At 66.0% G+C, this 53,841-nt stretch carries 60 protein-coding genes and 2 pseudogenes (1 of these 62 cut by a window edge); 34 read left to right on the top strand and 28 right to left on the bottom strand.

Annotated features, from left to right (window positions below; translation table 11 throughout):
- Positions 1-73: the beginning of a hypothetical protein gene (locus OK015_RS16090; protein WP_268124351.1), read on the bottom strand. 398 nt of this gene lie to the left of the window's left edge; only the first 73 of its 471 coding nucleotides appear in the window; it begins with the start codon at positions 71-73; its stop codon lies off the left edge, out of view.
- A gap of 87 nt (positions 74-160) precedes the next feature.
- Between OK015_RS16090 and OK015_RS16085 the strand changes: the two genes are divergently transcribed.
- On the top strand, positions 161-1,444 hold the full coding sequence (locus tag OK015_RS16085; protein ID WP_268124349.1) for a hydroxyacid-oxoacid transhydrogenase: 1,284 nt from the start codon (positions 161-163) through the stop codon (positions 1,442-1,444).
- Between the two features lie 2 nt (positions 1,445-1,446).
- Here OK015_RS16085 and OK015_RS16080 read toward each other — a convergent pair whose 3' ends face one another.
- Entirely contained in the window at positions 1,447-2,349 is a 903-nt protein-coding gene (locus OK015_RS16080) for an NAD-dependent epimerase/dehydratase family protein (RefSeq protein WP_268124347.1), read from the bottom strand.
- Between the two features lie 37 nt (positions 2,350-2,386).
- On the opposite strand from OK015_RS16080, the gene OK015_RS16075 reads away from it, so the two are divergent.
- Both OK015_RS16075 and OK015_RS16070 read left to right on the top strand, forming a co-directional pair.
- Positions 2,387-3,286: an alpha/beta fold hydrolase gene (locus tag OK015_RS16075; protein WP_268124345.1), complete on the top strand. Its 900-nt coding sequence runs from the start codon at positions 2,387-2,389 to the stop codon at positions 3,284-3,286.
- A 115-nt stretch (positions 3,287-3,401) separates the two neighbouring features.
- On the top strand, positions 3,402-4,124 hold the full coding sequence (locus OK015_RS16070; protein WP_268124343.1) for a PE domain-containing protein: 723 nt from the start codon (positions 3,402-3,404) through the stop codon (positions 4,122-4,124).
- A 14-nt stretch (positions 4,125-4,138) separates the two neighbouring features.
- Here OK015_RS16070 and OK015_RS16065 read toward each other — a convergent pair whose 3' ends face one another.
- Positions 4,139-5,323, bottom strand: a complete 1,185-nt coding sequence (locus tag OK015_RS16065; protein ID WP_268124341.1) for an acyl-CoA dehydrogenase family protein — start codon at positions 5,321-5,323, stop codon at positions 4,139-4,141.
- A gap of 105 nt (positions 5,324-5,428) precedes the next feature.
- Here OK015_RS16065 and OK015_RS16060 point away from each other — a divergent pair, with 105 nt between their 5' ends.
- From OK015_RS16060 to OK015_RS16050, 3 genes are all read left to right on the top strand, one after another.
- Positions 5,429-5,857 (top strand): hypothetical protein, encoded by a 429-nt coding sequence (locus OK015_RS16060; RefSeq protein ID WP_268124339.1) that lies wholly within the window; start codon positions 5,429-5,431, stop codon positions 5,855-5,857.
- Between the two features lie 40 nt (positions 5,858-5,897).
- Positions 5,898-6,278: an NYN domain-containing protein gene (locus OK015_RS16055; RefSeq protein ID WP_268124337.1), complete on the top strand. Its 381-nt coding sequence runs from the start codon at positions 5,898-5,900 to the stop codon at positions 6,276-6,278.
- Between the two features lie 77 nt (positions 6,279-6,355).
- Positions 6,356-7,225 carry an NAD(P)H-dependent flavin oxidoreductase gene (locus tag OK015_RS16050; RefSeq protein ID WP_268132793.1) on the top strand — a complete coding sequence of 290 codons (870 nt, stop codon included), beginning with the start codon at positions 6,356-6,358 and terminating at the stop codon, positions 7,223-7,225.
- On the opposite strand, the gene OK015_RS16045 is transcribed toward OK015_RS16050, so the two are convergent.
- On the bottom strand, positions 7,222-7,533 hold the full coding sequence (locus OK015_RS16045) for a DUF4333 domain-containing protein (RefSeq protein ID WP_268124335.1): 312 nt from the start codon (positions 7,531-7,533) through the stop codon (positions 7,222-7,224). The two genes, OK015_RS16050 and OK015_RS16045, sit on opposite strands and share 4 nt — an antisense overlap.
- A 168-nt stretch (positions 7,534-7,701) precedes the next feature.
- Here OK015_RS16045 and OK015_RS16040 point away from each other — a divergent pair, with 168 nt between their 5' ends.
- Positions 7,702-8,202, top strand: a complete 501-nt coding sequence (locus tag OK015_RS16040; RefSeq protein ID WP_268124333.1) for a hypothetical protein — start codon at positions 7,702-7,704, stop codon at positions 8,200-8,202.
- A 27-nt stretch (positions 8,203-8,229) separates the two neighbouring features.
- On the opposite strand, the gene tpx is transcribed toward OK015_RS16040, so the two are convergent.
- Complete coding sequence (gene tpx, locus OK015_RS16035; protein WP_268124331.1) at positions 8,230-8,724, bottom strand: thiol peroxidase; 495 nt, start codon at positions 8,722-8,724, stop codon at positions 8,230-8,232.
- A gap of 109 nt (positions 8,725-8,833) precedes the next feature.
- Between tpx and OK015_RS16030 the strand changes: the two genes are divergently transcribed.
- Positions 8,834-9,784 carry a GlxA family transcriptional regulator gene (locus tag OK015_RS16030; protein ID WP_268124329.1) on the top strand — a complete coding sequence of 317 codons (951 nt, stop codon included), beginning with the start codon at positions 8,834-8,836 and terminating at the stop codon, positions 9,782-9,784.
- 33 nt (positions 9,785-9,817) lie between these two features.
- Complete coding sequence (locus OK015_RS16025; protein WP_268124327.1) at positions 9,818-10,573, top strand: DJ-1/PfpI family protein; 756 nt, start codon at positions 9,818-9,820, stop codon at positions 10,571-10,573.
- Here the strand turns inward: OK015_RS16025 and OK015_RS16020 are convergent.
- The gene (locus tag OK015_RS16020) at positions 10,570-11,049 is read right to left on the bottom strand and encodes a nuclear transport factor 2 family protein (protein ID WP_268124325.1); all 480 of its coding nucleotides are present in this window, start codon (positions 11,047-11,049) and stop codon (positions 10,570-10,572) included. The two genes, OK015_RS16025 and OK015_RS16020, sit on opposite strands and share 4 nt — an antisense overlap.
- A 58-nt stretch (positions 11,050-11,107) precedes the next feature.
- Here OK015_RS16020 and OK015_RS16015 point away from each other — a divergent pair, with 58 nt between their 5' ends.
- Positions 11,108-11,875, top strand: coding sequence for an SDR family oxidoreductase (locus OK015_RS16015; RefSeq protein WP_268124323.1), 768 nt, complete (start codon positions 11,108-11,110; stop codon positions 11,873-11,875).
- A gap of 7 nt (positions 11,876-11,882) precedes the next feature.
- Here the strand turns inward: OK015_RS16015 and OK015_RS16010 are convergent, their stop codons facing one another.
- From OK015_RS16010 to OK015_RS16000, 3 genes are read right to left on the bottom strand one after another with little or no spacing between them, the layout of a single operon-like run.
- Positions 11,883-12,644 carry a YqjF family protein gene (locus OK015_RS16010; RefSeq protein WP_268124322.1) on the bottom strand — a complete coding sequence of 254 codons (762 nt, stop codon included), beginning with the start codon at positions 12,642-12,644 and terminating at the stop codon, positions 11,883-11,885.
- A 27-nt stretch (positions 12,645-12,671) separates the two neighbouring features.
- A complete protein-coding gene (locus OK015_RS16005) occupies positions 12,672-13,328 on the bottom strand; it encodes a hypothetical protein (protein ID WP_268124321.1) in 657 nt (218 codons plus the stop codon).
- A 29-nt stretch (positions 13,329-13,357) separates the two neighbouring features.
- Entirely contained in the window at positions 13,358-15,211 is a 1,854-nt protein-coding gene (locus OK015_RS16000) for a fatty acyl-AMP ligase (protein WP_268124320.1), read from the bottom strand.
- Positions 15,212-15,345: 134 nt separating this feature from the next.
- Here OK015_RS16000 and OK015_RS15995 point away from each other — a divergent pair, with 134 nt between their 5' ends.
- The 3 genes from OK015_RS15995 (at position 15,346) to OK015_RS15985 (ending at position 17,703) form a co-directional block, all read left to right on the top strand.
- A complete protein-coding gene (locus OK015_RS15995) occupies positions 15,346-15,609 on the top strand; it encodes a hypothetical protein (protein ID WP_268124319.1) in 264 nt (87 codons plus the stop codon).
- 94 nt (positions 15,610-15,703) lie between these two features.
- Entirely contained in the window at positions 15,704-17,110 is a 1,407-nt protein-coding gene (locus OK015_RS15990) for a TIGR00366 family protein (RefSeq protein WP_268124318.1), read from the top strand.
- A gap of 125 nt (positions 17,111-17,235) precedes the next feature.
- Positions 17,236-17,703: an SRPBCC family protein gene (locus OK015_RS15985; protein WP_268124317.1), complete on the top strand. Its 468-nt coding sequence runs from the start codon at positions 17,236-17,238 to the stop codon at positions 17,701-17,703.
- Between the two features lie 78 nt (positions 17,704-17,781).
- On the opposite strand, the gene OK015_RS15980 is transcribed toward OK015_RS15985, so the two are convergent.
- On the bottom strand, positions 17,782-18,129 hold the full coding sequence (locus OK015_RS15980; protein WP_268124315.1) for a hypothetical protein: 348 nt from the start codon (positions 18,127-18,129) through the stop codon (positions 17,782-17,784).
- Between the two features lie 125 nt (positions 18,130-18,254).
- On the opposite strand from OK015_RS15980, the gene OK015_RS15975 reads away from it, so the two are divergent.
- The gene (locus tag OK015_RS15975; protein ID WP_268124313.1) at positions 18,255-19,814 is read left to right on the top strand and encodes an FAD-dependent monooxygenase; all 1,560 of its coding nucleotides are present in this window, start codon (positions 18,255-18,257) and stop codon (positions 19,812-19,814) included.
- A gap of 359 nt (positions 19,815-20,173) precedes the next feature.
- Positions 20,174-20,350 carry a hypothetical protein gene (locus OK015_RS15970; RefSeq protein WP_268124311.1) on the top strand — a complete coding sequence of 59 codons (177 nt, stop codon included), beginning with the start codon at positions 20,174-20,176 and terminating at the stop codon, positions 20,348-20,350.
- A 106-nt stretch (positions 20,351-20,456) separates the two neighbouring features.
- Here the strand turns inward: OK015_RS15970 and OK015_RS15965 are convergent, their stop codons facing one another.
- The 4 genes from OK015_RS15965 to aceA all read right to left on the bottom strand — a co-directional run bounded on the left by OK015_RS15965 (position 20,457) and on the right by aceA (position 25,012).
- Positions 20,457-21,620, bottom strand: coding sequence for an LLM class flavin-dependent oxidoreductase (locus tag OK015_RS15965; protein WP_268124309.1), 1,164 nt, complete (start codon positions 21,618-21,620; stop codon positions 20,457-20,459).
- Between the two features lie 114 nt (positions 21,621-21,734).
- Complete coding sequence (locus OK015_RS15960) at positions 21,735-22,127, bottom strand: hypothetical protein (protein WP_268124307.1); 393 nt, start codon at positions 22,125-22,127, stop codon at positions 21,735-21,737.
- Positions 22,128-22,228: 101 nt separating this feature from the next.
- On the bottom strand, positions 22,229-22,450 hold the full coding sequence (locus OK015_RS15955) for a hypothetical protein (RefSeq protein ID WP_268124305.1): 222 nt from the start codon (positions 22,448-22,450) through the stop codon (positions 22,229-22,231).
- A gap of 261 nt (positions 22,451-22,711) precedes the next feature.
- Entirely contained in the window at positions 22,712-25,012 is a 2,301-nt protein-coding gene (gene aceA / locus OK015_RS15950; RefSeq protein WP_268124303.1) for an isocitrate lyase ICL2, read from the bottom strand.
- A 320-nt stretch (positions 25,013-25,332) separates the two neighbouring features.
- On the opposite strand from aceA, the gene OK015_RS15945 reads away from it, so the two are divergent.
- Positions 25,333-25,707 (top strand): hypothetical protein, encoded by a 375-nt coding sequence (locus tag OK015_RS15945; protein ID WP_268124301.1) that lies wholly within the window; start codon positions 25,333-25,335, stop codon positions 25,705-25,707.
- On the opposite strand, the gene OK015_RS15940 is transcribed toward OK015_RS15945, so the two are convergent.
- Complete coding sequence (locus OK015_RS15940; RefSeq protein WP_268124299.1) at positions 25,704-26,426, bottom strand: MBL fold metallo-hydrolase; 723 nt, start codon at positions 26,424-26,426, stop codon at positions 25,704-25,706. The two genes, OK015_RS15945 and OK015_RS15940, sit on opposite strands and share 4 nt — an antisense overlap.
- Positions 26,427-26,496: 70 nt before the next feature.
- On the opposite strand from OK015_RS15940, the pseudogene OK015_RS15935 reads away from it, so the two are divergent.
- From OK015_RS15935 to OK015_RS15925, 3 genes and pseudogenes are all read left to right on the top strand, one after another.
- Positions 26,497-26,658 (top strand): annotated as a pseudogene (locus OK015_RS15935) (ArsR family transcriptional regulator); the annotation flags it as partial.
- A 147-nt stretch (positions 26,659-26,805) separates the two neighbouring features.
- On the top strand, positions 26,806-27,810 hold the full coding sequence (locus OK015_RS15930) for a zinc-binding dehydrogenase (protein WP_268124297.1): 1,005 nt from the start codon (positions 26,806-26,808) through the stop codon (positions 27,808-27,810).
- Between the two features lie 11 nt (positions 27,811-27,821).
- Positions 27,822-28,364: a YbhB/YbcL family Raf kinase inhibitor-like protein gene (locus tag OK015_RS15925; RefSeq protein WP_442791117.1), complete on the top strand. Its 543-nt coding sequence runs from the start codon at positions 27,822-27,824 to the stop codon at positions 28,362-28,364.
- Between the two features lie 4 nt (positions 28,365-28,368).
- Here the strand turns inward: OK015_RS15925 and OK015_RS15920 are convergent, their stop codons facing one another.
- Entirely contained in the window at positions 28,369-29,943 is a 1,575-nt protein-coding gene (locus tag OK015_RS15920) for a phytoene desaturase family protein (protein WP_268124295.1), read from the bottom strand.
- Positions 29,944-30,055: 112 nt separating this feature from the next.
- Here OK015_RS15920 and OK015_RS15915 point away from each other — a divergent pair, with 112 nt between their 5' ends.
- A complete protein-coding gene (locus OK015_RS15915; RefSeq protein WP_268124293.1) occupies positions 30,056-30,667 on the top strand; it encodes a TetR/AcrR family transcriptional regulator in 612 nt (203 codons plus the stop codon).
- Here the strand turns inward: OK015_RS15915 and OK015_RS15910 are convergent.
- Positions 30,664-31,215: a TetR/AcrR family transcriptional regulator gene (locus OK015_RS15910; RefSeq protein ID WP_268124291.1), complete on the bottom strand. Its 552-nt coding sequence runs from the start codon at positions 31,213-31,215 to the stop codon at positions 30,664-30,666. The two genes, OK015_RS15915 and OK015_RS15910, sit on opposite strands and share 4 nt — an antisense overlap.
- Before the next feature lie 116 nt (positions 31,216-31,331).
- Between OK015_RS15910 and OK015_RS15905 the strand changes: the two genes are divergently transcribed.
- The gene (locus OK015_RS15905) at positions 31,332-32,195 is read left to right on the top strand and encodes an alpha/beta fold hydrolase (protein WP_268124289.1); all 864 of its coding nucleotides are present in this window, start codon (positions 31,332-31,334) and stop codon (positions 32,193-32,195) included.
- 11 nt (positions 32,196-32,206) lie between these two features.
- Here the strand turns inward: OK015_RS15905 and OK015_RS15900 are convergent, their stop codons facing one another.
- Positions 32,207-33,082 (bottom strand): LysR family transcriptional regulator, encoded by an 876-nt coding sequence (locus OK015_RS15900; RefSeq protein ID WP_268124287.1) that lies wholly within the window; start codon positions 33,080-33,082, stop codon positions 32,207-32,209.
- A 95-nt stretch (positions 33,083-33,177) separates the two neighbouring features.
- Between OK015_RS15900 and OK015_RS15895 the strand changes: the two genes are divergently transcribed.
- Both OK015_RS15895 and OK015_RS15890 read left to right on the top strand, forming a co-directional pair.
- The gene (locus OK015_RS15895; RefSeq protein WP_268124285.1) at positions 33,178-33,570 is read left to right on the top strand and encodes a tautomerase family protein; all 393 of its coding nucleotides are present in this window, start codon (positions 33,178-33,180) and stop codon (positions 33,568-33,570) included.
- Positions 33,567-34,529, top strand: coding sequence for an NAD(P)H-dependent flavin oxidoreductase (locus OK015_RS15890; RefSeq protein WP_268124283.1), 963 nt, complete (start codon positions 33,567-33,569; stop codon positions 34,527-34,529). The genes OK015_RS15895 and OK015_RS15890 overlap by 4 nt, the downstream gene beginning before the upstream one ends.
- 3 nt (positions 34,530-34,532) lie before the next feature.
- Here the strand turns inward: OK015_RS15890 and OK015_RS15885 are convergent, their stop codons facing one another.
- Positions 34,533-35,222 carry a hypothetical protein gene (locus OK015_RS15885; protein WP_268132789.1) on the bottom strand — a complete coding sequence of 230 codons (690 nt, stop codon included), beginning with the start codon at positions 35,220-35,222 and terminating at the stop codon, positions 34,533-34,535.
- A gap of 192 nt (positions 35,223-35,414) precedes the next feature.
- On the opposite strand from OK015_RS15885, the gene OK015_RS15880 reads away from it, so the two are divergent.
- The 5 genes from OK015_RS15880 (at position 35,415) to OK015_RS15860 (ending at position 38,456) form a co-directional block, all read left to right on the top strand.
- A complete protein-coding gene (locus OK015_RS15880; RefSeq protein ID WP_268124280.1) occupies positions 35,415-35,648 on the top strand; it encodes a hypothetical protein in 234 nt (77 codons plus the stop codon).
- A gap of 21 nt (positions 35,649-35,669) precedes the next feature.
- The gene (locus OK015_RS15875) at positions 35,670-36,311 is read left to right on the top strand and encodes a nitroreductase family protein (protein WP_268124278.1); all 642 of its coding nucleotides are present in this window, start codon (positions 35,670-35,672) and stop codon (positions 36,309-36,311) included.
- A complete protein-coding gene (locus tag OK015_RS15870) occupies positions 36,311-36,802 on the top strand; it encodes an SRPBCC family protein (protein ID WP_268124276.1) in 492 nt (163 codons plus the stop codon). The genes OK015_RS15875 and OK015_RS15870 overlap by 1 nt, the downstream gene beginning before the upstream one ends.
- 66 nt (positions 36,803-36,868) lie before the next feature.
- Positions 36,869-37,429: a hypothetical protein gene (locus OK015_RS15865; RefSeq protein WP_442791306.1), complete on the top strand. Its 561-nt coding sequence runs from the start codon at positions 36,869-36,871 to the stop codon at positions 37,427-37,429.
- A 61-nt stretch (positions 37,430-37,490) separates the two neighbouring features.
- Positions 37,491-38,456: an FAD-dependent oxidoreductase gene (locus tag OK015_RS15860; RefSeq protein WP_442791116.1), complete on the top strand. Its 966-nt coding sequence runs from the start codon at positions 37,491-37,493 to the stop codon at positions 38,454-38,456.
- Here OK015_RS15860 and OK015_RS15855 read toward each other — a convergent pair.
- From OK015_RS15855 to OK015_RS15845, 3 genes and pseudogenes are all read right to left on the bottom strand, one after another.
- On the bottom strand, positions 38,440-38,859 hold the full coding sequence (locus tag OK015_RS15855) for an anti-sigma factor antagonist (protein ID WP_268124270.1): 420 nt from the start codon (positions 38,857-38,859) through the stop codon (positions 38,440-38,442). The two genes, OK015_RS15860 and OK015_RS15855, sit on opposite strands and share 17 nt — an antisense overlap.
- 795 nt (positions 38,860-39,654) lie before the next feature.
- Positions 39,655-40,056 carry a phage holin family protein gene (locus OK015_RS15850; protein ID WP_268124268.1) on the bottom strand — a complete coding sequence of 134 codons (402 nt, stop codon included), beginning with the start codon at positions 40,054-40,056 and terminating at the stop codon, positions 39,655-39,657.
- Between the two features lie 108 nt (positions 40,057-40,164).
- Positions 40,165-40,326 (bottom strand): annotated as a pseudogene (locus OK015_RS15845) (amidohydrolase family protein); the annotation flags it as partial.
- On the opposite strand from OK015_RS15845, the gene OK015_RS15840 reads away from it, so the two are divergent.
- A complete protein-coding gene (locus tag OK015_RS15840) occupies positions 40,327-41,625 on the top strand; it encodes an MFS transporter (RefSeq protein WP_442791115.1) in 1,299 nt (432 codons plus the stop codon). It begins immediately after the preceding pseudogene.
- A 57-nt stretch (positions 41,626-41,682) separates the two neighbouring features.
- Here OK015_RS15840 and OK015_RS15835 read toward each other — a convergent pair whose 3' ends face one another.
- Together OK015_RS15835 and OK015_RS15830 are read right to left on the bottom strand one after the other, a co-directional pair.
- Positions 41,683-42,963, bottom strand: a complete 1,281-nt coding sequence (locus OK015_RS15835; RefSeq protein WP_268132787.1) for a competence/damage-inducible protein A — start codon at positions 42,961-42,963, stop codon at positions 41,683-41,685.
- Between the two features lie 174 nt (positions 42,964-43,137).
- Positions 43,138-43,443 carry an MTH1187 family thiamine-binding protein gene (locus tag OK015_RS15830; protein WP_268124264.1) on the bottom strand — a complete coding sequence of 102 codons (306 nt, stop codon included), beginning with the start codon at positions 43,441-43,443 and terminating at the stop codon, positions 43,138-43,140.
- A 38-nt stretch (positions 43,444-43,481) separates the two neighbouring features.
- On the opposite strand from OK015_RS15830, the gene dtd reads away from it, so the two are divergent.
- From dtd to OK015_RS15815, 3 genes are all read left to right on the top strand, one after another.
- Positions 43,482-43,913, top strand: coding sequence for a D-aminoacyl-tRNA deacylase (gene dtd, locus OK015_RS15825; protein WP_268124262.1), 432 nt, complete (start codon positions 43,482-43,484; stop codon positions 43,911-43,913).
- A 67-nt stretch (positions 43,914-43,980) separates the two neighbouring features.
- On the top strand, positions 43,981-44,904 hold the full coding sequence (locus OK015_RS15820; protein ID WP_268124260.1) for a class I SAM-dependent methyltransferase: 924 nt from the start codon (positions 43,981-43,983) through the stop codon (positions 44,902-44,904).
- Between the two features lie 23 nt (positions 44,905-44,927).
- Positions 44,928-45,719, top strand: coding sequence for an HAD-IB family hydrolase (locus OK015_RS15815; RefSeq protein ID WP_268132785.1), 792 nt, complete (start codon positions 44,928-44,930; stop codon positions 45,717-45,719).
- Here OK015_RS15815 and OK015_RS15810 read toward each other — a convergent pair.
- The 3 genes from OK015_RS15810 to OK015_RS15800 all read right to left on the bottom strand — a co-directional run bounded on the left by OK015_RS15810 (position 45,716) and on the right by OK015_RS15800 (position 50,032).
- Positions 45,716-46,741: an alcohol dehydrogenase catalytic domain-containing protein gene (locus tag OK015_RS15810; RefSeq protein WP_268124258.1), complete on the bottom strand. Its 1,026-nt coding sequence runs from the start codon at positions 46,739-46,741 to the stop codon at positions 45,716-45,718. The two genes, OK015_RS15815 and OK015_RS15810, sit on opposite strands and share 4 nt — an antisense overlap.
- Positions 46,742-46,767: 26 nt before the next feature.
- On the bottom strand, positions 46,768-48,711 hold the full coding sequence (locus tag OK015_RS15805; RefSeq protein WP_268124255.1) for a flavin-containing monooxygenase: 1,944 nt from the start codon (positions 48,709-48,711) through the stop codon (positions 46,768-46,770).
- A gap of 133 nt (positions 48,712-48,844) precedes the next feature.
- The gene (locus OK015_RS15800; protein WP_268124253.1) at positions 48,845-50,032 is read right to left on the bottom strand and encodes a PucR family transcriptional regulator; all 1,188 of its coding nucleotides are present in this window, start codon (positions 50,030-50,032) and stop codon (positions 48,845-48,847) included.
- A gap of 212 nt (positions 50,033-50,244) precedes the next feature.
- On the opposite strand from OK015_RS15800, the gene OK015_RS15795 reads away from it, so the two are divergent.
- Positions 50,245-51,828 carry a CoA transferase gene (locus tag OK015_RS15795; protein ID WP_268124252.1) on the top strand — a complete coding sequence of 528 codons (1,584 nt, stop codon included), beginning with the start codon at positions 50,245-50,247 and terminating at the stop codon, positions 51,826-51,828.
- A gap of 7 nt (positions 51,829-51,835) precedes the next feature.
- Here OK015_RS15795 and OK015_RS15790 read toward each other — a convergent pair whose 3' ends face one another.
- Complete coding sequence (locus OK015_RS15790) at positions 51,836-53,194, bottom strand: HNH endonuclease signature motif containing protein (protein WP_268124250.1); 1,359 nt, start codon at positions 53,192-53,194, stop codon at positions 51,836-51,838.
- 258 nt (positions 53,195-53,452) lie between these two features.
- Between OK015_RS15790 and OK015_RS15785 the strand changes: the two genes are divergently transcribed.
- Positions 53,453-53,824 (top strand): hypothetical protein, encoded by a 372-nt coding sequence (locus OK015_RS15785; RefSeq protein ID WP_268124247.1) that lies wholly within the window; start codon positions 53,453-53,455, stop codon positions 53,822-53,824.
- The last annotated feature ends 17 nt before the right edge of the window (positions 53,825-53,841 follow it).

Genomic DNA, 53,841 nt, shown 5'->3' with positions numbered 1-53,841 from the left:
CCAATTTGCCGCAGATCCGGCGCGGCAGCTCGACGATGCGCGACGAGCGGGTGTGACGCACGTAGAGCGGCATGGGTGCATCTTGCCCGCGGACCAACCCGACCGCCATTGCTGCGTGCGAGTGTTTTATAGAGGGATGGCGTGCTGCGATTTCCCAGCTGTGGCTGATGGCTGCGACGGAGCCTTCACCGTCGACTCCTCTCGAATCACCTTCGGGCGCGGGTGTCTCGCGGAGTTGGGCGAGCGCGCCGGCGCGCTAGGCCTGCGGCGGGTGGCCTTGTTCTCCGATGCCAGCGTCGCCGGCCTGCCCATCTTCGCCACGGCACGCGACTCGCTGGTCGCGGCCGGGCTGGACGTCGTCAGCTATACCGAGGTTCACGTCGAACCGACGGACGCGTCTTTCGCCGAAGCGACGCGCTTCGCCCAGGAGGTGAAGCCCGACGGCTACGTTTCGCTGGGTGGTGGTTCGGTCATCGACACCTGCAAGGCCGCCAATCTGTACGCCACCTATCCGGCAGACTTCCTGGCCTACGTCAATGCGCCGATCGGCGACGGCAAACCGGTACCCGGACCGCTCAAGCCGCACATCGCCTGCCCCAGCACTGCCGGTACCGGCAGCGAGGTAACCGGTATCGCGATTTTCGACCTGCTGTCACTGACGGTGAAGACCGGGATCGCGTCGCCCGCATTGCGGCCCACCGAAGCGCTCGTCGACCCGGATTGCACCGCCAGCCTGCCCGGCGGAGTCGTGGCCGCGGCGGGCCTGGACGTGCTGTCGCACGCCCTGGAGTCCTACACCGCGCGGCCCTACGTTCACCGGCCCGCTCCCCCGCGGCCCAGCCTGCGGCCGATGAGTCAGGGCGCCAATCCGTGGAGCGACCTGGGCTGCAGTGAGGCGCTGCGGGTGCTGGGCCGCAACTTGGAGCGGGCGGTGCGGGACGCCGCCGACAGCGAGGCGCGCGAGCAGATGATGTGGGCCGCGACGCTTGCGGGTATTGCGTTCGGCAACGCGGGCGTTCACGCGCCGCACGGCATGGCTTACGCGGTGGCGGGACTGGTGCGTGATTTCCGACCCTCGGGTTACCCGCCCGACGAGCCGATCGTGCCGCACGGCATGTCGGTCATTGTCAACGCGCCCGCGGTATTTCGTTTCACGGCCCAGGCCAGCCCGCAGCGGCACACCGAGGCGGCCCGACTGCTCGGCGCCGACACCCGAGGCGCCGGTCCAGATGATGCGGGCGAAGTGCTCGCCACGGAGATCATCCGCATCATGCGTGCGGTGGGCATGCCCAACGGGTTGAGCGGGGTGGGCTACACCGACGACGACATCGAAGCTCTCACCGAAGGCGCCTTCCCTCAGCAGCGCCTGTTACAGAACGCTCCGCGAGAGATGAGTAAGCCGGTTCTGGCCGACTTGTTCGGCCGCGCGATGCGCTATTGGTAGCGCTACGCGCTGACCAGCTCGGGGTGGAACTTGGTCGCCATCCGGCGCATACCGTCGCGCCAGTCGACTGTCGCGGTACCGACCAGCTCTCGCATCCGGCTCGCGTCGGTGGGATTGCCACGCAGCGCCTGCGGGCTCTCCTCGAACACCGGCTCCTTGCCGACCAGCGATCCGAGGTAGGTACACCACTCCTGCAGGCTGACCGTCTGCTCGCCGCACCAGTTAAGGGTGGTGGCCGGGACCGACGCCACCTCGAACAGTTTGGGGATGGTGGCGATGATGTCGTCCTCGTGGATCGGGGTGTAGCGGGCCGGGCCGCCGGCCGGAACGGGAATCGGGATGCCGCCCAGCATCATCTCCATGTGGTAGAACGGCCAGCCGCCGTTGTCGCCGTAGGGAACGTTGAGGCGGGCGATGGTAGTGGGTACGCCCAGGGCGCGCGCCATCGTGCGGGCGACGACCTCGCCGGCGATTTTGGAGATGGAGTAGGTGGGGAACAACGGTTTGTGGTTGTCGCCCAACGCGGCGTCCTCGGTTCGGACTTCGTCGCCCGGCGGGTCGTAAACCGCCCCAGATGAGCAGTGCACGAACGCTTTTGCGGTACGGCAATGCGCCATCAGGAGTCCGACGGATTCGGCGTTGGCTGCCAGATCCTTGTCCCAGTGGCCACTCTTGGCGACCGCAAGATTGAGGACGTAGTCGAAGTCGTTTGGCAGATCGGCGAAGTCGCCCGCGGCGAGGTTAACCGTCTGGCACCGCACACCCGCATTCTCGAGGTCCTCTCGAACCGTGGAATTGGTGAACCGGGCGATGCCCCACACTTCGTTGTCGGCTGCCAGCGCCTTGGCGACGGGGGTGGCAACTTGTCCGGTCGGACCGGTGATCAGGATCTTTGAGCCGCGCATGCGCTGATGGTAGCGACGCGCGGGATACCGTCGGCCGGTGGGAGCCGACGAGGTCGTGCAGCGGCGTTCGCCGGTCTCGCCACGCCCCGGCGACAGGCGTAACGTCGCGCGCGTCATGGCTGATTCGGTGCAGTTCGTCGACGCGAACGGACTCAGATTCGCCTACCTCGAGGAGGGCTCGGGGCCCCTCGTGCTGATGCTGCACGGCTTCCCCGACACCGCGCATTCCTGGGACCAACTGCGGGGGCGAATCGCCGCGAAGGGCTATCGCGCGGTGAGCCCGTACATGCGGGGGTATGACCCCAGCGGAATCCCAGATCGCGATCCGGATCAGGAGACCTTGGCGCGCGATCCGCTGGCGTTGATCGAGGCGCTCGGGGCGCGCGACGCCATCGCGATCGGCCACGATTGGGGAGCGTTGGCCGCGTACGGCGCAGCCGCGCTCGGCCCGGACCGCGTGAAAAAGCTTATCGTGATTGGGATTCCACACCCGGGAACCCTCCGACCAACGCTGCGGAAGGCTTGGGGGGTACGCCATTTCGTCGCGTACAAGCTGCCGGGGGCGGCGAAGCGCTTCGCGCGCAACGACTTCGCGGCGCTGCCCGCCATCTGCCGGCGGTGGTCCCCGGCGTGGGAGCCCGATCCGAGTGAATTCGACGCCGTGCGCACATGCTTTGCGAATCCGGCAAGCCTGAATGCCGCGTTCGGCTACTACCGCAAACTCTCCCCCATACCGAGCGCGTCCCTGAAGGCGCGAATCAAGGTGCCCACGATCGCCTTTGCCGGACTCGATGATCCAGTCGCCGAGCCCTCGGACTACCGGGGCGCCGCGCGGATGTTCGAGGACGACTACATCGTCGAAGAAGTTTGCGGCGGACATTTCATGCACCGAGAACATCCCGAAGAATTCACCGATCGGTTGTTGACCCACCTCTGAGGGGATTCCGATCGCTGGGCGGCCGAGATTTGTGCCTCCGGCACCCGGGGGCCTCGGTAGAATCAATGCATTCCGCCACGGTGTCCGCGCACATAAACCAAGGAGCAGGACGCACATGACATCCATGTCGCACGATCCGGCCGTTGCCGTCATCGGTGGGCGATTGACGGAAATGGGCCTCACCGCCATCGCCACCGGCGCCGCCGCCGCGCCGACGATGACCGCGCTGGTGCCCGCGGGCGCCGAGGAGATCTCGATGCAGGCCGCCATGGCGTTTGCCGCCGAAGCCGGCAAGACGCTGGCCGCCCATGCCGCGGCACACCAAGAGATTTCGCGCACGGGCGCGGCGCTGGTGAACATCACCCGGATGTACGCGCAGACCGACGCGGCCGCCGCGGGCACCCTGGAAACCAACGCGGCGCGCAGTGGCGCCGTCGAATTCGGCTACGCCGCCGCCCCCGTGTCCCGCCGGTTGGCGAACCCCGGCGCGGCTGCCGGGCTGTTGCGCGCGGAAGCGGTGCCCGGTGCGGCCGGGACGCCGGCCCGCACACCGGCGTTGGCCAACTTGGTCGAAGGGGCCATCGCGCCCACCCCGGCGGCCGGCGCGGCGGCCACACCCTCGGCGATGAGCGCGGCTTCAACGCTGCTCAGCGCGGGCAGCGCGCCGTTGAGCACCCTGAGTTCGCTCGGCTCGTCGCTGGGCTCGGTCGGTCAGGGCGGCATGGGCGGAGCCGCTGCGGGGGGAGCCGGGCCGGCCCTGGCGTCCTCGCTCACCGACGACGACGGCACCCACGACTCCAAAGAGTCCGACGCCAAGCCGGGTGAGCAGGTGCTCTGACCGGGCTTACCGGTTTACAGCCCCGGCTGATCGTCGATGATGCCCAGCCAGATCTGCGCCACGTCGATGGCGACTTTCTCGCTGATGAAGGCGTGTTGGGTGCCGGTATAGATATCGCGGAAGGCGCGCTCGAGCCGGGTGCCTTCGCGGATCGAGCTTGTCCCCGCGACCAGGTGGGCCCATTCGGCGCAGCTGCGGGCCGTATCGGTGGCGTAGACGGCGGCTACCCGCATGTCCGCGCGCAGGGCCGGCGTGAGGTCGTCACCCGCGGCCACCGCGGCCTCGGCCGTGGTGAAGGCGTCGAGCACCAGAAGACGCGCGGCGCGCCAGGCCGCGCGATGGTGTGCCAGCCCCTTCTGGAAGGTGGGGCGGCTGGCCAGTGACGCCATGTCGCTCATCCGGAATTTGGTGGCGGCCAGTTCTTGAACGTCGTCGAGCATGCTCTTGGCGACGCCCAGTGCCCACGATGCGTGGCCGGCCGCGGTGACGGGCATCAGTCCCATCCGGGTGGCCGGCGATGTTCCGCGATGAGGTTGACGGGCGAACAATTCGAACGTGCGGCTCTGCGGGACGAACACATCGGAGACGCTGTAGTCGTAGGAGCCGGTTCCCTTGAGGCCCTGAACGTGCCATCCGTCGTTGAAGCTGACCTGGTCGCGCGGCAGCACAGCCACGTGCATCTCGGGCAGGCCTTCGCTGACCCAGCGCATCTCCCCGTTGTCCACCGGCAGGAATCCGGCGGCAACATATTCGGAGTGGCCGATGCCGGAACCGAAGCTCCACGCTCCGTTCAGCAGATAGCCGCCCTCGACAGCCGTACCCTGTCCGTTGGGAAAGAACTGTCCACCCATGGTCACGTGGTTATCGTGAGCGGTGAACACCTCGGTGAAACCCTCGTCGGGCAGGTAGGCTGCCGCGGCGAACGACGATGGTAGGTTAGCGATGCCGACCCAGCCGAATGATCCATCCTGCCAAGCCATTTCGATCCAGGTTTCGATCATCTCGGTAAAGGACGGCTCGATACCACCGGCCTCGGCGGGGTTGAACGACGACATCAGTCCGCTGGCCCACATCTCGTCGACGATCGGCGCCGAAAGCGTACGGATCCGCTCGGACTCCGCGGCTTGCTCTTGCACGAGGTCCCGCATGCCACGAGCCAGCGAGACCACGCGGTCGCTCGTGTCGGCTAACGACGTCATCGGCGCTCCTCATCGAATTCGGGATACTGATACCGGTGACCGTACCAATTACTCAAAGTGTCTAGCCATCAAAATCGCGGGTTACTAAAGTCAAGGGGACACTTGATGCTCGACACCATTGCCACTGTCGTCGTCGTAGTGCTGGGCATTCACATCATCGTCAAGTTCGCGTTTTTCGCGCTGCCTTACCGCCGGCGCCGCCCGCTGCTCGACCAGCAATACGGTGACAAACCGTCGGCCACCACCACGTCCGACCTCGCGACGATGGCGTTCACCGTACTGGTGGAAATACAACTGAATCAGCGTCGCACCAATCCACAGTCCACCCAGGAAGCTGACCGCCTCGATACCGCGCCACAACAACACCGCGGCGACCAGTTCCACCGTCCGGTCTCGGCAGCGCGCGCCGCTGCGCCGCCGAGCTCGCCGCTCAAAGAGATGTCGTATGCGATTCAAGATGGGCCCTGGCGCCCCTGGCCTCAGTTGCTGGCACTGACCGGACTAGTCGTGTTCCGCTTTGTGCTGATGTGGTGAAAATTATTGCGGCGCAGCGCGTCGGCCCTACTGTGGGCTGGTGCGGTGGATCGTCGACGGAATGAACGTCATCGGCAGTCGGCCGGACGGTTGGTGGAAGGACCGCGAGCGTGCCATGGTCGCTTTGGTAGACAAGTTGGACAGCTGGGCCTGCACGCAAGGAGACGCGGTGACAGTGGTATTCGAGCGGCCGCCGAAGACGGCGATGACGTCGACGGTGATCGAGGTCGCGCATGCGCCCAAGGCGGCGGCGAACTCGGCCGACGACGAGATCGTCCGGCTGGTTCACGCCGCCGCCCGGGCGGACGAGATCCGAGTCGTGACGTCCGATCGGGCGCTCGCCGATCGGGTACGACGCCTGGGTGCCTCCGTCTTCGGAGCGGAGTGTTTCCGTGAACTCGTCGATCCGCGGGAGCGATGACCGCCGGCCGGGCCGAGCCCGCGATCAATCGGGTTTGCGAAATCGCACAGATCGACATCCCGATCATCCAAGCGCCGATGACCTACATCGCCGGCGCCCAGCTCGCCGCCGCGGTGTCGAACGCGGGCGCGTTGGGCATCATCGAGACGACGTCCGATCAGGGGCGGGCCGACGTGCGACGCGTGCGGGGCCTCACCAGGGGGTCGGTGGGCGCGAACATCGCACTGCTGTTCAACCGGGATCCGACGGTCGTAGACCTGCTCGTCGCCAACGGCATTCGCTTCGTGACCACCTCGGCCGGGAGCCCCTCGCTGTTCACCGATCGGCTCCACGATGCCGGGATCACCGTGTTCCACGTGGTGGGCACCCTGGCCGCGGCCAAGAAGGCCGTCGACGCCGGAGTCGACGGGCTCGTCGTCGAGGGAGTCGAGGGCGGCGGGTTCAAGAACCGGTTCGGGGCCTCGACCATGGTGCTGCTGCCATTGGTGGCCGCTCACGTCGACGTCCCGATTGTGGCGGCGGGAGGAATCTGCGACGCCCGATCAATGGCCGCCGCGTTCGTGCTCGGCGCCGAGGCCGTCCAGATGGGCACCCGGTTGCTGGCCTCGGCGGACTCGCCGGTGCACGGCAACCTCAAACAAGCGGTCGTGGCGGCCGATGAGACCGGCACCGTGCTGCTCCCCCTCGACGGCAACCGGATGATGCGCGTCATCCGGACTGCGGCCGCCGAAAAGCTGGACAGGTCAGCGTCTTTCGAGGAGGGTGGCGCGGCTCTGCAACGCGTGCAGCGTCTCTATTTCCAGGGTGACATGGACGCCAGCGTCGCCAATACCGGCCAGGTCGCCGGCCGGATCGACGACCTCCCGCCGGCTGCCGAGATCATCAAGCAAATGTGGACCGGCTGCCGCGAGGTGCTGGCCGCCACCGCGGATCGGTTCCGGGCCTAGCTCGGGTGGGTGTTGACGGCGAAGTCGACCTGTCCGCCGTCGACCTTGGTGATCTTCATGTTGGCGACGTACTCCTTGTCCTCCGGGCCGGTGAAGTGACAGTCGAACTGCACACCGACCTTGGCCTCGACGCCGGATGGGCAGTGCACATCGTTGGGATGAAAACCGGTCTGCTTGGCGACGACGTCGACGACCGACTGTGCTGCCCCGTCGGGCCTGACGGTCGGCTTGCTACTGCAGCCGGCCGCCAGCACGCTCATCAGGCTGACAGCTACGGCCGCCGCCACGGCGCCGGTCCTCATATTCATGCCGGTTGCTCCTTGGTCTGCGGAGCCCGAGGCTGGCGCGACGGGAATCGACAGGCTAACACGGGCCGGCGCTGACGCTACAGCTCAGAAGCGGCGAAAGTTCGGTGCCGCAAACGAATGCCCGCGTTCCGGGGAACCCGGCGTGGGGTCGGGCTACAGTGACCGCCGATGGTCCTTCGATGTCTCGCACGAGCCGCGTGGCCCGCCGCAGTCGTCACCGCTGTCGTCGCGGCGCCGGTCGCTGGTGCGGACTGGTCCCCACCCGTCCCCCTCAACGGTGCCTACGACACTTTCCTCGATCATTCGAAGGAGACATTCAATGGCCAACCGCGGCCGTCGGAACCGTCGATACAGCCCGCCAACTTCACCACCACTTGCGACGCCTCCGGTTGCGTCGCGCACTGGCTGCTGGTCGACAGGTTGGCGGACAACCCGAATGCGCCTACCTTCTTCGACTACCAGTGGGCCAACGACAGCTGGGTCTCGCACTCGGACTATCCGTTCCACTGCGACGACGGCAGCACGGTAGACACCAAGCGGTCCGACTTCCTGATGCCCAACGGTGACGGAAGTTTCCGCGGGGAAAGGACTTTCACCGTCGGCGCACCCGGATGCCCCGGAGCTGGTCCGGGCGTCTACTGGCTGCCGTTCACGCTGACGCCCACTTGAGCGGCAGCGCGTCCGGTAGGCCGAAGGTCAGCCCAGCGCTGCCAGCGCCGCCTCGTAATCCGGCTCCTCGGCGATCTCGGGAACCAGTTGCGCGTAGGCGACGTTGCCGTCGGCGCCGATCACCACGACGGCCCGGCCCAGCAGCCCGGCCATCGGGCCGTCGGTGATCGTGATGCCGTAGTCCTCGCCGAAGCTGTCGCGGAATGCCGACGCCGTGGTGACGTTTTCGATGCCCTCCGCACCGCAGAAGCGCTTCTGCGCGAACGGCAGATCCTTCGACACGTTCACCACGGTCGCACCACCCCCGGCGGCACGCTCGTTGAATTTCCGCACGCTCGTCGCGCACACCGGGGTGTCCACGGACGGAAAGATGTTCAACAGCACGGACTTACCGCTGAACTGGTCGCTGCTGACCGTGCCCAGGTCGGAGCCGGTCAAATTGAAGGCTGGGGCTTTCGAGCCGACGGCAGGAAGCTCGCCGATGGTGTTGATCGGGTTTCCACGCAAGGTTATCTGTGCCATGGGCACAGTCTGCCAAGGCCGACCGCGCGGGCTGGGGCCAGGTCCGATGTCCTGATTCGTGGGGTACTAGGCCTAGACGACATGCCCTGGTCCGGCGAACACTGAATCCATGGTTCGCAAGGTCGTTATCGTCGGCTTTCCGGGTGTGCAGGCACTCGATGTGGTCGGGCCACACGACGTGTTCACCGGCGCATCGCTGCTGACCAACGGCGGCTACGACGTCGTCATGGCCTCGGTCGACGGACAGCCGATCAGCACCGGGACCGGCCTCGCGTTCGTGGGCACCCCGCTGCCGGATCCGGACGAGCAGATCGACACGGTCGTATTGCCCGGCGGCGGTGGCATCGATGCCGCTCGCCAAGATGCGGACCTGATGGCCTGGATCAAGGCGGTCGCGGGCAACGCCCGCCGCGTCGTCACCGTCTGCACGGGCGCCTTCCTCGCCGCCGAGGCAGGGCTACTGGACGGCCATCGCGCGACCACCCACTGGGCCTTCGCCGAGCGTCTGGCCAACGAGTTTCCCGCCATCGAGGTCGATGCCGATCCGATCTTCGTCCGGACTTCGGACACGGTGTGGACGGCCGCCGGTGTCACCGCGGGCATCGACCTCACGCTGTCCCTCGTCGAGGACGACTACGGAACCGAGACCGCGCAGACGGTCGCCCGCTGGATGGTGTTGTATTTGCGCCGCCCCGGCGGGCAGACGCAATTCGCGGCTCCGGTGTGGATGCCGCGCGCCAAACGCACCTGCATCCGCGAGGTGCAGGAGGCCATCGAGGCGCAACCGGGCGACGCGCACAGCATCGGTGATCTGGCCCGCCGGGCGACGATGAGCCCGCGTCATTTCACCCGGGTGTTCACCGACGAGGTCGGTGAGGCGCCGGGCCACTACGTCGAACGCGTCCGCACCGAAGCCGCGCGCCGGCAGTTGGAAGAGACCGACGACACGGTCGTCGCGATCGCGGCCCGGTGTGGCTTCGGCACCGCGGAAACCATGCGGCGCAACTTCATTCGGCGTATCGGCGTTTCGCCGGACCAGTACCGCAAGGCCTTTGCTTAGTTATTGATGCCTTAGTCAGACAGGACCGCACCGATGATCCAGATCGCATTCGTGGCCTACCCCGGATTCACCGCGCTGGACATGATCGGACCCTACGAGGTGCTGCGTACTTTGCCCGGGGCCGAGGTGCGGTTCGTCTGGCATGAATCCGGGCCGATCACGGCCGACTCCGGGGTGCTGGTCATCGGCGCCACGCATTCGCTGGCCGAAACCCCTTCGCCCGACATCATTCTCGTGCCGGGCGGCCCGTCGACCCCGGTGCACGCACGGGACGAGGTGCTGCTGGACTGGCTGCGCGGGGCGCATCGCACCGCTCGCTGGACGGCGTCGGTGTGCTCGGGCTCGGTGATCCTGGCCGCGGCCGGCCTGCTCGAGGGCCGGCGGGCGACGTCGCATTGGCTGGCGCTACCCCTGCTGAAGGGATTCGGCGTCACTCCGGTCAGCGACGAGCGGGTGGTGCGTGCCGACGACGTCATCACCAGTGCGGGGGTATCCGCCGGACTTGACCTGGCCTTCTGGCTGGCCGGCGAGGTCGGCGGCGAAGGCCGTGCCAAGGCGATCCAGCTCGCAATCGAATACGACCCGCAGCCACCGTTCGACTCCGGTCACATGTCGAAGGCGTCCGCGGCCACCAAAGCCGCTGCCACTGCACTGCTTTCGAAGGACAGCGCCAAGCCGGCCAACCTCAAGGCGACGACGATGATCGCCTGGGAGCAGGCGCTGTCGGCGGTCCGGTCACGTCGACGCAAGCGGCAGCCGGACCTCGCTGCGGTTTCTCCGAAGGCCTAGCTCGGGTTGGGCTGCAGGAACTCGGTTGACGCGAACTGCCCGCCGGCCTGCATCCATGCCGCGACAGCGCCCGGCGCATCGCGGTTCGGGTTGTAGATGTCCTCCTCGCTGGAGAACAGGCCGTTGCCGGCGTAGACCAGGCGGGTCCAGTTCGGGAACCAGAACGGCTCCCCGTTCGGGTCGGTCGGGTGGTCGAGCAGATTCTTGATCATGATGACGACCGCGTCATTGTCGTCGTCGTAGGCAATCCAGTCGCTGGGAAAGCGCATGTGCGGAAACGGGGCCATCACGGCAACGATCCATTCCCGCACCGCCTCGCGGCCGTGAAAGACGCCGTAATGGTGCTCGATGTAGACAACGTCCTCCGTGAATAAATCCGCAAACGGTGCCCAATCGCCGGAGGCACTGCACCCTTCCGCCACAGTTGTGTAGTGCTCGACGGCTCGTTCGATTTCGGCTCTGCTGAAGTTGCCCATAGCGGACACACTAGAACGTGTTCTGGTTTTGCGTTGCTCGTCTGGATAGGGATATCGAATGAGCGTGTTGGACCTGTTTGATCTGCACGGTAGGACCGCTTTGGTGACCGGGGCGTCCAGCGGCATCGGCAAAAAGGTGGCGCAGGCGTACCTGCAGGCCGGTGCACAAGTCGCCATCGCCGCGCGGCATTCCGAAGTGCTGGAAATGGTCGCCGCGGAGCTCGCCCCGGTCGGTGGCAGGGTCATGCCAATCAGCTGCGACGTGACCCAACCCGATCAGGTGAACCGAATGGTCGACCAGGTGACCGCCGAGTTGGGTGGCATCGACATCGCCGTCTGCAACGCCGGCATCATCAATCTGAAAGCGATGCTGGACATGTCGCCGGAAGAATTCCAGGCCATCCAGGACACGAATGTGACCGGCGTATTCCTCACCGCGCAGGCAGCCGCGCGGGCGATGGTCAGCCAAGGCCGCGGTGGGGTCATCATCAACACCGCCTCGATGTCCGGCCACATCATCAACATCCCGCAGCAGGTGGGCCACTACTGCACCTCGAAGGCCGCGGTCATCCAGCTGACCAAGGCGCTGGCAGTGGAGCTTGCGCCGCACAACATCCGGGTGAACAGCGTTAGCCCGGGCTACATTCGCACCGAACTCGTCGAACCGATGGCGGAGTACCACCGGCAGTGGGAGCCGAAAATTCCGCTCGGCCGCATCGGCCGGCCGGAGGAACTCACGGGCCTCTACGTCTACCTGGCGAGCGACGCGTCGAGCTACATGACGGGTTCCGACGTCGTGATCGACGGCGGCTACAGCATCCCGTGAGATCGCGTCACTGAACCAGCCACGGGCGGCCGAAGCGGGTTCGTACACCCGGTGAAAAGAGAGCGCGCAGGCGATCGCCCGTCGGCCGCACCGCAGCTGCGTCGACCAGTTCGTCGCTCAACTCGACGATGTGCGCCGCGCGAAACGGCCACGGTCCGTGCTCGTTCGGCACCCACCAGGTCCGGCCGCCCGATCGAGTGTGCGCCCCCCAGCGAGCGGTCAGCCAGACCTCGAGCGGTGTCGGCTGCACCGCGTCACCGATGGCGACGGTCAGCCGGCTGCATAGGCCGCGGCGCGGCCACCGGCGCACGCTGCAATACGAGAGATGGTCGCCGTCGCGGATCATCCGCATCTTCGCCCACGTGTAGGGGACGCCGAGGCCGATCCGGGTCACCGGTACCACGGCCAGGCGGGCCGTTTCCAGGGATCGGAAGAGGACGCCGTGCCGGCCGGCGTCATCGATCGAATACAGCCGGACATTGGTCTCCAGGAAGCCGCCGAAATACGGAAGCGGAAGCGCGGTACCGACTTTGGTGCTTCTCATCATGAATGGGACCAAGGCCACGTAGGTCAGTCCGTCGTCGAAAACGTCGGGGCGCGTCCCGGGCGGGTACAGGTGCGCGACGCTGTCGGGTTTCACCGGCCAGTGAACGAACGTCAGGTCGCTCCACTGCTGGTCGAAGGTGACCGGGCCGGGCAGGGGCGGCGCGGTGACGGGGTAGCCGACGAGCGCCCCATCAGGTCGGTCCGGCTGCCCGGGCGTGGTCATTTGGTCATCGTGGCACGTCCGCGCGGCCTATCCCGCAATCTCACCGGAGATCCCGTGCTCGATGCTGGACTGTGTACTGGCGGGCAACACGATCAGGCCTTCGAGTTCTCTACGTGCCGACTGGTAGGCATGCTGGCGTTCTTGCGGCGCCGCGGCCGAGTTCGACGCCATCCTCAACAGGCTCTGGGCGCGAGCGATCCGCTGTTGTTCGTCCCGGGAAAAGCCGTTGCGGCGCCGGCGTATTGCCTCCGCCTCCGCGACGTTGAACGCGGTCACGTAATCCTCGACGGCAGCTTGATAGCGCGCCACGGCCTCGCGGTCGTCGAGGAGATCTTCGGCTTGGACCGGCCGCAGCAGGTCCGCCCGAAGCTTGGCTTTGTGAAAGGCGACGGTCAGCGGATCGCGCAGATTCGTCATCAGCGGGAAGTCGAGCAGCTTGACGAAGTCAAGCTCGTAGTCCAGCCATCGTGTGTCGGTCCGGCTGTGTTCCTCCACGATTCGTCGCAGCGATCGCCACTGGGCGGCTGAGGCGTTGGCGGTGGGTTCGGGCAGGACGGGCGCCGGCTCAGTCGGGGTCTGGGCCCGACGCTTGGTGGCGTTGAACGCGCGAACGGCACCGATGGCCAGGCCTACCAGGGGCAGCAGCAGAATCAAGAACTCCGCCAGCCGGATGAGCAGACCCATACGGCCAGAATGCCACTCCGGACGAGTTGCTAATGCGCGCCCAGTGTGCCGCCGAGGTACTGGTCGCGACAGGCCAGCCGCGCCAGCTTCCCGCTGGTGGTGCGCGGAATGGCGCCCGCCGGCAGCAAGCGCACGTCGGAAACCGTCAGACCATGGCGGTGCGACACCGCGGTTTTGATCGCCTCGATCGCCGGCTGCGGGTCGTCGCGACTGGTGCCCGCCGCGCGCTCGGCGATGATCACCAGCCGGTTCGCGGTGTCGGCTGCCGGCACGTCGGTGGCCGGAACCGAGAATGCCGTCACATACCCGCGGCGCACCATCGGTGCTGCCTCGGCGGCGGTGGCCTCGATGTCCTGCGGATAGTGGTTGCGGCCGTCGACGATCAGCAGATCCGCGATTCGGCCGGTGACGTAGAGCTCGCCGTCCAGAAACACGCCCAAGTCGCCGGTTCGCAGCCAGGAACCTTCGGCCGCCGGGCCTTCGGCACGGCTGCCGTCAGCCAGCCGCGAGCGCAGCCGCGCGTGGAATGCCCGTTCGGTTTCTTCGGGGCGTCCCCAGTAGCCGCGGCCGACGTTGTCGCCCTGCAACCAGATTTCGCCGACCATGCCGTCGGGTAGCTCGGCGGCCGTGTCGGGGTTGACGATCAGCGCGCGCAGGCTGCGGGCGACCTGGCCACACGACACCTGTGCCACGGCATTGGGGGCATCCGCGCCGACGCGCACCGCGTGGCCCGCTCCCAGCCGTTCTCGGTCGAGGTAGACAACCGCCGCCTCGGCGCTGGGTTCGATCGTGGCGATCATCAGCGTCGCCTCGGCAATGCCGTAAGAGGGCTTGAATGCCGTGCGCGGCAACCCGTACGGAGCGAACGCCTTGTTGAACTTTTCGATCGCCTCGATGCTGACCGGCTCCGACCCGATGATCAGCACGACATTGCCCAGGTCGATGTCGTCGCCCGCGGCGGGCAGGCCGCGCTGCGCTGCCCACTCGTAGGCGAAGTTCGGCGCGGCGGTGACCACGTTGCCTTCCCTCGACCCCGCCGCCAACGCCTGGATCCAGCGCTGCGGCCGACGCACAAACGCGGTGGGCGACATCAGGGTGGAATGCCCGCCGTACACCGCCGGGAAGCCGATCATCGACAGCCCCATGTCGTGATACAGGGGCAACCAACTCACGCCGTGGGTGTTCCGGTTCAGCAGATCGATCGACAGGATCATCTGCGTCAGGTTGGTGCCCACCGCGCGGTGCGTAATCTCCACGCCGACCGGGGGCCGGGTCGCACCCGAGGTGTACTGCAAGTGCGAAACCTGGTCGATGTCCACCTGCACCGGAACGAACGACTCCCCCGCCGCGTCGGGAATCTCGTCGATGACGACGATGTGCGGCTGCCGTAGCCGTGCGCATGTGGCCAAAAAGCCTTGCACCGCATCTTTGGCCGCCGCGGTCGTGAGCACCACGGTCGGCTCGGAATCGCGGAGCGCCGTCTCCAGCCGCTCGGCGTGGCCCGGCAGTTCGGGCGCGAACAACGGCACCGCGATGGTTCCCGCCTTGATCGCGGCGTAGAAGCCGGCGACGTAATCGATGCCTTGGGGGGCGAGAATAGCCACCCGGTCACCGTCGCCCGCGACCCGCTGGACGCACGCGGCGATGGCTTCCAATCGGACACCCAACTGGGCCCAGGTCACCTCGAGGGCATGTCCTTCGGAGCGGGCATAGTCCAGGTAGCGGTACGCGATGGAATCGCCGACGTTGTTGACGTTGCGCTCGATCAGAGACGTCAACGTGGTTCCCGGCGGCAGCGAGATGTCGCCGTCGGCGTCCAGGCAATCCTCTATTCGTAGCAGGCCTTTTGGAGCGACGGAGTCCTGTCGGGAACCGCTATCCATATTCGCAGTCTAGGTCCGTCGCGGTGCTGCCCTGCGGTTCCATCAGTCGGCCAGAGTCCGGGTCGATGCCTTCGGGGGCCTGACGGAGCAACGATGGACGCTCGCGACCAGCAACCCGAGACCCGGGCCCGGCCGTGCTGGGCGGCGTGTTGCTCATCGCCTCCATTCCGCTCATCGTGGTGCTCCCCGAGTTCGGCATCCCGGCGCTGCTGGTCGCCTTCCGCTTGCCGGCGGTCGAAGCCATGCGGGCGGCGCGTGCCCATGCCTGGACCGATTGGTGCTGCGCGCAGATTCGCCAGTGGTTCCGTCGCCAGTCCCCCGTCGTTCGCGCGGTCATCGTCGCGGGCCTGATGTTCGCGGTGGCAATCGTCGTTGTCTTTGTCTACGAGTTCATCTAAAGCCACTCGCCGGCAACCAATCTGGAGTTACCTGAGCGTTTCCACTGTTCAACGGGCGCACAAAGCGGGCGCAGCATTGCGGTAAAGGCAGGCCATGACGATCACACAAAGCCGACATGTCGAGCGGCGCGGCGTCATGCAGCGCCTGACCATGCTGTGCGTCCGGTATGTCGAACGCTTGATGCCAGACCCGTATTTGTTTGCGGTCATCCTGACCCTGATCGTGGTCGCACTCGTTGCGTTGCTGGTCCGGGGTGCGACGCCGTCCGGCGTGCTCAAAGCCTGGTACGGCGGAGTGTGGGGGTCGCAGAACATCTTCACTTTCGCGTTTCAGATGGTGCTAGTTCTGGTCACCGGCTACACGCTGGCCGAGGCGCCGGTCGTGAAGCGGGCCATCATCCGGGCCGCTAGTAAGCCGAGCAACCAGGTGCAGGGAGCCCTGCTGTGCTTCGGCGTCAGCACCGTCTTCTCGTTGCTGAACTGGGGACTGGGCCTGGTGGCCGGCGCGCTCGTCGCGCGCCAGGTCGCAAAGCGGCTGTCCGGCGTGCATTTCGGCTACCTGATCGCGACCGGGTTCATGGGCTACCTCGTCTGGACGCAGGGCCTGTCGTCGTCGATCGCACTGGCCAACACCGATACGACCAGTCCGATCAACGTGATTCACAAAATGACCGGAACGATCGTGCCGTTGCGGTTGACGATCTTCCAGCCCTACAGCTGGCTCGCCGTTCTCGCCGTGGTCGCCCTGCTCGCCATCACGATCTGGCGGATGGCGCCCAGTGAAAGTCTCGAGCCCGATCCTGCGGTGTTCGACGAAGAGCCCGTCCCCGACAAGCCGCAGGGACGCCGGACGTTCGCCGAACGGCTGGAGAGCCTGTGGATCCTCAACGTCCTCGTCTTCGCCGCCGGCATAACGTATTTCGTGCTGAGCGGCTTTGCGCTCAACATCTCCTCGATGATCATGTTGTTCACCGTCACCAGCGCGCTGCTGCACGGCACACCGATTCGCTTTATCCGCGCGTTTTCCGGCGCGGCAAAGGTGTCCGGCCCGCTACTGCTGCAATATCCGTTGTACGGCGGAATCGCAGGCCTGCTCGGTTATCTGCCGGCGGGCTCCGGCACAGCGCTGCAGTCAGTGCTCGCCGAGGCCCTGGTGCGGGGCGCGGATCAGTTCACGCTCCCGTTCCTGACGTTCATCGGCTCCGTTCTCATTTCGCTGTTCGTCCCGTCCGGCGGTGGGCACTGGGCGGTGCAGGGTCCAATCGCAGTGGGCTCGGCGCTGGCGATCGGCCAACACTCGCCGGCGTACCTTGGGTTGATCTCGATGTCGGTGGCCGTCGGTGAGGGTGTCGCGAATATGGTTCAGCCGTTTTGGTTGTTGCCGGTGCTCGCGATCGCGAAGCTCAATGTGCGTCAGGTGATGGGCTTTACGGTGATCGCGTTCCTGATCGGCTTCGTGGTGGCCGGCGCCGCGGTCCTGATCGCGCCGCACGTCTTGTGACGTCGGCCGAAACGGTGGGTGGGCGCGGTTTGAATGCCGCCGTCACCGACCTGTTCCCAGCCGGATTCGACCGGCCGCGTACCGAGCCCGCACTGCTGGACCGGGTCCCGGTAGGGTACGCGGCTATGTCTGGTCGCAAGTTTTCGTTCGAGATCAACCGGACCAGTAGCGCGCCTGCTGCCACGGTATTCGCGCTCCTGGCCGACGGCGCCAACTGGTCGACCTGGGCCGGACCGATGGTCGTTCAGTCGAGCTGGGCGCGCCAAGGTGACCCGGCGCCGGGCGGCGTCGGGGCGATTCGCAAGATCGGGGCGTGGCCCATCCTCGCGCAGGAAGAGATCCTCGAGTTCGAACAGGACCGCCGGCAGGTCTACAAGGTGATTTCGCCTCCGTCCCCGGCAAAGAACTACGTCGGCGAGGTGGTCTTGACCCCGAATCAGGCGGGCGGCACCGATATCCACTGGTCGGGATCGTTCGTCGAGGGGGTTCGCGGCTCCGGGCCGCTGATGCGTGCCGCACTGGGCGGCGCGGTCAAGCTTATTGCGAGTCGACTCGTGCAGACGGCCGACCGCGAATCGGGCGGCGGCCGCTAACGCTCCCCTTTGGGACGCAACGGTTTCACGAAGGGCGCATGACGGCCGCACCGAGCGGCCGCCATGCTGGTATCGGGTCTAGGGGTTGTTGGCCTGCTGTTCGGTTTGCTGACCCTGTAGCTCGTCTTGAAGGGCCTGCTGCTGGGCAGCCTCGTTTTGTTGTTCGGCCTGCAACATCTCCTGCTGCGCCAATTGCTGTTGCAGTTGGGCCTCGTCGTCACCGGCATCGGCGGCGAAGGAACCACCGCCGAGGTTCGCCGGCGCCTGCGGGGCCGGCGAGTCAATCGCCGTCAGGCGTACTTGGCCGAACATGGCCGCCGCGGCATCGGGATGCGCCGCGTGGACAAACGCCAGCGTGGCAATGCCCACGACCCCGGCGAACAGAACGTGCATGGTTCGCGGCTGGCGCCGGGGCGTGGTGTTCATATATCAGGTATGCGCCCCGTGCTTGGCTCTGCGCTGGGAAGCGGCTAGCGCCGAATTATGAAAACAAGCGCTGTCAGTTGGCTGGACGTTTGTCGGACTCCCCACCAACTATTAAGCTTGACTAAGTGATTGACGTCGTCATCGCGGGTGGCGGCCCCAACGGGCTGATGCTGGCCAGCGAACTTGGATTGAACGGGATCCGGCCGGTCGTGCTGGACCCGATGGCCGGCCCTAACCCCCAACGGCGGGCCAACGGCGTTATCGGCCAAGGGGTTCGAATCCTGGACCACCGCGGCCTTTACGGCATCCTGGCGGGAACGACGGAACCGCCTCGGCTCAACCCCCGCCCGATGTTCGCCGCCTTCCCGCTGGATCTCACGTCGATCCCCGACTCGCAGGGCTTCCTGCTGCCCGTTCAGCAACCCAAGCTTGTTCAAGTGCTTGCCGACCGGGCCATCGAACACGATGTGGACCTTCGATGGGGCCACGCGCTCACCGGTTTCGATCAGGACGCGGCCGGAGTCACGGTCGACGTCGCCGGCCCGGACGGCACCTATGCGCTGCGGGCCAAGTACCTGATCGGCGCCGATGGCGGCACCAGCATGACGCGCAAGCTGGCGGGCATCGAATTCCCGGGGATGTCGTCGAATGACGCGGTAGTCCGTCTCGGATTCGATGTGTTGCCGCCGGACGAATGGGTCGATCCGGCCAGCGGCGGCTTGGACATACCGGGGTTCGGTCGTGTCCCCCATCTCCAGTTCAATCGGGTCGAGGGAGGCGTCTTCGCGTGCGGTGTGCTGGGGGGACGCGCGGCGGTCCTGATCTTTGAACTGGACAGTTCGCCGCGCGATGAACGCCGCGAAGAAGGTGTCGAACCGCCGATGAGCCTGGCCGAGCTGGAGGCCAGCGCTAAGCGGGTGCTCGGCGCTGACGTGCCGCTACGGCCCGCATCACCCGATGCGCCGCTGGATCTGCGCAGATTCTGCGGCATCAATTCCAGGATCGCGTCGCGGTACCAGGTGGGACGGGTGATTCTGGTTGGCGATGCCGCCCACGTCCACTCCCCGATGGGTGGACCGGGCCTCAACCTCGGCCTGCAGGATGCGGTGAACCTCGGCTGGAAGCTCGCCGCGGTCCTGCACGGGCGCGTCGAGCCGGCGTTGCTTGCTACCTACGAGACAGAGCGGCGGGCCGCTGCCGAACGGGTCATCATGCACAGCCGGGCGCAACTGGCACTCGTCCGGCCCGGGCCCGAGGTCACCGCGCTGCGCCAGCTCTTTTCGGAGCTGTTGACGGATTCCGATATCGCCCGTCGTCTCAGCGACCTGATATCGGGGGCCGAAAACCGTTACAGCACCGACCCTGACGCGCATCCGCTGACCGGGCACTGGGTGCCCGACTTCGGTGTGACGTCCGGCGGCGACACCAGACGCGTTGCGGAGCTGGCCCGCACCGGGCGGCCCCTACTTCTCGATCTCACCGACTCCGGCGACGTGGCTGCCGCCGTTGCGGATGCTGCGGACGAACTCACGATCACCGCCGGACAGCCGGTCGGCGACGTGCCGGCCACCGCATTGCTGGTGCGGCCCGACGGCTATGTCGCATGGGCGACGTCGGCTGCCAGGCCCGGCGCGGACGACTTGGGCGAGCTGCGCCGCGTCCTCGCGCAGTGGTTCGGAATGTGAGCCGCGACTCTGCGTTGAGTTCGTCGCGGTACTACTTCGTTGCCTGGAAAACGGTCAATCCGCGTCCAGCCCTCTGAACAGTGCAAACGCTGTGCAGAAGGTTCAAGGAAGAAACGCTGACGTCTATAAGGTTGGGACCGGTCAATTCGGGTATTTAGTTAGTGTGGTTAAAAATAATTTGCGTTTGGCGGCAATGACTGTCGCATTGGCCGCTGGCTTGGGGTTGGCGGGGCTGGGCGTCGCAGCGGATGCTCAGGCCCAGCCAGGGCCCTTCCCGCAGTGGTGTCCGGGCGATTTCTGGGACCCGGGCTGGGGCCCCAATTGGGATGGCGGGGGTTGCCACGACAACTGGCGCGGGTATGGACCCAACCCTTATTCCGGGCACTTCGGTGGTCCGGGGGATCATGGTGGGTATGGCGACCACGGCGATCACGGTGGTCCTGGCGATCACGGTGGGTATGGCGGTCCTGGTGGGCCGGGTGGTCATGGCGGTCACCGCTGACCGGTGTAGTCACCAACTGACCGAGTTGATTTGAGTCAGGCACCCTGCCGACGATGTTTCGGCAGGGTGCAGTCATGTCGGGCCTGTTCGTCGCCATCTTCGAGTCAGATTCACCCGCGACGCTCGGCGAAAGTCAGCCGCTACTTCGCGTTGAGCTCGTCCTGGTACTTCTTGGTCATGTGCTCGACGGCCTGATTCTGCGACTCCGCGAGCCCTTCGCGCGCCTCGCTGGCCCGCGCGGCGGCGTCCAGCGTCGGCTGCGCCTGGCCCTGGAAATGCGGCATGACTTCGGCGGCGAACAGTTCGGCCGACCGTTTGGTGGCGGCTGGATTCGCCCACTCGTGGCCCATCTGCAGCATGCAACCGAAGCCGCCGGACTGATCCCACATTCGTTGCACCTGCGCCCGCGCCCGCTCCGGGGTGCCGATCACGCCGGCGCCGTTCTCGTTGATGACGTCGATCATCTCGTCGATCTGTTCGCCCGGCATGGTCATCTGCGGGAAGGCGGCCACCTTCTGGAAGTACCGGAACCAGGGCTCGAGGCCGAATTTGACATCCTCGCGCGCCTGCTTGTCGGTTTCGGCGATGTGGAACGGCCCGACCAAGCTCCAGTTCCTGCGATCGACTTTGGTGCCGAACACCGCGGCGCGTTCTTCGACGATGTCCCAGTGATATTGCAGTGCGTTGAAGCCCTCGACGGTCAGCGTCGCCCCGATGGAGAGCAGGCCGATGCCGTGCTTGCCGGCCAGCCGCGCACCCGTCGGCGATGCGACCGCCGCCACCGCGAGAGGAACCCCGCCGTCGGAATAGGGGGCGAGCTGTAGCTTGGCGTTGTGCAGCTCGTGCGTCGGCGTCTTGGCGCTCACCGTCTCGCCCCGCAGCAGCCGGACCACGATGTCGAGGTTGGTGTCTAGCAACTCGCGGGTGTCGGTGGGTGTCAGCCCGATCATCGACGAGTCGCTGGGCAGCGAGCCGGGTCCCACGCCGCCGATCACGCGGCCGTGAGTGAGGTGGTCCAGCATCATCAACCGGTCGGCGACCCAGAGGGGGTTGTGGTACGAGAGCGAAATGACGCCGGTGCACAGCTTGATCCACTTGGTGCGCTCCGCGGCCGCCGCAATGAAGATTTCCGGCGACGCGATGAGTTCGCTTCCCGCGGAGTGATGTTCGCCGATCCACGCTTCGTCGAAGCCCAGGGCGTCGAGGTGTTGGACGAACTCGAGGTCGCGCTGCAACGCCAGCGTGGGGTTGGTCCCCGCGCGGTGGAAGGGCGCGATGAAATATCCAAACCTGAGCTTCGCCATCGAAGGTCCCCTTGCAGTCGCGTTGCGGAGAACCATAACTCAAGCTGACGGGCCCCAGGCCGGATCAACGGGCCTGACGTCGTCGATTGTCGTAACCGCGACGCAAGGGCGAGATTAGCTGCCGCCGCAGATGTTGCCGACGCAGCCACCGCCGCCGCCGGGTCCGCCGCCGCCGCCGCCGACGCCGGGGATGCTGCCGCTGCCGCCGCCCGGGCCGCCACCGCCGGTGGGGCCGCCGGGGATACTGCCACCGCCGCCGCCGGGTCCGCCCCCACCGGTCGGGCCGCCGGGCACGCTACCGCCGCCGCCCCCCGGTCCGCCCCCACCGGTCGGGCCACCGGTTCCCGGTGCGGTCGTCGGCGCGACGCTGGACGAACTGGTGGGCGTGGTGGTGGTCGTAGTGGTGCTGCTAGGTGCTTTGTTGCCGCCTCCGCCGCAGCCCACCGTCAAAACGAGCATGGCCGCACCACCGAAAACCGCAACCGCCGTCCGAGCTTCCGATCTCATCAGATTCTCCTCACGACACTGCTGCAAACTCCTCCGTTGGTACCCGCTCGGGTCTCTCGCAAACGGCGCGAATTGAGACCGCTGCATAACGAGCTGGGCGCCTAGCCGCAGTTGAGTCCGATGATGCAGGCGGTGAGGACGGCCTTGTGGACACTGCCCGGGGCCTCCGCGTTCGGAGCGGCAGGCGCGACACTAGACGAACTGTGAGTCACCGGGGCGGGCGCGGGAGCGGCGGCAACCGCAGGGGCGCCGAGTCCGACGATCAAGGCGAGCGCACCTGCCGCGCCGAAAGTCATCGCCGCCATCTTGGTTTGAGACTTCATCAGAATTTCCTTTCGCCGTTCGCTTTGGTCTGCTGCACGCCTGTTCAATACATAATGAACACCTATGCAACTATTTCTGAAAGAAAGAATTACCAGTCTGACCGCTTTCCTGCTTTGGTCAGGTGCAGGCCGATTGGTGCGCTGCGGCACGCTGGTAGCGCCCTGCGAGCGGCGGGTTGAACGACTCGCGGCACGCTGAACCGCGATGTCGCGAAAGATGAAGCCCGCCAACCAATTCCGTGAACCGGGGGGCCCGAATGGCTAGCCTTCCTTGGTGATCAGCTTGCGCAGCGCGACCCGGTCGGGCTTGAGCAGTTCGGCGATGCGCGGCTTGTTCACCTCGGCGACGATGATCTCGCCAACCTCCGGATAGACCTCGGTGAAGATGCCGTGAGACTTCATCTTCTCGGTCTGATAGAGGTTGTCCTCGGTCGGTGTCACGTAGTACACCGCGTCGGCCTTGAAGCGGTTCACCAGCCACAGGTGGATCAGAGTCATCAGCCGCTTCTGGCGAAGCTTCTCGGCGAACGTGTTCTGGTCGCGCACCTGCAGGATGCTGCGGCCGTGCCGGTCCTTGATTGGATCCACGATCACGTTCGCCAGCTGTTCGCCGTCCTCGCCGAGGATCCCGAGTTCGAGCACGTCCGAGCCCGCCCGCCGGGGTCGCAGCGTCACCCGAAGCTTCTCCCCCAGCTGGTAGTGCTCGCTCCACAGCGTCAGCCACTCCTCCAGCAGCTTCTTGGGCACCTCGGTCTGCACCAGGTGCTGGTGCTGGGTCGAGCCCTTGCCCATGGCCTTGGTCGTCGCGGTGCGGCCCGACGAGGCGGCCAGGGCGGCGTCGCTGCGCGGGCCGCCGACCAGGGTCTGCGGCGTCCGGTAGGGCGACTCGACCAGGCGCATCTTGCGCTGCAACCGCGCCAGCGCCAGCATCCCGTCCTGCTGCAGCGAGGTGGCGAATTCCTCGGCGGCGACGCCGTCGATTTGGTGCCCGCCGTAGGTGATGAAGTTGAAGACGAAGCCCATCTTCCCGAGCTCGACGGGGAACTGTTTCATCTCCTCGTCGGTCATGCCGGTGGTGTCCCAGTTGAACGACGGCGACAGGTTGTACGCCAGCATCTGGTCGGGGAACTCGGCGTGGATCGCCTCGGCGAACTGTCGCGCGTCGGCCAGATCCGCGGTCTTGGTCTCCATCCAGAGGATGTCGGCGAAGGGGGCCGCTGCCAGCGACTTGGCGATCGCATACGGAATCCCGCCGCGGACCTGGTAATAGCCCTCGGGGGTCCGCGCCAGCTCGGGGCTCCAGTCTGGGGCTGCGCCCAGCTCCCGTGCCTTCTCCCGGGCTGCGTAGTGCGATGTCCGCGCGGCGAATTGGCGCCATTCGGCGGGGCTCATGCTCGCCGGCTCGTCCTCACTTTCGCCGAACGACAGCACCTCCGCGACGGCATCGCTGTAGGTCATCAGCCCCGCGTCGTCCTCCCAGGCCGCGATGAACTGCGACTCGACCTGGTCGAAGAGATCATCGATGGACTTCTGCCCGTCCTCCCGCCAGGTGTTGACGGCCTCGGAAACCAGGCCCAGGATGCCTTGGCGCTCAAGCCAGGCATTGGCGATGCCGTACTCGCCGTCGGCCAGGGCATACAGCAGGTGACCGTTCAGATCCTTGACGCCCAGCTCATAGAAGCGCCGTACCAGTGCCAGGAAACAGGCCTTGTACGAAGGAATGGCCAGGTTGGTCGCACCCAGCAGGAACGCCTGGTCGCGCTCGTCGGAATTGCTGTCGATCAGGTTGGCCGCCTCGGCGTCGGTGCGCGCGACGATGATGCCGGGAACCCGCATGACGTCCAGCTGGAAGCGGGCGGCGTTGAGACGCTTGATCTGTTCGTCGGACGGCACCAGAACCTTGCCGCCCTGGTGACCACACTTCTTGGTACCCGGACGCTGGTCTTCGATGTGGTAGCCGGGCACCCCGACCTCCACGAAGCGCCTTACCAGGTTGCGGACGTGCGGGTCACCGCCGTGACCGGTGTCGGCGTCGGCGATGATGAACGGGCGGTAGTCGTACTCCTTGGCTGCCGCGCGTTGCTGCTCGCTCATCTGAAGCCGCTGGTACTGCTGGTTGCGGTCCGCGGTCAGCAGCGCGCGCACCAGCACCGCGGCATCTTCAGGCACCTGGCTCAGCGGGTAGCTCGCCAGGTCGGGCCCCGGGTCTTCGGTGGTGGACCCCTTGGCGGAGGTTGCCCAGCCACCGAGGTAGATACCCTCGATGCCCATCCGCTTCATGCTCACTGCCTGGCCGGGAGAGTACGGCCCGAAGGTGGTGATGCTCTTCTTCGCCGCGAAAAGCTCGCGCAGGCGGGGATAGAAGGCCGTCGCCGCTTCCCGGGCCACGGTGTAGTCGGTCGGTATCGTGCCGCGTTGTTCGACTACTTGGCGGGCCGAATAGAGGCGAATAATCCCGGCGAAGCGTGGGTCGTCGAAGTATCGTTGCGTGGCGGCTGTTTGTTTTTCCAAGTCTTGTTCGAACGGTGCGGGGACTTCAGTGTCCGCGTCGATGATGGCCATGGCCGTACGCTCCTCTTCCAGCGCGATTCCGCTGAACGTGAGTCTATCCCCGTCCCCGACATTTCAATCACGAGTAATCGACCGATCGTGCCGCCGGGCCAAAACTGTTGTCACACGGCGCACTCCGGGCGTAGTGGAGCACTGTTTTGCGGGCGGCGAGCGGCGGGGCACCTAACGAACTGGCGTGCAATGCCTTTCGGCGGACTGTCGTCGCCGTGTCCGGGCGAACTGGCGCTTGCGAAGCCGGCCAGCAAACCTCTCAGGCCAGTAAACGGGTGAAAACTTACCCCCGCCAGCAAACTGCTAGTAAAGTCAGTGCCGTGCGGACGGAATTGCGTTACGAGCGTTGGTACCTTCCGTTGTCCGTGCCGCTGGGCCTCGGGCCCAAACACAGCGAGGTGCGGATCGAAGACGGGATTCTCCACGTGAAGATGGGCTGGGCGTTTGACGCCCATATCCCGGTTGCGTCGATCACCCAGGCCGAAGCGACCGAGGACCGCGCGTTCGCCGCGGGTGTGCACTACTCGAGTGGTCGCTGGCTGGTCAATGGTTCGGGCAAAGGACTGGTGACCCTGACGATAGAGCCGCCGGTGCGGGCAAAGGTCCCGTTGAGATCGGTCCCGCTGCGCAAGCTGGTGGTCAGTGTGACCGATCCAGGCGCGCTGATCGCCGCGTGCACGGTCGCGACCGCCTAGCCCGGCGCTGAACCCGAACGTCGTCGGAGCCAATCCTGTTGGCGGCGGATGAACTCTGCATCGACCACGCTGCCGTGACCAGGGACGTAGATTGCGCCGGGCCCGCCGATCGCCAGCACCCGATCCAGCGTGGCGGGCCACGCCGCCAGATCGGAATCCGCGTCGATAAAGGGGTCGGCGGATTCTTCGACGAGGTCGCCGGTGAACACCACGACGCGCTCGTCGTCGCGGCCGAGCCCGGGCACCACCACGACCAAATCCGACGCGGTGTGACCACGGCCCGGGTGAACGATCGTGACCGTGCGGTCGCCGAGGTCGATAGCGGCGTCGTAGATTCCACGCCGCGGCGGCCGCAACGCGGCGATCGCCCGGTCGATCTCGTCGGCGTCCGCGCCATAGCTCAGCGCGTGATCGCGGATCTGATCGTGGGCCGACGACAGATAGTCGGCAACCGCCGGCGCACAGTAGACCTCCGCGCCGGTGAACTGCGCGGAACCCAGGACATGGTCGAAATGCTTGTGCGTCAACACAATATGGGTGACCGGGTTTCCGGCAAGCTGCCGGACATCGGCGTCGATGGCTGCCGCTTCGGTCAGCGTGGTGCCTGTGTCGACCAGTAGGGCTCCCGCACGGCCGCAGACCAACCCGATGGTGACATCGCAGAACGCAAGCCGGCAGCGATGCACGCTCGGAGTCAGCTGCTCCCAGGTGAAGCGCATACCGACGAACGTAGCGCGGTGATGTCGCGGATAGTTGACGTGTCGGGAATTTCGGACATAACGTGCCGACGTGGCGACTTCGGACCGCGTCTTTCTCGCCCTGGCGAAACCGGTCCGGCGCGAGCTGTTGGAGATCCCGGCGCGGCAGCAACTGTCCGCGGGCGACCTCGGCGACCGGTTCGAACTCAGTCGACCCGCCGTCGCCGAGCATCTCAAGGCGCTGCGGGACGCCGCCCGCGCGGGCGCAGCAGACGAGCTGGCATGAACCAGACGTCATCACCCGCGACGATCGGGGTCGACCAATTCGTGGCCGCGGCGCCGGACAACGTTTGGTGGTTGTTGACCGTGGCGTGTGTACCGGCGTAGTGGAAGGATCGCGATGCGCTCAGTCGTCATCACCAAGCACGGGGATCCGTCGGTCTTGCAGGTGCAGCAGCGCCCGGACCCGCCTCCGCCGGGGCCCGGCCAGCTCCAGGTTGCGGTCCGTGCCGCAGGAGTGAATTTCGCCGATCACCTCGCCCGCGTCGGGCTGTATCCTGACGCGCCGAAACTTCCGGCGGTGGTTGGTTACGAAGTCGCCGGGACCGTCGCGGCCGTCGGCGGCGGTATAGATCCCGGCCGCGTCGGCGAACGGGTGTTGGCCGGAACGCGATTCGGCGGCTACGCCGAAACCGTCAACGTTGCCGCCACCGATTCGGTGGCACTCCCCGACGCGCTCAGCTTCGAACAGGGTGCTGCCGTCCCGGTCAATTACGCGACGGCCTGGGCTGCGCTGCACGGCTACGGCTCGCTGCGTCGCGGCGAGCGGGTGTTGATTCACGCCGCGGCCGGCGGCGTGGGCATCGCGGCCATCCAGTTTGCGAAGGCCGCCGGGGCCGAAGTACACGGCACCGCGTCGCCGGCCAAACACCAGAAGCTCGCCGAGTTCGGCGTGGACCGTGCGATCGACTACCGCCGAGACGGGTGGTGGAAGGACGTCGGCCCCTATGACCTGATCCTCGATGCCCTCGGCGGAACGTCACTGCGGCGGTCGTATGAGCTGTTGCGCCCCGGCGGACGGCTGGTGGGATACGGGGTTTCGTCGCTGCAGCAGGGTGAGAAGCGCTCGCTGCGCCGCGCGGTGCCGCAGGTGTTGTCGATGCTGCGTGGTTTCAACCTGATGGACCAGCTCTCGGCGTCGAAGGCCGTGATCGGGTTGAATATGCTGCGCTTGTGGGATGACCGCGGCACGCTGGAGACATGGATTACTCCGCTGACGCAGGCATTGCGGGATGGGACCATCGCACCGATCGTGCACGCGGCCGTTCCATTCGACGAAGCGGCGGCCGCCCACCGGATCCTGGCGGCGCGCGAGAACATCGGAAAGGTAGTGCTGGTCCCGTGAACCTCCGGGCTATGCGGCTGGCACTTCGGCGAACGGCATTGGCGATCGGCGGGCTGGCCTTGATGCTCGCGGCCGTCGGCACCGGCACCGGCAGCGGTCGAGCCGCACCCGCCGACGGCCCATTGACGATCAGCAGTCCGGCTTTTGCCAACGGCGCGCCGATACCGGCGCAATACACCTGCAAAGGAGCCGGCGATGCGCCGCCGCTGACGTGGTCGGCGCCGTTGGGAGCGGCCCTCGTCGTCGACGATCCCGACGCCGTCAACGGCGTCTACGTCCACTGGATCGTGACCGGAATTCCGTTCGGTTCCGGCAGCACCGCAGCTGGTCAAACGCCTGGCGGCGGGACCACGCTGCCGAATACGTCGGGCCAGGCGGCCTACAAGGGGCCCTGTCCGCCGGCCGGCACCGGCACACACCACTATCGGTTTACGCTCTACCAGCTTCCCAACGACTACCAGCTGCCCGGCGGACTGGCGGGCGTGCAGGCCGCACAGACCATTGCCGGCGCCGCCAGCGCGCAGGCACAGCTGACCGGAACGTTCGCCGCCTGATCGGCTATCGGTCGTCGAGAATCTGATAGGCCGCGTTGTAGCCGGGGATAAACGTAATACCCGGGCCGCCATGGCATCCCGCGCCGCCCAGGTACAGGCCATCGATCGGGATCGGCATGTCGAGAAAGCCTTTCGGACCGGGACGATTGGGCCCCATCAAGTCCGGGTGCAACAGGCCGTGGCAGAAGTCGCCCGCGGGTGCGCCGAACATCGTATTCATGTGGTACGGCGCGAACGTGATGTGACGGATCACTATGTCTTTGAAGTTCGGCGCGAATTTGCAGATCTTGTCGATAACACGTTGCGCCATCTCGTTTTTCAGGTGCCCATGCTGGTCGCGGTCGGCTTCGACCGGGAAAGCATAGGCGAACGCGCTCGCCGCGTGCTTGCCCGGCGGCGCCATGCGGGGATCGTGTACCGAGGGAATCTGCATTCCCATCGACGGGTTGTCCGGAACGATGCCTTGCCGGCAGATCTCCCATTGCCGCTGCTGCTCTTCCGGTGATCCGAAGATGCCGACCGACTGCTGCATGCCCTCTTCGTTGAGGAACTCATACGGTGGTGCGAATTCCGGCAGCCCGTCCAGCGCGAAATGAAGCTGGACGAACGAGGCGCGGTGATCGCGACCGGAGACGCGGGAGACCAGTTCCGCGGGAACGTGTTCGGGGGCGACGAGCTCGGTGAGGGTGACGTCGGGAGACAAGTTGGACACCACGATCGGCGCCGCGATCGTCGCGCCGTCCCGCAATCGCACACCGGTCACCTTCCCGTTCTCGACCAGGATCTCCTCGGCCTTGGTGCGGAAGCGGATCTCGCCGCCGTGGGAAACGAAAAGCTCGCGCAGGTGTTCGGTGAGCGCGCCGATGCCGCCCTTGAGCTTGGTCATCATCGCGGTGCTGGCTGAGTCGTTCTGGGGCACCGCCAGTGCGAACGCCAAACACGCGGCGCTACCCGGCGTGTAGGGGCCGCGGTAGGTGGAGTTGACAGCCAGGAACGCCAACATGCCGCGCATTACCGCGTGCTTGTCCTTGTCCGGCAGGTAGCGGTCGATCACGTCCATCGCCGAGCCGAACAGCATCTCGTGGATCGCCCGGCGTTCGGCGTCGGTGGTGGCGCAGGCATACATCTCGTCGAGCGTCTTGGGTGGCTGGCACACGTCGAAGCGGCCGAGTGCCCTCGCGGGCGCCTGGCTCCAGCCGATCAACTCGGCCATACCCATGACGGCCTCGATGCCGTGCTTCTCGCTCAAGTGGGTCATCAGCCGCATCGGGTCGCGATAGAAAACCATTGGCTCTTCACCGTTTTCGCCGATATTGATCGACATCACGTCGGGCTCGATCGCGGGCAGCGTGTCGAGTCCGAGGTCTTTGGTGAGTTGGCTGACCATCGGGAACTGCACCGAGCCCGCGATCTCATAGCGGAAGCCGTCGATCAATTCGACGGTTGCGGCCATGCCGCCCGCGTAGGTGTTGGCTTCCAGGCACACGGTCCGCAGGCCGGCGCGCTGCAGGATGGCCGCGGCGGTCAGCCCGTTGTGCCCGGCGCCCACCACGATCGCGTCGTATTCCGTCTTGCTCATTGTCCTGGCCCAGCCCTTCGCCGGTGATCTGCGCGTCACAACCATATGTCAGTACTGACATAATTGGAAGATGTCAGTTCTGACGAATGCGGTCGGATACGATCGGCGTGACATGACTGTGTTAGCCGGCAACCCGACGAACCGCCACGAACTGCGCCGACGATCGACGCACGAGGCGCTACGCCAAGCCGCGCTAAAAAGCTTCGCCCGCAAGGGGTTTGCCAAGGTGACGGTCACGGAGCTGGCGGCCGAGGCCGGCGTGACGGAACGCACCTTCTTCCGGCATTTCCCGACCAAGGAGTCGGTGCTGTTCCAGGACTACGAGACGCAGTTGGAATGGCTGGCCGAGGCCCTTGTGCAACGCCCGGATTCCGAGTCGCTCTTCGATGCGGTGTTGGCGAGCGTCGCGGCCTTCCCGCACGACCTGGAAGTGGTCCGGCAGGCCGCGACCGCACGCACCGAGTTGATCAGTGCGGAACGCATCGCCGGCCATTTGCGGGTGGTGCAATCGTCGTTCGCCGCGGTGCTGACCGACTTCATCAGGAGTCGGAATCCGGACACGCCGAACATCGAGCTGAGCGCCGAGGTAGCGGGCTCCGCTCTGGCTGCGGCTCTCGTTGTGGCAGTGGAGTATTGGGGGCGAAACGGCTGCACCGACGATCTCGGCGAGCTGGTGGCCGCGGGTCTGGATTTGCTCCGCTCCGGTTTAGCGCCGCTGGCCTAATCTGCCGTCGGCGTCCGAGTCGCGAGTCGCAGGAATCCTCGGCGTAGCTCGTCATCGCGTTGCCGGGCATCGAGTTCGACGAGCGCGATTTCGGCGACCGCCGCGACGAGCAGCGCCGCGATCGGTTCCGCCGACACCCATCCGAGCGCCTCCAGGTCGGGCATCATCAGCGTGGCCGCGCTGTGATTGCGGACCGCGACCAAATCGGTCAACCCGGCCTCGGTGCGTGATTGAACGAGCAGTGCTTTGGTAGCGGGCTCGGCCAAACAGCCGTCGAGGTACGCGTTCATCGCGGCCTCGAGCCGCTCGTGCCCGGGCGGCAGCTCGGCCCTGGCGGCAACGATCGATTCCAGGAGCTCGTCATGGAATCGGATGTGCAGTGCCCGCACGTATTCCGCGCGGCTGGGCCAGTGCTGGTAGAAGCTGCCCTTCGCCATGCCGGCCTCGGCAACGATCGCGTTCACCGAGATCCGGGCCAAGTCGGCCGTTCCTAACAGGCGCTGCCCCGCGTCCAGCAGGGCATCGCGTCCGGGCTCAGGCGGTCTCATCGCAATCCCGCCCTGCGCTGGGTTTTCGCATCTCGATTCCTCCTTGTCACGACGTTCCTACCGAGGTACCGTACGCGATGACCGACCAGTCGGTCAATCAGGTGAGAGGAACTTTCATGCCGACTATCCAAACTCGGGCGGGGCGCGTCTCTTATACCGAAAGTGGCAGCGGGCCAACGATTTTACTGCTACACGCGACCCTGCACGATGCCCGCGACTTCGACCCGATCCGCGCAACACTTGACCGCCGTTACCGCACCATCGCGGTGGACTGGCCGGGGCACGGAGACTCGGATCCGGTCGACTCCTCCGTCGAGCCCGGCGCCCCGCTCTTCGCCGATGTACTCGAAGACGTCGTCGACGGGCTCGGTCTGACGAGTGCTGTGCTGATCGGGAATTCGGTCGGCGGGTTTGCCGCCGCACGCTTGGCGATCAACCGGCCCGAGGGTGTCGCGGGACTGGTGCTGGTCAACTCCGGCGGGTTCATTCCGTTGGGCCCGCTGACGCGCGCCTTCTGCCGGGTCGTCGGCTCACCGGCGTTCGTCCGTCGCGGCGCTCCCCGGTTCATCCGGGGCTACATGAAGGCCAGGACCGACAGCGACCGGGAGATCATTGCGCGTGCGATCGTGGCGGTCAGAACGCCCGAAGGTGCCCGGACACTCACCGGGCTCTGGCGAAGCTTCGCGACGCCCGAGCACGATTTGCGAAGCCGCGCCACGGAACTGACCGCGCCCACGCTCATCGTGTGGGGCAAGAAGGACATCGCGATACCGGTGCGTGCCGCGCGTGCGACCCACGACGCCATCCGGGGCTCGCGGCTCGAGGTCCTGAGTACCGGGCACGTGGTGTTCTCGTCGGACCCGGCGGGCTTTTTGGCAATTGTCGAGCCGTTCCTGGAATCGGTCACCAGCCGATTGCGCGCCGGCAGCAACGCCACGCCGCCAGGGCCCGCCGTCGGTGCAGACCGAAACCCGGGATAGCACAACCCATGTCAAGTGCCGCACTCGGCCGCGCTTGTCACCGCGGCCTCGATGAAGCGGCGCAGCTCGGCATTGCGAGCGCGCGGCAGAAAAGCCAGGGACACCGCGCTCTGGGGTGCTCCCCGGAGCGCGATGAACCGCACACCGGGGTGAATGTTGCGCCGGACGGCGACATCTGGGATCACGCCGATGCCTCGATCCGCGGCTACGGATTCGATCCATTCGTCGAAATTCGACGTCTCCACGACCGTTTGCGGGCCCTGGCCCGCGGGCCACGACCACGGTCCGGTGGTGCCGCTGGCGACGTTGACCACCAGCGGCCACTTTGGGACCTCGGCCCAGTCCAACTCCCGCCTGGCCGCCACGCGCGAGTGAACAGAGCACACCGCCACGCGTGACTCGTTGAACAGGTGCACGACCCGCACGGTGGTCGAGGTCACCTGGCCACGCACCACGGCGACGTTGACCTTCCCCCGCTGCACCGCGGCAAGCGCATCGTCGGTGCGGATCAAATCGACCGTCGTTGCGCCGGCCCGCTCAAATCGGGCAACCGTGTCTTGCGCCCACGGGTCGGGCAACAACCAACTGAACCCGAGACGAATACTCGCCTGACGTCGCACGGCCCGCACGCCGCGCACCACTTCGGCGAGAACCCGTTCGACGTGTTCGAAGAACGTCCGCCCGGCGGGTGTCATCTCCACATGCCGCGAGCCGCGATCGAGCAGGGTGACGCCGAGTGCGTCTTCGAGCTGCTGGACAGTGCGGCTCAGCGCCGGCTGGGTGATCGCGAGCTCCTCGGCCGCACGGGTGAACGACTGCAATCGCGCCACCGCTTCGAACGCGCGCAGATGGCGCAACTCGACTCGGCCGCCGTCCAGCACACTCATGCCTGGAAAGCATAGATGCCGTGCGACAGGCATTTCACAGTCGCTTCCCGTAGCCCTAACCTCGTCATCGAGGCGCACGGACCCGAGGAGAGAAAATGCCGCTGCTGTACATCGACCTGATCGAGGGGCGCGCGCCGGAGGAGGTGCGAACGCTGCTCGACGCCGTTCACTATGCCGTCGTCGGAGCGTTTGCGGTGCCGCCGGGCGACCGCTACCAGGTGGTGCATACCCATCCCGCCCACGAGATCGTGGCCTGGGATACCGGTCTTGGCATCGACCGCTCAACACGGCTTGTGGTGGTGCACGTGGTGAGCAGGCCGCGCACCCGCGCCATGAAGGAACGGTTCTATGAGCTGCTGGCATCGAATCTTACCGAACTGTGCGGGGTCGACCCGGCCGACCTGATCGTGTCGATCACTGAAAACAGCGACGAGGACTGGTCTTTCGGTCACGGCCGGGCGCAGTTCCTCACCGGAGAACTGCAATGAACACTCGTCTCACCGAGTTCTTCGGCATCGAGCATCCGATCCTGCTCGCGCCGATGGCCATGGCTTCCGGCGGCCGGCTCGCGGCGGCGGTGACAGCGGGTGGCGGCCTTGGACTGATCGGAGGCGGCTACGGCAACGCCGAATGGCTGCGGCACGAATTCGAGCAGGCCGACGGCGCGAGGGTCGGATGCGGGTTCATCACCTGGAGCCTGGCGCACGAGCCCGAACTGCTCGATCATGCCCTCGAGCGGCAACCGGCCGCAATCATGTTGTCGTTCGGGGATCTTCGGCCGTTCGCCGAACGTATTCACGCGGCGGATGTGCCACTGATCGCCCAGGTGCAGAAGCTCGATCACGCGCGGCAGGCAGTGGACGCCGGCGCGGACATCGTCGTCGCGCAGGGCGGCGAGGCGGGTGGCCACGGAATGACCGTGCGGTCCACGTTCACGCTGGTGCCCGACGTGGTCGACCTCGTCGCCGCGCGCTCCCCCGAAACGCTGGTAGTCGCGGCCGGCGGCATCGCCGACGGCCGTGGATTGGCGGCAGCATTGGCACTGGGCGCCGACGGTGCGATAGTCGGTACTCGGCTTTGGGCCAGTGCCGAGGCATCGGTGTCGCCGCGGGCCCACCAGCGGGCGATCTCGGCCAGCGGAGACGACACCCTCAGAACCCGCGTGTACGACGTTGTGCGCCAACTTGATTGGCCCCCCGACTACAACGCGCGGGCGCTGCGCAACCGATTCCTCGACACCTGGCACGGCAACGAGAACCAACTATCGGCCGCGCTGCCCGAGGCGATGGAATCATTCGAAAATGCAGTGGCCGCAGAAGATTTCGAAGCTGCGGCCATACTTGTGGGCGAGGCCGTCGGACTCGTTCGCGACATCCGTCCGGCTGCCGGCATCGTGCACGACATGGCGCGCGACGCTGCCCGAATCCTGGGCCGTGCGGACGCATGACACTCAGTACAGGGGTGACCATTCGGAGGTGCGCAGCAACCGGCTGGTCCACTGATCGCGCAAGTCCAGGGCGTCGTACATCCACGTGCCGGGCGCGCGGTACTCGGCGGGGATGTGGCTGCGGAGCAGGTCGAGCAGCGCGTCGGGCCGGCTGATGCGCTGCATCAGAATCACCTCGCGCCGGACATGGCTGCCAAGGGCGGGCTGGAATGCGGCGTGCATCGTCAGCATCGAGGATGGCGCTTGGAGACTCCTGGCGTACACGTCGCCGCAGCGGTCGATGTATTCCTCGAACTTGTCCTCGTAGGGCCACATGGTGTCTTCCATGTACAGGGTCATCTCGTGCTGTCGCCCGTCGGCCGGCACCTCGTCGAACTGCACGTCGCCCAGCGGTGACCAAGGCAACGGCGTCAGCAGCTTCGCCTCGACCTCGTGGCGGAGCTCATCGAGGCCGCGCATCCACTTCTGCAGGTCGCCCTTCTGCACCCGTAAGGTCAGCCGCTCCCACGCCGCACCGTCGCGGACGGCCGTCACGGTGACGACTGTGTAGGCGGGGCCGCTGCCGTGTGCCTGGTTGGCGTACCACAACAACCGAGCGTCGTCGCCGCGCCCGAGCATCGGCATCCAACCGTCACGGAACGCCGCCTCGAATTCATCCTCCTTGCGGCCGCGCACCGTGTGTAGTTCGTGCATGAACAGCACGCACAGACCTCCCTATTCGCCGCCGGGCCCAATGCCGCTCAACGGACCGTAACCCGGACAGTCTTGCGGCTCCGCGCCGGGTTACTCACCTGCACAATTGCGCCTCGTCGCCGACCTAGACAGCCGAGTTGAGAATCTGGTTTGCTCAATTCGGTACCGTCCTTACCAGGCAGGAGGTCGGCGATGGCAAGGCTCACCGTGCCGGGGGGCCCTGGTGGCGAAGCCGCCGCGATCGAGTACGCCGAGCGCTTCGCCAACGACCACTCGTCGATGGATGATGGTTTCTTCCAACGACTTCGAGCGTCTTCCACCGACGAAGAGATCCTGGATCTCACACTGTGTGTCGCGGTATTTCTTGGCCTGGGACGTTCCCTGACCGTGCTGGGGGCCGACCAGTCTTGCGCGATCGATCTCTGACCATGCACCGGAAAGGAATCCATGGAAATCGCCACCGTCGACGAACTGCTCAGCACCACACGGTCGGTTCGTAAACGTCTCGACCTGACCCGGCCGGTCAGTCGCGAGGTGATCCTGGAATGCATCCAACTGGCGATGCAGGCGCCCACGGCCAGCAACACGCAGGACTGGCGTTGGCTGGTAATCACCGACGCGGACAAGCGCGCGGCCATCGCCGAGATCTACCGCAGCATCGGTTCGCAGTACCTGGCATACGCGGCGGATAACGCGACGGACCCGCAGACGCGGCGGGTGTACCAGAGTGCGACGAGCCTGACCGAAACGCTGGGACAGGTTCCGGTGCATGTCATTCCCTGCCTCAACCAGCGCATCGAGAGCGCGGAACCGGGTATCGCCGCGGCGGCCTGGGCGTCGATCATCCCGGCCGGCTGGAGCTTTCTGCTGGCGCTGCGTTCGCGGGGGCTGGGTTCGGTGTGGACGACGATGCATCTGTTCAAGGAACGGGAAGTCGCCGAGCTGCTCGGCATTCCGCCCACGGTGACGCAGGCCGCGCTGTTTCCCGTCGCCTACACGATCGGCACGGACTTCCGGCCGGCCAGGCGGCCGCCCGCGGAGACCATCACGTTCTGGAACAGTTGGATGACGGCTGATGGAGAGAGCTGATGCAGTCCTACACCGTGCGATTCCACGTCGATGCCCCGCCGAGAAAAGTCTGGCGAGTGTTACATCCCCCGGCGCCACCCAACGCCCCGCGGCCGCGGGTGCTCAAGTGGCCGACCGGCAGCATGGAAATCCTGAACGAGGGCAACGAAGCCGGTGAGGGCCTGGTCCGGACCTGCATCTTCGAAGTGCCCAAATACCTGCTGACCGGCGGTAGGGCGCGGTCGTGGGAGACGGTGACCGAAGCCGAGCTGAACAAGCTGTCGCGGTATGTGGCCGTCGGGGCGCCGCTGTGGTCGCGCGCGGAGGGATATCACCAACTCGAGGAGCAGCCCGACGGCACCACCGTGCTGACGTTCCACGAGACGTATCACGCCTACAACCCGGTGCTGCGGTTCTTCCTCGAACGCCCGGTGCACGCGAAGATATCCCGCGACAACCTCGAGACGTACGAGCATGCGCTTGGGTATGCCGGAAAGGTGCGACGACTTTAGGTGTGCTGAAGCTGCTCGGCTGATTTCACAACGGTATGAATTAGGTTCTTGACCCCGGTACCCTCGATGGCTATGGGAGTACCTATTGCGGCACGGTTGGCTGCTGCGAGTCTGATGGTCGCTGGCTGGGCAGCATCGGCTGCGATAGCCGGCGCGGATCCGGAGCCGACGCCCGGGCCGACGCCGGGGCAATCAGCATCGCCCTCGCCGGCGGCGTCGCCGGCTCCGGCAGCGTCGCCATCGGCATCGCCCGCACCCGCACCGCCCGGAGGCCCGCCGAAGACGGCGATGGACAAAGACGGCATCTATGCGGTGGGTACCGACATCGTGCCGGGCATCTACTCCAGCGGCGGCCCGATCGGCAACGGCACTTGCTACTGGAAGCGGACCTCCAATCCGGACGGCGCCCTGATCGACAACTCGCTCACCAAGCGGCCGCAGGTCGTCCGGATCGACCCGACCGACAAAGCGTTCAAGACCGACGGCTGCCAGCCCTGGCAGCTGACCCCGGACGCCAGTCCGCCGCCCGACGTCCCCGGGCCGATGGCCGGCGCCCAACTGCAAGGCACTCTCGGTGCGCTCAACGGCCTGCTTGCGCCGAACGGACAGCGAGTACCCGGTACCTGATCCTGGCCGCCGGCGAGCAGCCGTTATGCCTCGATTCCTTCGCTTTGGATAGCGTGGCGTGGTGGTCAATGCGCAGCAGATTGTCGTCGTCGGTGCCGGAGTCAGCGGACTGACCTCGGCCATTTGTCTGGCTGAAGCCGGCTGGCCGGTCCGGGTGTGGACCGCCGCCCTGCCACAGCAGACGACTTCAGTAGTTGCCGGTGCGGTGTGGGCCCCGCCGCGGCCGGCCGAACGCGCCACCAAAACATTGGCGTGGACCGAATATTCGCTGGGAGTGTTTCGTGACCTGGCCGCCAATCCCGACACCGGGGTACAACTGGCGCCCGCGCTCAGCGTCGGCGAATTGACCGCGACCGAGGCGATGTCGTCGGCGGCGCAGCTGATCCCTGAACTGCGGCCGGTCGAGCCTTCCGAGCTTCCGGAGGGCTTTCGGGCCGGTTTTCGCGCGACCATGCCGATGGTCGACATGCCGCACTACCTCGACTACCTGACGCGGCGACTTGCCGCGGCCGGCTGCGAGCTCGAGGAACACCCCGTGCAGTCATTGGCCGAGGCCACCGACGCGGCACCGATTGTGATCAACTGTTCGGGTCTCGGCGCCCGAACGCTGGTGGGCGACGACACGGTGCGGCCATTGTTCGGCCAGCATGTTGTGCTCGCCAATCCCGGTCTGCGGCAACTGTTTTTGGAGATCAACAACGGCCCGGAATGGGTCTGCTACTTCCCGCACCCACAGCGGGTGGTGTGTGGCGGGATCAGCATCCCGGATCGCTGGGACACCGCGGCCGAGCCCGACATCACCGAGCGCATCGTGGCGCGCTGCCGCCGGATCGAACCGAGGCTCGGCGACGCTGAGGTGATCGAAACGATTACCGGGCTGCGCCCCGATCGTCCCTCGGTGCGTTTGGAAGCCGAGCCGCTCGGGCGGGCACGCTGCATCCACAACTACGGCCACGGCGGTAACGGCGTGACCCTGTCCTGGGGTTGCGCGCGCGATGTAGTGCGCTTGGTCAGCCCTGATCGCTGACCGGCGCTAGCGCCGTCTCGACGGTCGCGTACGTCGGCAGCAGCGGACGCAGTCCGCACGCGGCAATGGTTCGGGCGACGATGGGTTGGCTGGTGACCAGCCGCAGCGTGACGCCGCGGTTGCGACACAGCGCTGCTTCGTGCGCCAGGGCGGCATAACCGCACGACCCCATGAAATCGAGGTCGCACACGTCGATGACGAACGGGCCGGGCGCGACCGTCTCGGCGGCGCCGCGGCTCAGCACGTCCTGCCAGGCGCCCTCGTTGCTGGCGTCGATGTCACCGCCGACGTGGACGACCACCGAGGAACCGGCCCGCTTGGTGACCGTGTGCAGTCCACTTGGCGGGTGACCAAGATACGACCCGTTGTTGGGCCCTGCGATTCCAATTTCGGCAGTGTCCATCTCTGCGACATCCCGTCGTCGTGGGCAGTATCGGGCGACGCCGTCCTGTCCCGAAAAGGCCGGCAGGGTTGTCGTAAACCGACCCTCTCGGTTTTCACGTCATTGCTAAGCATATGTGTAATTGAGATTTGCCGAGGTGAAATTGCGCAAACCGATCAGTTTCTGTGCGGCCGGCTGAAGGCCGAAGGTCACTGAAACCCTTACTATTTCAGTAACGGTAGCAATGATTCATTAACGGCAGCAACGACGAACCGAAACGGTGGAACATGCGTAAGCATTGATTACGCGCTTAACGCTCACATTGCCACTATTACGGTCAACCGCCTCGAAACGCGCAACTCGCTGGATATGGAACATTTCCGCGACTTGGCTCGGGCATGGGCCGACGCCCCACGCCGGTGACGCCGCCTGGATTGCCGTCGTCACCGGCGTGGGGCGGGATTTTTCCGGTGTATAGGCCGATCATCGCCGCGGTGGACGGCACCTGAGTCGCGGGCGGCCTTGAAATGTTGGGCTGCACCGACATCCGCGTCGCCATGCCCGAAGCGCGATTCGCGGTGATGGAACCCAAACGAGGGCTTTTCGCCGGCGGAGGCAGCGCATCGCGGCCAACGCGCCGCTTGCCGTCTTTGCGACCAAACAGTCGGCGGCCGAAGAGCCGACGCTCGACCCCGAGTCGGCCTACGACGACGAGACTCGGCACAGCTACCGGGTTTTCGCGACCCAGGATGCCGAAGAAGGGCCGCGCGCCTTTCCGCTGAGAAACGGCCTCCGCGATGCAGGCGCCCTGAGGTATCAGGATCGAGTGTGGCGGTCGACGTCGCGCACCACCAGCGACAGCAGCCAGCTGACGATCGACAACAGGATCGCGGCCCAGATCGCCGTCCACCAGAAGTGGTCGATCTGCAACCCCCAGTGCGTCGTGTGTTCGGTGATGCGTGCGGTGAGCCAGAGCATCAACGCGTTGACGACGATATGGAAGAGCCCAAGGGTCACGATGTACAGCGGGATCGACAAGAACTGAACGATCGGCTTGATGAACGCGTTGACCAGACCGAAGATGACGGCCACGACGAAGATGATGCCGACCCTCTCCAGTGGCGTTTTGCCGCCGACGAAGCTCAGCCCGTGAACGAAGTGGGTGACGATCCACATGGCAAGACCAGTCAGTGTGGCGCGAAGGAGAAAAGGACCCATGTCGGAAGATCCTGCCACCGGTAGTCGCCGACGGGACCGAATTATGTGCCCGGCGGCCGCATTCGCCTTCGCGCCGACGCGCGTGGCTCAGTTCAGCGCGTAGAAGCGCCCGAGATCCTTGGCCTCGGTCATGACGTCGACCGCCGCCTGCCCGTGCTCGATCGGCGTCACGCCCACGCCCCGCAACCGGCTGCCCGCCGCCGAGCAGTAGTCCGCGATCCATCGGCATCGATGATTCGCATCTATCGCGAACCCACTCCCGCGGCGTGGATGGTCAAACGGCCCGCGTTGCGCCACGATGCTCACGTGACAACTCAACGCCTCAGTGGCGATCAACGGAACTCGTTCATTGCGGCGATGTTGGGCTGGACGATGGATGCCTTCGATTACTTCATCGTGGTGTTCGTATATGCCGACATCGCAAAGACTTTTCACATCAGTAAGGCTGAGGTCGCCTTCGTCACGACCGCCACCCTGATCATGCGCCCGGTGGGCGCATTGCTATTCGGCCTGTGGGCCGACCGGGTTGGCCGGCGGACCCCGCTGATGGTGGACGTGATCTTTTACTCGGTGGTCGGCTTCCTCTGCGCTTTCGCGCCCAACTTCACTGTGCTGATGATTCTGCGGTTGCTCTACGGACTTGGCATGGGCGGTGAATGGGGGCTGGGAGCAGCACTCGCGATGGAGAAGGTTCCCGTCGAGCGACGCGGCTTTTTCTCCGGACTGTTGCAGGAGGGCTACGCATTCGGTTATCTGCTGGCGAGTGTGGGATCGCTGCTGGTGATGGATTGGCTGGGATTGTCCTGGCGCTGGTTGTTCGCCCTGTCCATCGTCCCGGCTTTGATCAGCCTGATCATCCGCTACCGGGTGCAGGAGTCCGAGGTGTGGGAGGCCGCCCAGGACCAGATGAAGCTCACCAACACCAAGCTGCGCGATGTGCTGCGCGACGGCAAGATCGTACGCCGGTTCTTCTACCTGGTGGCGCTGATGACGGCCTTCAACTGGATGAGCCACGGCACGCAGGACGTCTATCCGACATTCTTGGGGTCGACGGCCAACCACGGCGCCGGCCTGGACAGCGTGACGGTCAAGTGGATCGTGGTGGTCTACAACATCGGCGCCATCGTCGGCGGCTTGTTCTTCGGCACGCTGTCGCAGCGCTTCAGCCGCCGCTACACGGTGGTCTTCTGTGCGATTTTGGGACTACCGATCGTCCCGCTGTTCGCGTACTCGCGGACCGCGGCAATGCTGTGCCTCGGCTCGTTTTTGATGCAGGTCTGCGTGCAGGGAGCCTGGGGGGTGATTCCCGCGCATTTGACCGAGATGTCGCCGGACGCCATTCGCGGCCTCTACCCCGGCGTGACCTATCAGCTTGGCAATCTGCTCGCCGCGTTCAACCTGCCCATCCAGGAACACCTGGCGGAGACGCACGGCTATCCGTTCGCGTTGACCGTCACCATCGTGCCGGTGTTGCTCGCGGTGGCGTTCCTGACGCTGGTTGGAAAGGATGCGACCGGAATCCGGTTTGGTACCGCCGAAACTGCATTTCTACCAACAAAAGTGACGTGATCTAGTGGCGATCGCGAGTGCGGCGCAGCCGGGCGAAGCGGTTCGCTACCAGCGGGTTCAAAGGGGCGCCTGCTCGCTCAGCGCGCGTCGTAACATGTGCATCGCGACCGTCGCCGAGCGCTCACGGATATCGGACCGGTTCCCGGGCAGCCGCAGGGTCCGGGTGTCCGTGCGGCCTTCGGCAAGCCGCACGGTGAAGCAGACGGTTCCCACCGGCTTTTCCGGCGTTCCCCCGCCCGGGCCCGCGATGCCGGTGATCGCGACGGCGGTGTCGGCGCCGAACCGCTGCAATGCGCCCGCTGCCATCGCCTCGGCGACCGGTTCCGACACCGCGCCGTGCGTTTCGATCAGCTCGGCGTCAACGCCGAGCAGCTGCACCTTCGCATCGTTGGAATAGCTCACCACCCCGCCCGTCACATACTCGGACGAACCGGGCCGGTCGGTCAGCCGTGCGGCTAACAGCCCCGCGGTGCAGGATTCCGCGGTGGCGATCCGGCGGCCGGACAGCAACCGGGCAACCAGATCGTCCACCTGCGATCCGTCTTCGGAGTACAGCTGTTGTCCGTGCCGGTCGCGCAGCAGCTCGGCCAGTCGGCCGTAAGCCTGCGCCGCGTCCGGCTCGTAGCGGGTGACCATTTCGATCTCGCCCCGCCGCAGGCACGTGGTGATCTCCAGCGAGTCGAATCCGGCGACGGAATTCTGCGCGTCGCGCAGCGTTTCGGCCAGGCCCGACTCGGGCAGTCCGAACATCCGGATGGTCTCCTGACGGTAGATCGTCCGGCCGGCGATCGCCTGCCGCGCCGCGGGAGTTTCGATCGCCTTGTGCCACATCGGCTGAAGCTCACGCGGGGGCCCGGGCAGCACGATCACCGTGGGCTTTCCGGGCACTACGACGCCCGGGGCGGTACCCACCGGCTCGAGTACCTGCGCACCGCTGGGAACCATGGCCTGCTTGCGGTTGGCCGCGCGCACCGCGTCAAAACTCTTCGAATCGAAGTGCGCCATCAGCTTTTTGAGGATGTTGGCGATCTTGTCTTCGACTTCTTCGTCGAGCACCAGCTCGCGCTCGCAGAAGCGCGCCACCACCTCGACGGTCATGTCGTCGGCCGTGGGACCCAGCCCGCCGCTGGTGACGATCAAGTCAACGCCCTGCTCGGCCATGAAGCGCAGTTGCGCCTCGATGTCGGAGCGGCGATCGCCGCAAATGGTGATGTGGGCCAGCTCTACGCCTAGTTCGAGCAGCCGATCGGCGATCCACGGGCCGTTTCTGTCCTGGACGCGTCCGGTGAGGACTTCGGTTCCGGTGACGACGATGCCTGCGCGTGCGCTCACCGGCACGAGCCTACGCACCCGCGCTGCCCGGCCGGCCGGCCGGCGTCGACTGTGAAGCCTTGGCGTCGAGTGGGAGCCGACAGCGGTGACACGCCGGTCGAGGCGCCGTGGACGCACACGCGAAGCCGTCAGTGCACGCGCGACCGGCGCCGAGCAGGTTTTGGACAATGTGCTGCGGCGCTAGTCGTCGGCGAGATAGCGCTCGACCGTCGCGACTTTCTCCGTCATCGCGTCCTGGACGCCGGCCCGCCAGTCCGCCTTGATCACCGTGCTGACCCTGGGGGCCCGGGCGGCAACGGCCTCGACGGCGCGCTGCACGACCGCCATCACTTCCTCCCAGCTATCGCCTTCGATCACGGTGAACATCGAATCCGTCTTGTTGGGCAGCCCGGAGTCGCGCACCACCCGAACCGCTTCGGCAACGATTTCGCCAACGCCCTCGCCGACGCCGAGCGGGGTGACGGAAAACGCGACGAGTACGGACACCTGACGAGCCTACCTAGCCGGCCTGGCAGCATCGAGCCATGCGGGTTCTGGTGCAACGGGTCTCGTCGGCGGCGGTGTCTGTCGATGGCGAACTGGCGGGTGCCATCCGGCCCGAAAGCCAGGGATTGCTGGCGTTTGTCGGCGTCACCCACGGCGATGACCCCGACAAGGCACGCCGCCTCGCCGAAAAGCTGTGGAACCTACGCATTCTCGCCGACGAACGCTCCGCGGCCGATATCGCGGCGCCGATCCTGGTCGTCAGCCAGTTCACGCTCTACGCCGACACCGCGAAGGGCCGCCGGCCGTCCTGGAACGCTGCCGCTCCCGGGGCGGTCGCCGAACCCCTGGTTGCGGCGTTCGCGGAGGCGTTGCGCGGGTTGGGCGCACACGTCGAGACCGGCGTGTTCGGGGCGAACATGCAGGTCGAATTGGTCAACGACGGACCGGTGACGGTGTTTCTCGAGCTCTGAGGAAGTCTCCGCAGGTACCTTGGATACGTCGGCGCGCTGTGGCCGATCGACGTGGGAGGTGGCGACCATGAGCACCGCGCCTGAATCCGGGCCTGAATATGGCTCGCTCCGTTCAGATGACGACCAATGGGACATCGTCAGCAGCGTCGGCTATACCGCTCTCCTGGTGGCGGGCTGGCGCGCGCTGCATGCCGTGAGCTCGCAACCGCTGGTTCGAGATGAATACGCGAAAGTGTTCATCGCCGCTTCCCGGGACCCGTATTTGGCCGGAGTGCTTGCCAATCCGGGAAGCACCGACGACGAGACGGCGTTTCCTCGGCTCTACGGTGTGCAAACGCGATTCTTCGACGACTTCTTCGGCGCCGCGGGTGACGCGGACATACGACAAGCGGTGATCGTCGCCGCTGGATTGGACTCCCGGGCGTATCGCCTGGAATGGCCGAGCGGTACAATCGTTTTCGAAATCGACCTGCCGAAAGTCCTGGAGTTCAAGGCGCGGGTCCTGCGCGAGCACGGCGCGGCCCCCAAGGCAACTCGGGTTGAGGTCGCCGCCGACTTACGCACCGACTGGTCCCGACCGTTGGAAGCGGCCGGCTTCGACACCGAACGGCCCAGCGCCTGGTCGGTGGAGGGCATATTGCCGTATCTGACCGATGAAGCCCAGAACACACTTTTCACCCGGATCAGCGGACTCAGCGCACCCGGCAGCCGAATCGCTATCGGCGCACTGGGATCGCGACTGGACCATGACCAGCTCGAAGCGCTGGAAACCCACCACCCCGGGGTCAACGTGTCTGGCGATGTGGACTTCTCCGCCCTTACCTACGAGCCCAAGAGCGAGCCCGCCGAGTGGCTGGCCGCGCACGGGTGGAGCGTTGAGCCCGTCCGCAACACCCTCGAGTTGCAGGCCCGCTACGGCATGACGCCACCGGAGGTCGACGTGAAGATCGACAGCTTCATGCACTCGCAGTACATAACGGCGGCCCGGTAACGGATGGAGTCGACGCGGTGACGATGACGATGCTCTCCCCCGCCGACGCCATTGCCGAGATCGCTGCCAGTTCGCCAGGACCACGAGTCGGTGCATTCTTCGATCTGGACGGCACGTTGGTCGACGGCTTCACCGCCGCGGTTCACGTCGGCGACCGGATCCGGCGCCGGCAAGTCGGGATTGGCGAGCTCCTCGGTGTGTTCGACGCTGCGCTGCGTTATCGATTCGGTCGCCTTGAATTCGAGCACCTCATCGTCCGGGCCGCGGGCTATTTGCGGGGCGAATCCCTGGCCGACCTCGACGACTTGGGCGAGCGGTTGTTCGTCGAACGTGTTGCCTCACGGCTGTATTCGCACATGCGCGAAATCGTGCAAGCGCATCAGGAACGAGGGCATACCGTGGTGCTGAGTTCATCGGCGCTCTCTATTCAAGCGCTGCCGGTCGCGCGCTTTCTCGGCATCTCCAACGTGCAGTGCAATCGATTCGAACTCGACGAGCACGGACGCCTGACCGGCGGGATCGTCAAGCCGATCGTGTGGGGCACGACGAAAGCGGATGCGGTGCAACAGTTTTGCGTTGACCATGACGTTGCGGTGCAACGTAGTTACTTCTACGCCGATGGCGATGAGGATGCGGCGTCGATGTCAGTAGTCGGCTATCCGCGACCGGTGAATCCCCGCGCGGGCCTGGCCGCCGCCGCCGCGGCGCACGGATGGCCGGTGATGTGCCTCGCCTCGGTGCGGCGCCGGCCGATGCGGACCCTGCGGTACCTGGCGAACCATGTTCGCCGCGAAGCGCAGCGAGACGGGGGCTAAGGCTTCAGCAGGATTTTCACGTCGTCGCCCGAACGTGACTCGGCGGTCGCGTAACCCTTGGCCGCCTCGTCCAAAGGCATTGACGTGGTGAAGATGCCGTCCACATCGAGCCGCCCGGACTGCAGCAGCGGGATCAACTCCGGCCAGGTGCGTTGCACCGGCGCCGTGGTGAATCGCATGGTCGTGCTGCGAATCAGGCAGCCCAGGGCGTTGAGCGGAAACGGATTCATGTCATGCACCCCCACCACCGAGACGGTGCCGCCGGGCCGCACCGCGTTGATCGCGTCGGTCAGGGAGGCGTCGGTGGCGACGGCATCGATCACCGCGTCGGTGCCACGCCCGCCGGTGGCCGCCATGATCGCCTCGAGTGCTGGTGCTTTGACCGGTGTCGCACCCCACTGAGCCGCGCGGTTCAGGCGGCCGTCGACCACATCGATAGCGAAAACCGTTGCGGCACCCTGGAAAATAGCGCTGCGCAGCGCGCAGAGTCCGACCGCGCCCAGCCCGATGACCGCCACGGTACCGCCCAACGGAATGTCGGCCCGCTGCGCTGCCGCCCAGCCGGTGGCCAGGTTGTCGGTAAGGAGCAGAGCCTGTTCCGTGCTGATCCCCTCGGGCATCTTCAACAGCTGAAAATCGGCGGCGGGCACGGCGAGCAGATCGGCCTGCGCCCCACCGAGCAGCCCCCCGCCGAAGATCTGAAAACCGGAGTAACACATGACCGGATCGCGGGTGGCGCATCCCGGGCAGTTGCCGCATCCGGTCACCGACGAAACCATGACCTGATCCCCCGACTTGACGGTGCGCACGTCGGGACCGACTTCCACCACGGTGCCGACAGCTTCGTGGCCCAGCGCGATCGGGTCGGGCATCGGAAAATCGGCCTCGTAAAAATGCAGGTCGGACCCGCAGATGCCGGCGGCGGTGACTTCGACGATCGCTCCGTCCGGGCCGGGAAGGGTGGGATCGGGACGAGTGTCGACCCGGATGTTTCGGGGTCCATCGACGACCACCGTGCGCATAGCGGCGTGCTCACTTTCTGATGGAATTACGAACTGCGGCGTCGCACAACAAATTGGGACCAATCGGGCTCGCGCACCGCGGCCCAGTACTCGTTGAGGCGCCACGGACTGACGGTGTGGATCTCCCCGTCGGCGTTCTTGAAGTAGGAGTGTTTGACCGCGGGATGTGACCACACCATTTTCTTGATTTGGGTCTGCGTCCGTCGATGCCAGTCGGTGGCGGCTTCGGTCTCGGGTTCTATCGAATGTACGTCCGCGTCTGCGAGGCGCTCGAGGCACTGGTCGATGTAGCGCATCTGCAGTTCGGACTGGAAGATCAGGCTGCCGCCGTGGGCGAGGTGGGTGCCGGGCCCGTAGATAATGAAGAAGTTCGGGAAATCCGGAACCGTGATGCCCAGGTAGGCATACGGGCGGCTCCCCCACATCTCGTGCAGGTCGATTCCGTTGCGGCCCGTCACTTTTAGCGGCCACAACACGTCGGTGTGCCGGAACCCGGTGGCGTAGACGATGACGTCGACGTCGTGCTCCACACCGTCTTCGGTGACGACCCCGTGGGGCGTGATCTTCTGGATCGGGGTGCGGACCAGTTCGACGTCGTCGCGCTGCAGCGTCTGCAACCAGCTGCCGTTGTCCTGCAGGGTGCGTTTGCCGCAGGCGGGATAGTCGGGCATCACCTTGGCCAACAGCTCTTGGGCGTCCGGTCCGTCGCCGATCTGGCTGGTGATCCACTGGGAGAACATCATCGCGGCGGCGGCATTGATGTCGCTCACGGCCGCGTCTTGATCGGCGTAGTTCGGGTCGGCTTCCGCCGCGTCGAGGCCCTTGTCCGATCCGGGCCACAGGACCAGAAACCGATACCACCTGCCGTAGAACGGCAGGTGGCGCATCGCCCAGCGCACGCCGTCGCCGACTTCGTCGTGGTACATCGGGTTCGGAAACATCCACTGGGCGGTCCGCTGGAACACGGTGAGCTGTTCGACGTCGTCGGCGATGGCGGGCGCTATCTGGAAACCGCTGGCGCCGGCCCCGATCAATGCGACCCGCAAGCCGGCGACGTCAACCGAGTGGTCCCAGCCGGCGGAGTGAAAAGACGGCCCCTCGAAGCTTTCGGCGCCGTCGAATTCGGGGATCTGCGGCCGGTTGAGCTGACCGACCGCGGTGATCACGGCTCGCACCCGAAGCGTGCTGCTCTGTCCGTCGGCATCGCGCAGCGAAACGCGCCACATTCCCTCGTCGTCGTTCCATTCGGCGGCCAGAACCTCGGTGTTCCACCGTATTTGCTCGGACAGCTCGTGCTTTTTCATCACCTTGGCGAAGTAGTGCTGCAGCTCGTCCTGTTCGGCGAAGAAATGCGTCCAGTCATTGTTGGGTTCGAAGCTGTAGCAATAGAAGTGGTTCGCCACATCCACGCGAGCCCCGGGATAACTGTTCTCCCACCATGTTCCGCCGGGGCCGGCGTTCTTCTCAACGATCGTGAAGGGGATGTTGGCTTGTTTGAGCCGAACGCCGGCCAACAGGCCGGATTCCCCGCACCCGACGACGAGGACCGGCAGGTCGGCCGCGCGATCGGCCGGTATTGCCGCCGGCCGGCGTGGATCGGTCCCGGCGAGGTCCAGTTCTTCCGACACCAGCGCCAGGTAGTCGTCGGGAACGTGTTCGCAGGCCGCCCAGTCCAGCATTTCCCGGATGAGCTCCGGGTTCAGTGGCTCCGGTTCGGGACAGCCCCGCTCGCGATAGTCGGTGATCGCGGTCAGCGCCTCGGCGCGGGCACGCGCCTTGTCGTCCTCCGACATGAACCCCTGCACCTCGTTGAGAAAGATACCCATCTGCTTGAAATCGCGAATGAATCGCGGGTCGCCGGTGATGTGCACGAGCGACAGCAGCAGCGTGGGGATGCTGACATCCTCCAAGGCAGCCGCGATCTCCGGCGTTGACGTGGTGAAAGGGCGGCCGGAGTAGGGGCTGCGCATCGAGCCGATCCTTTCGGTGGAGGGGAATCCGATTACGCTACTCGCCGTTTCGTAATTGGCAGCACTACGCTACCTGTTGCCGATGGAGCCGATCAAGGGTCGTTGGCCGCGGGTGGCGACTGGGTCCCCGATCTCACGACATCCGTTGGTAAATCTCGAACCCTAAGCAGAGTTCAGCGAGCTCGCGTGGCTCTGACAAAGACCGGCCGGTGTGTTCCTCGATGCGTCGCAACCGGTAACGCACCGTGTTCGGATGGCAGATCAGCTGCTCGGCAGCCTTCGACACCGATCCCTTGTTGTCGAGCCAGGCGGCGAAAGTGTTGCCCAGGACGTCTTGCTCGGCGCTGGGCAGGTCGGTGAACGTGCCGAGCACGATGTGGGCGAGCTTGCCGTTCACCTCGGGTGCGCTGACGGCGGCCACGCCCAGCACAGAATCCTCGAACACCGTTACCTTGCCACCCGTGGTCGCGCGAGCGGTCAACGCTATCCGCGCATATCGCAGCGCCTGGGCGGTGTCGACGAGGTCGTCGAACAATGGACTGACGCCAACTCGCGTGGTGGCTACTCGCTTCAGTAGCTCCAACAACTTGTCGTGGGCGGCGGTCGACGGGATATAAGCGATTCCGGTCTGCAGATCGGGCAGCAGCCGCCAGGCCGAGAAGATATCGGCGCTGCGCAGTTTTTCGCTGATGCCGGGCAGTGCCTGCTTTCCCACGGTGGGTGTGGTGGCAGCCACCACCAGATACGGCCCGCGTGCTGGAATGCGCAGCAGCTGGGCAATTTCCCACAGGCTGTAGTCGCCCGTCGGGCGTCCGTCGAGCAGTGCCTCGGCCAGCGCGGCCCGTTCGGCCTCGTCCTCGACCACCTGATACGTCGCCTGCTGGCGATATGCGCGGGTCATCGCGTCGGTGTAGAGGTCTTGGCCATTCCAGAACCTGGAAGTGGCGACGATCAGCGCCCGGCCGCTGATGTCGGGATGGGCGCCCGCGAGCTCGATCATCACCTCCCACAATTGGTGCGACGCCACCCGGAACGCATCCATGACGGCCGGCAACGGCACCCCCGCTTCGGCCCGTTTGCCGCCGGTCACCACCGCGGGCGAGGTGTCAAACGGCGTGCCCACCTCGATCGCTTGGAACACGAATCGGAGGTTGTCGGAGGTGGCGCGCACCAACTCGTCGTCGGGCAGCACCGCGGTGTTCTTGTAGAAATCGACTTCCGAGCGGATCGCCGCCACCACCTTGCGCACCAGGTCGTCGACCTGAGAATTGAGGATGGACCCGATCTTGACAACCTGGGCGTCGACGTCGGCGGCGGCCATGAGCCCTGAGCGTAGACGAGTCGCTCAGCACCGCAGGCTTGTTCGCGCTGACAAACCGCGGCGCGCCACGTTTGGTACCGGGTCCATCGACGCCACGCTGCCACCGGTCGACGATCAAGTCGGGCACGGTGCCGCTCGCAACGACTGGGCCGCTGCGCTGCCCGCCATCAAAGCTGCGTTCTCGCAACGCAATTAACTCGGAAAGTCAGGCCATGATCACCCACCCATTGCAGAGATCGATATATGACGCCGTTGCGGCCGCCCTCCCGTTCCCGATCGACCCGGCGAAGATCACCGTCGAGCCGGGGCTTTCTTATTGCCGGAGCCCCATCAAAGTTCATGACTACGCGGTCGGCGTGATGGCCGCGTTTGGCTCGGTGGTCGAGCACATCGCCGCGCTACGCGGCATGCCCGAGCAGACGATGACGTTGAACCGCCGACATTGCGGGCTGGCGCTCAACTCGGGCCAACTGCACTTCCTCAACGGCTACGGCACCTTGATGGACACCTGGCCGATCGGCCCGGACAACGGCACCTACCGCAGCGCGGACAACCGTTACGTCACGATGATCGGGCTGCATCCGCACCTGCGGGACGCGCTGCTCGGCTACCTGGGGTGCGCGAACACCGCCGCGGCGATCCAGGCGGCGGTGGAAAAGAAACCCGCGCAACAACTTGAGGACGAGGCCGCCACGGCGAATCTGGCGCTGGGCGTCGTCCGCAGCCCGGACGAGTGGAACGCGCTGCCCCAGGGCGCAGCGACGGCCGAACATCCGATGGTCGACATCGCGGGTGACGGTCGCGGCGGTAACCGCCGGCTCGGCGCGGCGCTGCATCGGCCGTTGGAGGGGGTCCGCGTCATCGAGCTGACTCACCTCGTCGCCGGCCCCACCATCGGGCGCCTACTTGCCGAGCAGGGTGCCGAGGTCATCAAGGTCCAACCTCCGATCGGCGATTGGGTGCTTCCGCTATGGATGGACGTCAGCTGGGGCAAACGCAATATCGTGCTGGATATCAAGAGCCGTACTGGGCGTGGACGGTTAGCCGAGTTGCTTGCCGACGCGGATGTTCTGGTGTCCAGCCAGCGTCCGGGCGTCCTGGCGCGTCTGGGACTCGGCGACGCCGGCCTCAAACAGATCAACCCGAATCTGGTGTTGGCCGAGGCGTCGTGTTACGCGCCCTCGACCCCGTGGCATGCGCGGCCCGGATTCGAGCAGATCGGCCAAGCGGTCACAGGAATCATGCACGTGCACTCGGAGAACCTGCCGGCACCAACGGTGGTGTCGGTATTGATGAACGACTACCTCACCGGCTACCTGGGCGCAATCGGCACCGTCGCGGCCTTGGCCGAACGCGAAACCCGCGGCGGCTACTGGAAAGTGGCCGCCGCGCTGACCCGCTGCGCCATGGCGGCGCTGTCGGTCGTCGAGCCGCAAGATGCCGAGGAATACGCCCCGACGGGCAGCGCCGACCTCGTCGACTTCGCGGTCGATCAGATCGCGCCGTCGGGCACGTTCACCCGGCTGGCGCCAACTGTCGCCTTCAGTCATACGCCATCGTTCGCACTGCGCCCAACGAACTGGCCCGGTACGACGCCGGACACGGTTGGTTGGTCACCAACCCCCACGTCCACAGAGCCGCCTGAGGTGCCGCACTACCCGTCAAAAATGGTCCGCGACAATGCGATCCGCAACCTGGTTCCGTGCTTTGGCATCGAGGATCGCGGCGACGGTGGGGGCGGGCTGAGCCTCGCTTCACCCCTTCTGATGAAGCTCGTAGAACAGGCCCGTAAGTGATGTCGAACTACTCCTCATCGTCGTCGCCCAGCAACCTCTCGGGGTGGTGGAAGGTGTTGACCCGCGGTTGGCCTCGATCAAGATGTGGCGGTGGAATCCATTCCGTGTCGCCATTGGCGCGGTTGCGGGTCTTCCAGCCGCCGGGCTTGATCAACCGATGGTGCGGCCGGCAGGCGAACGTGAGGTTGTCCATATCCGTCGACCGGCATATCGCGTAGTCGTCGATGTGGTGGACTTCGCAGAGATAACCGGGTAAGTCGCAGCCGGGCGCCGAGCAGCCACGGTCCTTGGCGTAGAGCACAATTCGTTGCCCCGGAGAGGCCAATCTCTTGGCGTGATGAAGGGCTAGCGGGCGGCCGTTGTCGAAGATCGCCAGATAGTGGTGGGCATGGCGGGCCATGCGGATGACGTCACTCATGGGCAGCAGGGTGCCGCCGCCGGTGAGAGCGGTGCCCGCCGCGGCTTCCAATTCCTGCAGCGTGGTGGTCACGATGATTGTTGCCGGCAACCCGTTGTGCTGGCCCAATTCTCCACTCGCCAGTACGGCGCGCAGCGCGGCCTGCAGTCCGTCATGGTTGCGTTGGATCGCCGAGCGCGAATCTCGCTGGATTGCTTCCTCCCCCGGTGTGCCGTCGATGACCGGCGTGAGGTCGTCGGGGTTGCACATGCCGGGAGCGGCCAACTTCGCCAGCACGGCTTCGATGGTGGCGCGCGTCTCCGCAGTCAGCCAGCCGCTGAGCCGCGACATCCCATCGATTTCCTGCTTGCCGAGCAGCAGCCCCCGCCGTCGCGCGCGGTCGACGTCGCTGAAGTTGCCGTCGGGGTTGATGCAGTAGGCGAGCCGATCTGCCAGCTTGCGCACCTGCTCGGGGCGAAATTCGGTGGCCCGCCGAGCCAATTGTTGTTCGGCGAGTGCTTGGGTTTCCACGTCCACCCAGGCCGGCAAATCGTCGAAGAACTGGCGGATGACCCTTACGTGGCTGGCCCCGATGGCGCCGTCGCGCTGCGCCGCGGCCGTGGCCGGCAAGCGGGGTTCCAACTGCTCGCCGGTCAGCGCGCGACGTCGCCCCAGGTCGTCGGCCTCGGCTACCCGTCGCGCGGACTCGGCTCGGCTGATATGTAGGCGGTCGGACAACGCAAGCGAGAGTTTTCCGCCCAATTCGTCAGGGGTTGCTTGCTGGGCCAGCTGATTGACCAGCTGGTGACCGGGAACTTGAAGTCGGCGCGTCTCGCATTCGAGTACCTCCAACAGCCCCAGGCGCTCGGGGGTGGTCAGCGAATCGTAGGAGTGGCGTTGGATGCGGGAGATCACAGCGCGCAACGCGTCGTAGTCTGCCTGCACCTGTTCGCGACTACTCGAACCCATGTTCGAATCTTACGGCCGCCCACCGACAGAAAACGTCCCGGCGAAACCACTGAAACGTAAGTGGTGCAAGTGATTTCGCGGCGCGATGTCCGCATCTAGAGCTTGTTCCGGCCAGCGTCGCCCGGACGCGTAATGCGGCTTCGTTAGCCGCAGCCCGGTGCCTGTTCGGCCTGCTGCGAAACAATAAAGCAGGTCGTCGTTCGCGGATGGCGATGTGTTTGACCTCGTCGGCGGACGAGGCAAAGCGGTGAACCGGTGGTGGATGAGCATGGTCCCCTACTGCCCGAGTCCATGCTCGTTTCCATCGCGGGGTATTACCACCGGGCGACCACCACGTCGCGACCGATGAGCCGGATGATTGCTCTGGTGGTGTTGATCGTGTTGGGCGCGTTGGGGTTTCAGGCTGCCCTGGGGCGCGCGATCCCGGTTGGCTACTCGCCGTTTCGGCGGGCTTGCCGATATCCCGACGATGCTGGCGCTGACACAGACGGTTCCCGACGCAATTCGCTCGCGCACCGCACCGATAGCGTGGCCGGGCAAAGCCGCCTGGCGCGGTCGGTCTGCCTCGGCTGCGTCGGATGCATGCTCACGTTCCTGGTTCTGTGGGTGGTCCGCACGCTGTCGACCTGACGGGGCAGGGCAACGCG

The organism is Mycobacterium sp. Aquia_216, from assembly GCF_026723865.1.
Lineage (GTDB): Bacteria > Actinomycetota > Actinomycetes > Mycobacteriales > Mycobacteriaceae > Mycobacterium.
Note: the sequence above shows the minus strand (reverse complement) of the source record. Positions and strands in the feature narration are given on the sequence as shown.

What these genes read in the sequence shown, in the direction of transcription:
- OK015_RS16060 (WP_268124339.1), top strand. Translation starts at nt 5,429, where the DNA reads ATGCTCGACACCATTGCCACTGTCGTCGTCGTAGTGCTGGGCATTCAC.
- OK015_RS15805 (WP_268124255.1), bottom strand. Translation starts at nt 48,711, where the DNA reads ATGCGCAGCCCCTACTCCGGCCGCCCTTTCACCACGTCAACGCCGGAG.
- OK015_RS16080 (WP_268124347.1), bottom strand. Translation starts at nt 2,349, where the DNA reads ATGCGCGGCTCAAAGATCCTGATCACCGGTCCGACCGGACAAGTTGCC.
- OK015_RS15940 (WP_268124299.1), bottom strand. Translation starts at nt 26,426, where the DNA reads ATGCGCTTCACCTGGGAGCAGCTGACTCCGAGCGTGCATCGCTGCCGG.
- OK015_RS15955 (WP_268124305.1), bottom strand. Translation starts at nt 22,450, where the DNA reads ATGAAGTCTCAAACCAAGATGGCGGCGATGACTTTCGGCGCGGCAGGT.
- OK015_RS15815 (WP_268132785.1), top strand. Translation starts at nt 44,928, where the DNA reads ATGACGATGCTCTCCCCCGCCGACGCCATTGCCGAGATCGCTGCCAGT.
- OK015_RS15875 (WP_268124278.1), top strand. Translation starts at nt 35,670, where the DNA reads ATGGAAATCGCCACCGTCGACGAACTGCTCAGCACCACACGGTCGGTT.
- tpx (WP_268124331.1), bottom strand. Translation starts at nt 8,724, where the DNA reads ATGGCACAGATAACCTTGCGTGGAAACCCGATCAACACCATCGGCGAG.
- OK015_RS15985 (WP_268124317.1), top strand. Translation starts at nt 17,236, where the DNA reads ATGTCTGGTCGCAAGTTTTCGTTCGAGATCAACCGGACCAGTAGCGCG.
- OK015_RS15930 (WP_268124297.1), top strand. Translation starts at nt 26,806, where the DNA reads ATGCGCTCAGTCGTCATCACCAAGCACGGGGATCCGTCGGTCTTGCAG.
- OK015_RS16025 (WP_268124327.1), top strand. Translation starts at nt 9,818, where the DNA reads ATGATCCAGATCGCATTCGTGGCCTACCCCGGATTCACCGCGCTGGAC.
- OK015_RS15915 (WP_268124293.1), top strand. Translation starts at nt 30,056, where the DNA reads ATGACTGTGTTAGCCGGCAACCCGACGAACCGCCACGAACTGCGCCGA.
- OK015_RS15810 (WP_268124258.1), bottom strand. Translation starts at nt 46,741, where the DNA reads ATGCGCACGGTGGTCGTCGATGGACCCCGAAACATCCGGGTCGACACT.
- OK015_RS15865 (WP_442791306.1), top strand. Translation starts at nt 36,869, where the DNA reads ATGGCTATGGGAGTACCTATTGCGGCACGGTTGGCTGCTGCGAGTCTG.
- OK015_RS15855 (WP_268124270.1), bottom strand. Translation starts at nt 38,859, where the DNA reads ATGGACACTGCCGAAATTGGAATCGCAGGGCCCAACAACGGGTCGTAT.
- OK015_RS15990 (WP_268124318.1), top strand. Translation starts at nt 15,704, where the DNA reads ATGACGATCACACAAAGCCGACATGTCGAGCGGCGCGGCGTCATGCAG.
- OK015_RS15900 (WP_268124287.1), bottom strand. Translation starts at nt 33,082, where the DNA reads ATGAGTGTGCTGGACGGCGGCCGAGTCGAGTTGCGCCATCTGCGCGCG.
- OK015_RS15885 (WP_268132789.1), bottom strand. Translation starts at nt 35,222, where the DNA reads ATGCACGAACTACACACGGTGCGCGGCCGCAAGGAGGATGAATTCGAG.
- OK015_RS15920 (WP_268124295.1), bottom strand. Translation starts at nt 29,943, where the DNA reads ATGAGCAAGACGGAATACGACGCGATCGTGGTGGGCGCCGGGCACAAC.
- OK015_RS15925 (WP_442791117.1), top strand. Translation starts at nt 27,822, where the DNA reads ATGCGGCTGGCACTTCGGCGAACGGCATTGGCGATCGGCGGGCTGGCC.
- aceA (WP_268124303.1), bottom strand. Translation starts at nt 25,012, where the DNA reads ATGGCCATCATCGACGCGGACACTGAAGTCCCCGCACCGTTCGAACAA.
- OK015_RS15965 (WP_268124309.1), bottom strand. Translation starts at nt 21,620, where the DNA reads ATGGCGAAGCTCAGGTTTGGATATTTCATCGCGCCCTTCCACCGCGCG.
- OK015_RS15960 (WP_268124307.1), bottom strand. Translation starts at nt 22,127, where the DNA reads ATGAGATCGGAAGCTCGGACGGCGGTTGCGGTTTTCGGTGGTGCGGCC.
- OK015_RS16015 (WP_268124323.1), top strand. Translation starts at nt 11,108, where the DNA reads ATGAGCGTGTTGGACCTGTTTGATCTGCACGGTAGGACCGCTTTGGTG.
- OK015_RS15795 (WP_268124252.1), top strand. Translation starts at nt 50,245, where the DNA reads ATGATCACCCACCCATTGCAGAGATCGATATATGACGCCGTTGCGGCC.
- OK015_RS16005 (WP_268124321.1), bottom strand. Translation starts at nt 13,328, where the DNA reads ATGGGTCTGCTCATCCGGCTGGCGGAGTTCTTGATTCTGCTGCTGCCC.
- OK015_RS15790 (WP_268124250.1), bottom strand. Translation starts at nt 53,194, where the DNA reads ATGGGTTCGAGTAGTCGCGAACAGGTGCAGGCAGACTACGACGCGTTG.
- OK015_RS16000 (WP_268124320.1), bottom strand. Translation starts at nt 15,211, where the DNA reads ATGGATAGCGGTTCCCGACAGGACTCCGTCGCTCCAAAAGGCCTGCTA.
- OK015_RS15970 (WP_268124311.1), top strand. Translation starts at nt 20,174, where the DNA reads ATGGACCCAACCCTTATTCCGGGCACTTCGGTGGTCCGGGGGATCATG.
- OK015_RS15880 (WP_268124280.1), top strand. Translation starts at nt 35,415, where the DNA reads ATGGCAAGGCTCACCGTGCCGGGGGGCCCTGGTGGCGAAGCCGCCGCG.
- dtd (WP_268124262.1), top strand. Translation starts at nt 43,482, where the DNA reads ATGCGGGTTCTGGTGCAACGGGTCTCGTCGGCGGCGGTGTCTGTCGAT.
- OK015_RS15850 (WP_268124268.1), bottom strand. Translation starts at nt 40,056, where the DNA reads ATGGGTCCTTTTCTCCTTCGCGCCACACTGACTGGTCTTGCCATGTGG.
- OK015_RS16040 (WP_268124333.1), top strand. Translation starts at nt 7,702, where the DNA reads ATGGTCCTTCGATGTCTCGCACGAGCCGCGTGGCCCGCCGCAGTCGTC.
- OK015_RS15800 (WP_268124253.1), bottom strand. Translation starts at nt 50,032, where the DNA reads ATGGCCGCCGCCGACGTCGACGCCCAGGTTGTCAAGATCGGGTCCATC.
- OK015_RS16030 (WP_268124329.1), top strand. Translation starts at nt 8,834, where the DNA reads ATGGTTCGCAAGGTCGTTATCGTCGGCTTTCCGGGTGTGCAGGCACTC.
- OK015_RS15820 (WP_268124260.1), top strand. Translation starts at nt 43,981, where the DNA reads ATGAGCACCGCGCCTGAATCCGGGCCTGAATATGGCTCGCTCCGTTCA.
- OK015_RS15910 (WP_268124291.1), bottom strand. Translation starts at nt 31,215, where the DNA reads ATGAGACCGCCTGAGCCCGGACGCGATGCCCTGCTGGACGCGGGGCAG.
- OK015_RS16010 (WP_268124322.1), bottom strand. Translation starts at nt 12,644, where the DNA reads ATGACCACGCCCGGGCAGCCGGACCGACCTGATGGGGCGCTCGTCGGC.
- OK015_RS15890 (WP_268124283.1), top strand. Translation starts at nt 33,567, where the DNA reads ATGAACACTCGTCTCACCGAGTTCTTCGGCATCGAGCATCCGATCCTG.
- OK015_RS15840 (WP_442791115.1), top strand. Translation starts at nt 40,327, where the DNA reads ATGGTCAAACGGCCCGCGTTGCGCCACGATGCTCACGTGACAACTCAA.
- OK015_RS16070 (WP_268124343.1), top strand. Translation starts at nt 3,402, where the DNA reads ATGACATCCATGTCGCACGATCCGGCCGTTGCCGTCATCGGTGGGCGA.
- OK015_RS15870 (WP_268124276.1), top strand. Translation starts at nt 36,311, where the DNA reads ATGCAGTCCTACACCGTGCGATTCCACGTCGATGCCCCGCCGAGAAAA.
- OK015_RS16050 (WP_268132793.1), top strand. Translation starts at nt 6,356, where the DNA reads ATGACCTACATCGCCGGCGCCCAGCTCGCCGCCGCGGTGTCGAACGCG.
- OK015_RS16065 (WP_268124341.1), bottom strand. Translation starts at nt 5,323, where the DNA reads ATGACGTCGTTAGCCGACACGAGCGACCGCGTGGTCTCGCTGGCTCGT.
- OK015_RS16045 (WP_268124335.1), bottom strand. Translation starts at nt 7,533, where the DNA reads ATGAATATGAGGACCGGCGCCGTGGCGGCGGCCGTAGCTGTCAGCCTG.
- OK015_RS15895 (WP_268124285.1), top strand. Translation starts at nt 33,178, where the DNA reads ATGCCGCTGCTGTACATCGACCTGATCGAGGGGCGCGCGCCGGAGGAG.
- OK015_RS16020 (WP_268124325.1), bottom strand. Translation starts at nt 11,049, where the DNA reads ATGGGCAACTTCAGCAGAGCCGAAATCGAACGAGCCGTCGAGCACTAC.
- OK015_RS15905 (WP_268124289.1), top strand. Translation starts at nt 31,332, where the DNA reads ATGCCGACTATCCAAACTCGGGCGGGGCGCGTCTCTTATACCGAAAGT.
- OK015_RS15980 (WP_268124315.1), bottom strand. Translation starts at nt 18,129, where the DNA reads ATGAACACCACGCCCCGGCGCCAGCCGCGAACCATGCACGTTCTGTTC.